Origin of the sequence: Nonlabens sp. Ci31 (genome assembly GCF_012974865.1) — a bacterium.
Lineage (GTDB): Bacteria > Bacteroidota > Bacteroidia > Flavobacteriales > Flavobacteriaceae > Nonlabens.
This window is the reverse complement of the sequence record NZ_CP043633.1, coordinates 3,688,601-3,740,082: the sequence shown is the minus strand read 5'-3', so window position 1 is coordinate 3,740,082 and position 51,482 is coordinate 3,688,601. Positions and strand designations below refer to the sequence as shown.

Genomic DNA, 51,482 nt, shown 5'->3' with positions numbered 1-51,482 from the left:
AAGTTACTTTTTTTAGTTAGTGTTGGGTCGATTAAGAACTACAATTCACAAAGAAATACTGTTGCTGAAATCGATGACAAATATGTGTATAAAAAATCTTAAAAAAAATTTATTTAAGGTTTGATTTCTTAAAAAAAAGTTGCACAAATCTTGAATTCTTATAAAACTAATAATTATTTATAAATATCATGTCTCCAGTTACTATTAACATCACACCTAGATATTCAGAAACTGATCAGATGGGAATCATTCACCATGCTAACTATTTGATCTACTTAGAACAGGCCAGGCTGGAATGGTTGAGCCAGCTAGGTTTCTCTTATGTTAAAATGGAAGAGGAAGGTGTTCTTCTACCTGTGTATAATATCGATATAAAGTATAAAAACCCGATCAAATTCGGGGAGGAAATTTATGTCAGAATTTCTCTCCAATCTAAGCCTACTACTAGGGTAGTTTTTGATTATGAAATAGTTAATCAAAAGAATCAAATTTGTGCCGTTTGTGAGCTGACTTTGGTGTTCACTGATGCACAAACTTTTAGACCTAGAAAGCCTATTCCAGAATTTTTAGAAGCTTGTAGTAAGCTTTTTTAACAAATGATAATTATAAATTTCGCTTTAGTGAAAGCGAAATTTCAAACAAAAAACAGCTAGAAAAATGTTGCAAGAGTTATTTTCAGACTTAAAACACGAACTAAGGGGTGCGATCTCCATGAGAAGGCATCCATTCAAATATGTCACCTTATCAACCGTTAATGAACAAAAATCACCCAGATCCCGCACGGTAGTGTTAAGAGAAGTGTCAGAGTCTTTAGAGTGTGTCATTTTTACTGATGCAAGATCACAGAAGATGTCTTATGTAACGACCAATGATAATGCCTGTATGCTGGCGTATCACCCTAAAAAGTTGCTGCAAATAAGATTAGATGGCACATTAAAAGTGGTGCAAGATGAAAAAGAGGTCAAAAGGTTGTTTCAAAAAGTTTCTGAAAAGTCTATAAAAGATTATACCACATCCGTTCCTCCCGGGAGTGCTATTGATAATCCTGATCAAGTCGATTATGTTCCCAGATCAGAAAATAATTTTGTAGCTTTAAAGTTTGTTCCTCATACCATTGAATATTTAAGACTTAAAAGGCCCAATCACTTACGAGCAGTTTTTAAAGCTGAAGACGATTGGAAAGGGCAGTGGCTGGTTCCTTAGATTACAGGTTTTGATGTGATTGGGTACATGGTATTAAGAGTGTCGGCAACTTCTTGTTGTCTGGATTCAGGTACGGCAATGGTAATCGTGCAGGAAGTAGTCATTTCTTGTTTTTTTATTTTAAAATGCTGTTCCTCTATAAACCTCATGACTTGGCTCATTTGAGGGTACTCAAAATAAATATCGACATCAGCGGTAATTGTTCTTGTTACTATTTTTGAATTGGATAGGGCTAGTTTGGCCGTTTCTCGGTAAGCACTTATCAAACCTCCTACTCCTAATTTGGTCCCGCCGAAGATTCTAGAAACCACCACTAACACATCGCTTAATTCATGTGCAACTAGTTGTCCTAATATAGGGTCTCCAGCACTGTGACTAGGTTCTCCATCATCATTTGCTCTGTAATGATCATTGCTGGGACCAAGTTTCCAGGCATAACAGTGGTGTCCAGCTTTAGGGTGTGTATTGCGTAAGGCCGCGATAAGATCAGTTACTTCTTCAGGATCTGTTAAAGGAAACGCATTCCCATAGAACTTACTACCTCTATCTTTATAAAGAATCTCTTCGCAGGGTTTAATGATGGTTTTATAAGAATCAGTCAATGGTAAAAAATTATTTATGCAATCTTAAAACTTTGTAAAATGGAAAGCTTGGGTTATTTTAGCAAAATAACCATTAAACTTTACCATGAAAAACATCCTCGGCTTATTATTTTTAGCAACAGTCTTAATTGCTTGTGAAACAGAACCTTTAGATCCTAGTCTTAACGGAGGTACTTCAGGAGGTGGTTCTGGTTCTGGTGGAGGGAATGTGACAGCTTCTATAGTAGGAGATTGGGACTATGATGACTATGTAACAAATACCACAGTCACTGTCACTGTCATGGGAAATGCTATTACTTCTACAGCTTCAACGGAGTTAGTGAGTACAAATTCAGTTCTCTCATTTAATAGTGATGGTACGTATACCGTTATAGGCGATCAAACTTTTGAAATCTTTTCACAAGGAATATCACAAGGCGATCAAACAATAAGTGTCAATGATTCTGGGACTTATGTTTTAAACGGATCCGATTTGGATCTGGTTGCTTCCTCCAATCAAAGCAGTTCTGGAATCCCTCAATTTGGACAAGATGTAGACTTTACTATTGATACACTAACTGCTACAGATCTTGTTATTCTAATTAACTCTGACACTACTCAAAATGTTAATGGTGCCACTCAAAGAATAGAGGTAGATGGCTTTGTAGATTTTACTAGACAATAAAAATCAATTTATTTTCTTTAAAAAAGCTTCTCATAATCGAGGAGCTTTTTTTGTGTTAGGCTTTCGCGAAAGCAATCATAACAATAGCCACAATCGCAACCACAATCCCAATATAGTTTTTAGGAATTAGTTTTTCTTTAAAAATGAGAACTCCTAAGAAAGAAGTAAAAAGTACGGTTCCCACGTGATTGATAGGGTAAACCACACTGCTTTCCATTCCGTTCTTGAGCGCCTTTATAATAAAGTAAATAGAGAAGTAATTAGGGACTCCTAAAACAAGCCCGGCAATCACAGATCTTAACGTTAAAAAACGCTTTTGGAGTGATGCATTAAAAAAGCAATTAGCTGGACTGTTGATTTACGAAAAGTGGAATCCCTAACTTATATCCGCAGGGTTAACAAAACAATCTGAGACCTGCTTATGTCATCAAACTATATACAATTGGATTCTGGACTGTAAAACATAGTAATCATGGCGATCAAGTTGACTATAAAAGTCTATAAGAACACTTACGTCATATCGGGCGCAGACGGAAGCCTAATATCGTAAAAAATATCAGAGCTGTTATAACAGGAATAGGTGGTGTTGAATATCGACCAGATATAGTCTCAGAGCGATCTCGTATTGGAGATATAGAAGTTGACCTAATGAGGGGAAAGAACATAAATCATTGTCATTAGTAATGACCGATCGAATAACTCTAATTACCATGATGGAAAAATTAGGCAGCAAGAATGCTTACGAGGTTTATGAAAAAATGAAAAGCAGGCTGACCAATTTTAACTCTTCATGGATAAAAACGATCACTTATGACAATAGAAAAAAATTTGCCTACCATCATAAAATAGCCAGAGGCCTAAATGTTAAAACGTATTTTACTAGATCTTATACATTTAAGGATAAAGGAACTATAGAAAATAGAACCGGTGTCAATAAAAGGTTTTGCCTAAGAAAATAGATCTTAGGAAGCTTACAGACAAGAGAATAAAAGAACTAGAACGATTACTAAAATATAGACCGGTTATAAAGTTTAATTATAATAACCCCTTTGAGTTCCTAAATAATATGTGTGTTGCAGTTATGAGTGGAACACAGCATTTGTTTTAAGTCTTTAAAATCTTGTGGATTTGATATGGAACAAACACCTATAAGATATTATAAGAATAGAAAAATTGATTTTGTTCGTGATGATAGCATTTATATGAAACGATAAAACAGGTATATACTTACATCGAAAAAAACCTGATTAAAATCAAAATAAAATAGGGGCGAAAAGCTAAAAGCATTTTAAATATGGACAGAATTTTGAAGCTAGCGTTTGGTTAAAAAATGACAATAAATTAAATTTTAGTTTATTTATTTATTGTCATTTGCCTAGTCATAAAAAATAGTATAATAATAGTTTTGATCATATTCTATGATGAGCAAAGGAGAAAAAAAGAATTTTATGCGATATATGAATGTTTAACTACTGCATAACTAGCGTTTTCTATAAATAGTTACAAAATGATATTGTCCACTATTATTTGAACAATTATCGAATATAAGATTTTAGTTTTCTTAACAATGATTTCAAATCTGCATTAGGAGCTATCATATGTTGTAGCTTTATCTGTATTTACCCTAAATAAACAATTTAACAGGCGCTATTATTCCATCAATTTTCTGTGTTATAATTAACTAACATTTACAAAGTATAAGGAGGGCGAATTTTACAGAAAAACAGGTCATTATCGGGGATGATTATTTGGAGCATTTTTTTCTTAAAATAATTGTTACATGATTTTTTTTTAAATTTGGCTTATATATAGTTATCAAATGTTCATAAAAAAAGATCACGTTCCCTTTACTACTCTTAATAATTATCAGTTTTACTTCTTTTATGTCGAATAATTCTAAATATTATGTGTTATAAATATAATATATTGATCTGAGCAGTAAGCGATTGTGTATATATTGAATTCTAATAAAATTAATAACTGCTTTAAAATGGTATTATTTCTTGAACTAAGTCTAGTTTAACAATATCTTAAACTAACTCTCAAAACAATTAGCATTATGAAACAAATTTATGTTTTTCTAGTTGCCTTGATCTGTTTAACTTTATCTTTTAATGCACAAGCACAGTGCAATTATCAACTAGAGCTAATAGATTTTTTTGGTAACGACTGGGATAGTGGTGCAAATGCTACCGCTAACACAGGTGTTGACGTCACTATAGATGGTGTCGTAACAACATATCTTATTGTAAATCCAAGTACTACGCCTAATACGCAGGTAACAGAAATTTATACAATAACGGTAAATGATATGTCAACTATTGATATAGATTACCGATCTACCAGTTTACCTGGAGATGGACAATTTAGATTTATCGATTCTGAAGGTCTTTTAGTATATGAAAGTCCTATTGCACAATCGTCTATGATGGACGTTTATGTAGGAAATGCATCCTGTCCTACCTGTTTAATTGTATCAAATGCTGCTTCATCCAGTGTCACAGCAAATGAGGCTGTAATATCATGGACTAATGGCGCTTCTGAAACAGAGTGGGAAATTGAATACGGTATCAGTCCCTATACTCCTAATAACGGTGGACTTATAGTGGCAGTTACAACGAATCCATTTACTTTGACGGGATTAAGTAGTGAATCTATTTACGATGTGTATGTTAGAGCGGTATGTGTTACTGGAACTGATATTAGTAATTCTGTAGGACCTATTACTTTTACGACTCCAGAGTCTTGCCCAGCACCATCTAACTTTGTTGCAATAACTCAATCTGCTTTTGAGATTCAGTTTGCATGGGATGCAAATGGTAACACAAGCTCAAATTATGAAGTTGATTATGGTGTTTCTCCATATGCACAAGGAGCAGCAGGTGGAACAACTGTTACTGGAAGCACAGGGAGTTTTGCAGCGGTAGGAAATTTAATGTCTAATACAACTTATGATTTTTATGTAAGATATGATTGCGGCATGGGAGATTTTAGCACATGGCAAGGGGCATATACAGCAGCTACAACAATTTCTTGTCCAGTAATAACTGCGCTTCAAGCAACGGTTACTAGTTCTACTCTTGACATCATTTGGACTGCAGGTGGTTCTGAAACCCAATGGGAAGTAGAATATGCTGTAGCAGGTGTTATTACAACACCTGGAACAGGTCAAGGAACTAGTGCTACACAAATGGCACCAACTTCTTTATCTTTGATGGGATTAACACCTGATACGACTTACGATGTTTATATAAGAGCAATTTGTGATGCATCAACTAATGATTTTAGTCAGTTGGTGACCGCTTCATTTACCACTGCCGTTTCTTGTCCAGCAATATCAGCTCTACAAGCAGTCGCAACAGACTCTACTCTAGATATTACGTGGGCCGCTGGTGGTTCTGAAACAGAATGGGAAATAGAATATGCTGTAGCGGGAGTGATTACTGCTCCTGGAACTGGTCAAGGAACCAACGCAACTCAAATGGCACCGACTTCTGTGTCTTTGTCTGGATTAACATCTGCCACATCTTATGACGTTTATGTAAGAGCTATTTGTGATGCCGGAACTCAGGATTGGAGCCTGTGGGTAAACGCTACATTTTTGGTCTTACCTAATGCTCCTAACGGAGTAAGCTGTCCTAATAATGACAGCGCTTATGCTTGGGATGACAGTTTTGAAAATACTGCAACTAGCTGGACTGGTGACGTAGGAACCGGATCCACTAATGGGAACTGGAACTTTGGTAGAAGTGGACGTACTGGATCTTCTGGTACAGGACCTTCTGGAGCACAAGATGGAACTGGTTATGTGTTTTTTGAAACGACTGGAACAAACACTACTCCAGCAGTAGTTGTCTCTCCGGCAATCGATCTAACTAATGCTACAGATGAGGCTGAATTATCTTTCTTCTTTCACTCTTTTGGACAAGATGGAACTATTGTTGACGTAGCGGTGGGAACTTCTCCTACTGGACCTTTTACAAGTGTTTTTTCTTATACAGGCCAATTGCAAACAGCTGAAGCAGATCCATTTGTGTTGGTTGGAGCGAGTCTTCCAGCTTCTGTTTTAGGTAATGCCACAGTTTATATACAAATAACTGGTACAGAAGAAATAGGTAATGAGAGCGGTTTTAGAGGTGATGTAGCTATTGATTTAATGAGAATACAGACTTGCGGTGCATTTTGTAGTAAGCCTGAAACGCTTGTGGTTAGTAATGTAACTACAGTAGGTGTTGATATTACTTTTAACGACACAAACGGTACTGCCGCTGGAGCGTATGAATATGCTATTCAAGCACTAGGTACAGGTGTGCCTACCACTGCAGGAACTGCTGCAACGTCTACTTCTATCACAGATACGAGCCTTACACCAGCATCTTCTTATGAGGTGTATGTAAGAACCATATGTGGTGGGATGTCAGGAAGTAGTGACTGGATAGGTCCTGCTACCTTCACAACTAATTGTGTGACTTTTGTAGCTCCTTACTTCTCAGATTTTGAAGCATTTACACCAAGCACCTCTTTTACACTCGAAAATTGTTGGCAAGCAAATTCAGATTCTGCTTATGATTGGAATGTTGATGCTGCTGGATCTACACCTTCTGGTAGTACTGGTCCTACAGCAGCATTTAGTGGCACTAGTTTTTTCTATGTAGAAGCAAATTCAGGAGGAGCCGGTGATGAAGCTAGATTGATATCTCCTTTGATTGATATTTCTACATTAACTGCCCCAGCTATAGATTTTAAGTACCATATGTTTGGTAGTGAAACAGGTACCTTACACGTAGATGTAAATGACGGTACTGGATGGATTAATGATGTGGGTGTGATTGTAGGTCAGCAACAAACTGCTCAGGCAGACGATTGGTTGGACGCACTTATAGATCTAGCACCTGTAACGTTAACTGGAACGGTTATTCAAGTAAGGTTAAGAGCTGAGAGTAATGGAACTTTTCGAGGTGATATTTCTATAGACGATTTTAGAGTGGAAAACATTCCAACTTGTCCTATTATTTCTATGCTATCCTCTGGAGTTGTAGGTTCTAGTAGTGTTGATTTGAACTGGGTAGCTGGTACAAATGAAGTTGAATGGATGGTAGAATATAGAGAAGTAGGCACTACGGCTTTTACAACAGTAAGCCCTAATCCTACTATGACTCCTGCAACAACGGTAACTGGATTAAACAGTGCTACACTTTACGAAATATGTGTGTCTGCTGTTTGTGGACCTAATGATGTTTCTCGACAAACTTGTATCACGGTAGAGACTGCCCCAGATTATTGTGCTGGCGATTTGTTCTTAGATTCTGGTGGTCTTGCAGATGGTAGTGGTGGACTTCAAGGTAACTATCAAAATAATGAAAACACTACCTATAATATATGTCCTGATAATGCAGGAGATGTGGTTTTTGTAAGGTTTTCCTTTACTGAAATGGAACCATTAGGTTCTATTGGTTGTTTAGATTTTCTTACCGTACATGACGGTCCTGATGCAACATTTCCAACGATCAACACTCCAAGCGGTGGATCAGAATGGTGTTGGAGCGCAAACGGTGATGGTACAGGAGATTTAACACAAGAATTTTTAATTGGTACAACAACTTCTGGATGTTTGACTTTTGTATTTATATCAGATAGTTCTCTAACCAGAATAGGATGGGAAGCTTCTGTAGTTTGTATGACAGCACCTACTTGTACCAATCCAGATAATCTAGCTTTAGATGCTCGAACAGCGACCACGGCTGATGTTTCTTGGACTGTTGGAGCAACAGAAACAGAATGGGATGTGGAAGTAGGTTTACCTGGTTTTGTTCCTAATACAGGTGCTCAAGTAGGCGCTGTATTTGATGTACTGACTAACCCTACAACAACCCTAACTGGATTAGCTCCTGATACCGATTATGAATACTGGGTAAGAGCAGTTTGTGCTCCTGGTGATGAGAGTATTTACATTGGTCCTTCTACTTTTAGAACACGATGTACCGCCTTTACAGCTCCTTATGTTACAGGTTATGAATCAGATCCACTTGATGGGCTGAATAGTTGTGAGAGCAGTATCGTGTCTGGCTCTACCGTAGAAGTAGGTGTAGCTTCCTTTATTCCAAATACAGGAGTTAGAAATATTAGCATGCAAAGTGGTTCGGCTGGAACTACTGCTGTAGCCTATTATATTTTACCAGAATTTTCAGATTTATCAAGCGATAAACAAGTAGAATTTTATGTAAATGATTATAATGGAGACTCATTAGCAGTAGGTGTAATTACCAACCCTGAAGATGCTAGTACTTTTACCGCTGTAAGAACGTTTGCAGATGCAGATATGACTGATAATATGTATCAATCGGAAACAGTTTATTTCAGTTCACTGACTACTGTAGGTGGTTTTATAGCATTCAAATATATTCCTAGTGCGGCAAATAATCGAATGTTTATTGACGATTTGGCTTACGATGTTGCACCAGCTTGTCCAGAACCTTCATCGGTTAGGGCGTCTTCCATAACAGATTCTTCTGCAAATTTTGACTGGTTGGAAAATGGAACTGCTACAGAGTGGGAATATGAACTTGATGTGACTGGTTTCACACAAGGAATGGGAGCAAATGGTATCGTAAATACGATGAGTAACACCATGACTTCTGTTAGCGGTCTTGCTGCTCGAACAGATTACGATTTTTATGTGAGAGCTGTTTGTAGTCCTAGTTCATCAAGTACATGGACTGGTCCTTTTACTTTCTCAACGGCTCTTCCTACTCCTCAAGGTGTTTCTTGTATTACTGGAGCTCCAGGATATATATGGGAGGATAGTTTTGAAACTATTACTACTAACTGGACTGGAGATGTAGGAACAGGTACATCTAACGGTGATTGGAACTTTGGTAGAGTTGGTTCAACTCCATCTGGTTTTCTAACGGGTCCACTTGGTGCTTTTGATGGAACTGGATATTTATATTTTGAAACTGATGGTACCAACGTAGGTCCAGCTAGTATCATTTCTCCTCCTATTGATTTAACTGGAGCAAATGATGAATTAGAACTTTCTTTTTACTTCCATTCCGTTCCATTTGGTCCGGATCTTACTCAAGTTGATATAAGTTATGGTACTTCCCCAGTAGGTCCTTTTACTGAGGTCTTTACTTACACAGGCCCGTTGCAAACAAATCAAGCTGATCCTTTTCAAGCGGTAGGTGCTATGTTACCAGCGTCGCTCGCAGGTCAGACTATTTATATCAAGATAACTGGTACAGAAACCCCTGGTTCTGAATTTAGACGTTTTGGTGATGTTGCTATTGATTTAATGAGAATTCAAACTTGTGGTACATTCTGTTCTGCTCCAACAGGAGTGGCAGTTTCTGCTATAGGTAGTGATTCTGCCACGATAGACTGGACAGAAGTCGGTACTGCAACAACTTGGGAAGTAGCCGTAGTTGCTACTGGAACAGGTATTCCTGCAGGTAACGGTACCAGTACGACAAGCAATCCTTATACAGCAACCGCTTTAACTCCAGCAACTACTTATGAAGTTTACGTAAGAGCAGATTGTGGTGGTGGTTTCTACAGCGATTGGACAGTTATTCAAACCTTTACAACAGAATGTGCCATTATTGTAGCTCCTTATGGAACTGCTGGTGGAACTGCTGGTAACGATTTTGCAACTTATCCAGGTGCCTGTTGGGAAGAAGGGGATAATACCGATGTAGCAACTGGTCCTAATGGATTAAATGGTGACTGGACAAATAGTCCTTTTGGAAATAATACTTCTAGTGTTTTTGGTCAAGCTGCTCGAGTTAATATCTGGAGTGGTGGTGGTGCAAATGATTGGTTAGTTTCTCCGGAGATTGATCTAGGAACTAGTGCTGTTTTAACTGCCACATTTGATGTTGCTTTAACAGATTTTGCTACCTCTGCTGCTGCTAACTTCGGTAGTGACGATCAAGTTCAATTCTTAATCTATACAGATACATCAGGTACAGGAGCAGGGGCTACATGGAATGTAATTGAAACTTATGAAACTTCTGATAATGTACCGGCTGTAGGTCAGTTAGAAACATTCTCATTAGCTGGCTATTCTGGTGTAGTTAGATTTGCTTTTTGGTCAACTAACGGTACTGTTGTAGATGGTGAAGATTTTGACTTCTTCGTAGATAACTTTACGGTAGACGGTACTGTAGGTGTAAATGACTCTGATTCTTTTGAATTCAGTTACTATCCTAATCCTACCGATAACGTTGTGAACTTTAACGGTCAGCAAGTTATCGATGCGATAATAGTAAGAAACTTATTAGGACAGCAATTATTAGTTGCTAAGCCTAATACGACTTCTTCTAGCATAGATTTATCTACTTTCCCATCTGGAATGTATCTTGTTGAGGTTGCCTCAGGAGAACAGAGCAGAGTAGTTAAAGTGATGCGTAAATAGCATAAAAAAAATGTTCCGTCTTAAATAACAGCATTTATTTAAGGCATAAAATTAGTTAATGAAGCTCAAGGATGATATCATTCTTGGGCTTTTTTGATTTACAGATTCTTATGTATTTTAATTTTAAGAAATCGTTATTATAAAATCATTTTAGGTTTAAGGAAACAGAAAACAAAAGAAGATATTTTACTGCAGTTGCTTTTTGATAATGGTAAATTAAATAACTGCGCTCTATCTGTTCTATTAAAACAATTTATAATAAAACTTTGAAGTTAAATCAATACAGTACAAATGTTTAATGATTATAAAAAAGATAAAAGAGGTGGAGGTATATGTGTTTAAATGTTGTATTAGGATAACATTATGGCAACAGGAGGCAGCTTATTTATCTTAGATATTCTCATAATCGAGGAGCTTTTTTTGTATTAGGCTTTCGCGAAAGCAATCATAACAATAGCCACAATCGCAACCACAATCCCAATATAGTTTTTAGGAATTAGTTTTTCTTTAAAAATGAGAACTCCTAAGAAAGAAGTGAAAAGTACGGTTCCCACGTGATTGATAGGGTAAACCACACTGCTTTCCATTCCGTTCTTGAGCGCCTTTATAATAAAGTAAATAGAGAAGTAATTAGGGACTCCTAAAACAAGCCCGGCAATCACAGATCTTAACGTTAAAAAACGCTTTTGAGTCGCCTCATAGATAAGGACCAAAATTCCGATTACAAAAGCCATAGCAAAGCAAATCGCGCTAAATAAAGATTCGTCACCGCTGGGAACGTGCATGATCTCTGCATATTTAATGGTGGTATCTATCACGCCACTTCCTAGGAATAAAATAATGGGAAGCAGCAACAAGCTCTTGTTAAATTTTAAGCCCTGTCGGGACTTTACAGAAGTAAGATAAACCGATATCAAAGCGAGAAAAATCCCTGCTACCTTCATCCATCCTATGGATTCTTCATACAACCAGATGCCTGCTATTACCGGAATAACTAGCGACATTTTACCGGATACAGCAGCGACTGATAAGCCATTTTTCTGACTGGTTAATGCCATGACATTAAAAATGGCGATGAATAAAGCTCCCAAAAATAAAGCGTAAAACAACCAGTCGGCATAAATGATTTCTTCTACTTCTGGCACCCTTCCATAAGCTATAAAGCCCGTTGCGCAAGCAACGATATAATTCACAATAATGGCGTGAAGTGTATGTACTTTAAATACTTCAAAATACTTAAAAATCACATATAGAAAGCTCGATGTAGCTATACTTAGAACTAACCAAATCATGTGTTTCTGTATATTTTCAACACATCACTTTTGATGGTATTGCGTTCTTTGATATGGTAATTTCCTTTTAAGACAGGTGCTTTTAGACCTTGGTAAAACAACACTTCAGTTCCCATAAATTGATAGGCTTCATCCCATTGCTGAGCATCTATAAAAGCTTGAATCGTGGCCGTACCACCTTCAATAATTACGGACTGAAGGCCGTTCTTATAAAGTTCTTCAATAATTTCATTCACATCAGTTGAGGAGTGATCAAGTTTTATGGTAAGAGCAGTGTCGTCCATAACTTTAAAATCTGCTGAGATGCTATTTCTTGAATCCAGTACAATGCGGGTCGGGTGAACTCCTTTCCAGTCGCGGCAAGTGAGTGATGGATTGTCGTCTAGAACGGTTTTGGCACCTACTAAAATAGCATTTTCTTCAGCTCTTAAGCGGTGTGCGAGTTGTCTCGAGTGCTTGTTGGTGATCCAGATGGGTTTTTGCTCATCCTTTTGAGTTGGTGCTATAAAGCCATCGCTGGTTTCGGCCCATTTTAAAATAATATAAGGACGTTGTTTTTTGTGAAAAGTAAAAAACCTCTTGTTGAGCTCGTTGCATTCTTCTTCTAAAATACCTACAGTAACGTCTATTCCTACTGCATCTAACATGGCAACACCTTTTCCAGCTACTTTTTCATGTGGGTCCAGTGTTCCCACAACTACTTTTTTAAAGCCTTTTTTGATGATCATGGATGCGCATGCTGGTGTTTTTCCAGTGTGTGAACAGGGTTCTAGGTTGACGTATAGTACCGCTTTCGCGAAAGCGTCTTCACCATAACCCTTCTGCTCTGCATCCCGCACTGCGTTTACTTCAGCATGCGGTTCTCCAGATTTTTTATGCCAGCCCTCTCCAAGAACTGCACCAGTATCTGACAGGATCACACTCCCCACCAGCGGATTAGGATAAGTAGCTCCCAAGCCATTTTGTGCCAGTTGCAAACAGCGCTGCATGTATTTCTCGTGCGTAGTCATGAGGGACAAAGGTAAGGACGATTTAAAATCAAAATCAAAAATAAAATCAAAAACAATTTTAGTAATCAGTCATAGTAGTGCTACAGGTCTTTAGGTGTTTGTTTTATGGAGTTTGCCGAATCATCTATGAGTCGAGAAATGAATTTAATTTTATAGTAGAGATCATGGGTGAAAGTATAGGCCACTTTTTCAATCGGTTTATAAAAACAACTTAACGACTGATTTATTCTCCCTATTGAATTCTAAATTTGCACCATGAACATACGCAAAATACTCCCTCAAGATAATGAGGCGATCAAAAATATCATACAGCAATCGATCTTAGAACACGGCGCTCCTAAAATAGGAACGGCTTATAGCGATGCTGCCACGCAGGCCATGTACGCGCACTATCAAAAACCTCGTAGAGATTATTATGTTCTTGAAGTGGATGGGATAGTGGTAGGTGGCGCAGGCGTTGCACCACTTGATAATTATACAGGAAATGTGAGCGAACTTCAAAAAATGTATTTTAAACCAGAAGTACGAGGTAAAGGATACGGAAAAAAAATGATCTTGGTTTGTCTAGAACGAGCTGCTCAATTGCGTTTTGAAAGCATCTACTTAGAAACCATGGATAATATGTATGACGCACAAGGCCTGTATAAAAACGTAGGTTTTGAGTTGCTTAAATCGCCATTAGGGGATACCGGGCATTTCTCCTGTCCTGTGCAGATGTTGTTGAAATTTTAAACTTCAATTTAAATCTAAATTGAGGTTTTCGAAGTCTGGCTATTTAAAATTAAAACAACTCACCATACCAGTTTGGGCGAAAGCGTTGCACCGAGTTTATCGAAGTGCACTCGAAGACCGCATTTCGAGAGCATCAATGCTCTCTACAGATAATAAAGCGAGGGCTGAGGTTTTACATGGAGTTTATCGAACAGCAATTGAAGTCTGTTTATAATTAAGAAATAACATTATAGAATTCATATTTAGAATCTTGTTTTGGCCTTTAACGAGGATGTTTTCTTTATGGTGGAGTTTATTTGATTTTGGAGGCTCAGTAAAAGAAGGAATAAATCAAAATAGCCTACTGCATGGTATAGATGGTAAGTCTAAAAATAAACCCAATTATTAGTTATCAGTCGCAGAAAGCAGGTAGATTTTAACAAGCTCAAAAAAGGAGTGGGCGGTAGTTTAAATTTCCAATTTTAGTTTTAAATCAAGAGCTTCTTTTTAGAAAAGGAAAGGTGGGTGAATTGGAGTTTACAGAAATTTGGTCGGAAAGGTTGAAAAATGCTTTTACCTTTGTCTTATGACTTTAAACCAATTCAAGCTTCTTTATCAAGATCAACTGGCGCCACTTTATCCAGAAAATGAGATTCACAGCATTTTACAAATCGTCTGTGAAGATTTGTTGAACTGGTCACGTGCTGATTTTTTAATTAAGGATAGAGAAGAGTTGTATCATCTTCAAGAAGAGATACTACATAAGTCATTGAGAGAATTGCGCACTTCAAAGCCGGTGCAATACGTCACCAGAACAGCACATTTCTATGGACATGAGTTTGCAGTACATGAGCATGCATTGATACCGCGCCAGGAGACTGAAGAACTGGTTCATATGGTTATTGAGAATCATAAAAAAGAAACCTATCTCAACATAATTGATATAGGAACAGGAACTGGTTGTATAGGCTTATCTATTAAAGAAGCCATGCCTAGTTGCAGTATGACATTGCTCGATGTTTCTCCAGAAGCTTTAGAATTAGCACAATCAAATGCCATCCGTTTAAAAACCCCGGTAAAAACGATACTTGAAGATGTTTTGGTTTTAGATGAATTGCCCGATACCTACGATGTGATCGTAAGCAATCCGCCATATGTGCGGAATTTAGAGAAAGAAGAAATCCACAGAAATGTACTGGAACACGAGCCTTATTTAGCTTTGTTTGTGGACGACAGTAACGCCTTAATCTTTTATCGTAAGATTTTAGAATTGGCTCAAAAAGCCTTAAAAGCTGAAGGAATTTTATACTTTGAAATCAATCAATACTTACCTGATGAGATGAAAGCACTCGCCACAGAACTGGGTTTTGAATCAGAGGTTTTTAAAGACTTGAATGGTAATTATAGAATGATGAAGTGCAAGAGGAATTTAAAATAGTTATGAGTCTTTGAGCTTGTGAGCTATGAGTTTTTTTTTGAGCTGTGAGTACAAATCTCGAGCTTTGGTTGGGGAACGGATATTTCTTTGAACTTGAACTTGAATTTCAAACCGAGATCTAGATGATAACGGAGCATATATACGGGATATGGAACGAATTTGCGTTCCAGTTTTTTACATAACTGAAACCTACTATGGCTGGAGAGACTTGATTAACCCATTCAAAGTTTTATATTTAAACACAGGCGCTACATCACTATCTGTCTCAAAAAAAAGTGTCTTTTCCATATCAGGTTCTAGGTCAAAAAAGTTGTCTGAAAAATGTCCTTTTAGATTACTATATAAAAAAACATCTTTTACAAAAATAGCAGACTTTAAAGTAACCCGATATCCATCTTTGGTTTTAAGACTTTTCAGGGATAGTTCTTCCTTTGGTAATTTCAAATCTTTAGGACGGACCAGCACATCGATGGTCCTACTAGAGCCAAACTCTGTATACACATATACAGTTGACAGGTCTATATCCAAACTACCTAAATCGATATGGTGAAATTTATTACTAGAATTCATTCCCGCAGTTCCTACAAAAGATTCTTGGTACAATTCTTTACCGTAAAAGTCCATGATCATTAGGGTGTAACCACTAGTGAGGTCATAAAGATCGTCATTAACCACATAGCTGTGTAAAACACCGTCTTTTACATAATTGCTAATTAACAAATTTTCAAAATCACGTTTTGCTTGATAGTGTAAAGCTTTCCAATTCCCAAAATAATCAATACTGGACCAGCTCACCGCAGGCCAGCAATCATTGAGTTGCCAGTATAAAGTTCCCATATTATAAGGTCTGGCGCGTCGGTGCGCTTGGAATCCTTTTGACATTCCGTAGGCTTGCAGGAGTTGACTCATATACACATAATCTTCATCGCTTGTAGGAACAGGAAAGTCTCTGGCCATATACTCTCGTATGAGTTCGTTGCCACGTTCGTGTTTTTGATGCGAGGCATAATCTGCTGAATGAATGTTGAGACTTCCGTCCTTATTGATGTATTCTACGGTCTTATAAGAGGGATGCGACTGGAATCCAAATTCGCTCATAAATCGAGGTACGTGTTCTTCAAAATGCTCAAACGCATAGGCATCGTGCCATACACGCCAGTCGTGCGCATCGCTTTCAAATTCATAACGCGGGTTCCCACGACCTAACTTTGGCGTGCTTTCCCAATAAGGTTCTTTGGTGAGTTCGCTTATATATTTAGGCATTGCTAGTTGAAAAACAGCACGATAATCTTCCCAAATACTATCCCGTTCTGCTTGCGGTCTTCCTGCTTGCCAGCCCCAATTGTTCCAGGCTTCACTAGTTTCATTATTTCCACACCATAAGGCAATGCTGCTGTGATTTCTCAATCTGGTAATTTGTTGTGTTATTTCTTCTGTTACGCTTTCGCGAAAGCGTGCATCTCCAGGATACATCGCACAAGCAAACATAAAGTCTTGCCATATCAAAATACCTTTTTCATCGCATTTATCATAAAAAATGTCATTCTCATAACTTCCACCACCCCAAACGCGCAGCATGTTCATATTGGCGTCTACTACATCGCTTAGCAAATTTTCATAATGCTGGTCTGTGACGAGATCCTGCATGGAGTTTTGCGGTATGTAATTAGCCCCTTTCATGAAAATAGGAACGCCATTTACCTTAAAAAAGAAGGAAGTTCCAGCATCATCAGGCTCATTAATCAACTCTATGGTACGTATTCCTCTTTTGAGCTTTTTGGAGTCCATTAATTCTCCATCTTTTGAAACCAAAACTTCCATCTCATACAAATAAGGTTCACCAATATTGTGCGGCCACCAAAGCTGTACCTGATTGATTTCAAAATGAACTTCTTGAGTTGCATAACTGTTAGATTGCAATAGGGAGTCTGTGATCTTAATAGGGAAGAGGCTATCGTTTACCTTGATTTGGTAGGTGAGTTGCTCTGTTATAGGTTTGGAAAATTTGATTTGGGCCGTAAGATTTGCTATAGAATCTTGTATAAAGTTTTGCTTGATATAGACATCTTCTATTTTGAATTGATCGTAAGCTTCGAGATATACTGGTTTTACGATCCCCATAGTGTTGAGATGTGGTCCCCAGTCCCAACCGTATTGAAATTGAGCCTTACGAGTGTAGATCCGGTTACCTTCTGGTAAGCTGTATGGATTTGCAGCGGCTTTTTCTTCTTCGATTTGAAGCGGAGATTGTATAGCTATAATCAGCTGGTTTTCTTCTTTCAAATATGGTTTTACGTCTGTTTTCCAATGTTTAAAAGCGTTGTCTGTTTGTAGGATTTCGATGCCATTGAGTAGGATGGATGCATAGGTATCTATACCTTTAAAATGTAAATTGACATATTCCTTCTCTAAGGTTTCATTACCCACCTTAAATGTTGTTTTATACGTCCAGTCTTTCTCGGTGATCCATTGCAAGCTATCTTCATTACTCCCTTTAAAAGGATGTTTTATTTGTGGCAATAAAGCACTGTGAACTGTTGAAGGTAAGCTGATGCTGTCACTGATTAGTTTCTCGTCATCACCTTGAAAGAGAGTCCAATCCGTTTCAAGATAGTGTCTCTCCACATTAGCCGTTTTTTCAGAACAAGAAATGGCAAGTAGCGTTAAGAGTAATAGAATACTAATCCTCATGATTGCTGTTTTTAAGAATGGCTTTTATTAAGTCTGTGTCAGAAATTACTTCTATGTTTTCTTGAAGGAATTTAGGCGAATTCATCGGTACTAAAGTACGGGTAGTTTGTTCCATAACCTCTGTAGCGCTGGCATGAATTTCTTGGAACCTGACTTTTTCTTTGGGAGCCTTATTAAGGTGCGTAAAAGAGGAACAATTATCTGCATTAATTCCGCCAGCTGGTAAAATGATTAAAGAGTTACCTGCGATATTTTGATAACGTTTCAAGTTTTCTAGGCCTTCTATAGCTCTAGAATGTTGGCCAGAAGTCAGTATTCTAGAAACTCCTATTTGAGCCAATTCTTTAATGGCCTCTTCAGGATTTGATACCTGATCAAAAGCTCTGTGGAACGTAAAACTCATAGGTTTTGCCAGTTCAATCAGTACTTTTGTTGATTCTAAGTCAACGCTAAAATCATCATTCAAAATCCCAGATACTATTCCGGCACAACCCAGCTCTTTGCACAACTGAATGTCTTTTTTCATGATATCAAAATCGGCATCAGAATATACAAAATTGCCTGATCGAGGACGTATCAAAACCATTACAGGAATAGTGAGTTCTTCCATCACTTTTTTAAGCATTCCATAACTAGGAGTGATGCCGCCTACAGCTAGCTCACTGCACAATTCAATACGTTGCGCCCCAGCTTCTTGAGCGTTTATCGCACTTTGATAGTTGGAGGCGCAGATTTCTAATAGCATATTAATTGATGATTTTTTGGATGGATTTGTCTTGTCGTTTGCTCAAAAAAGCAACGGCAATAAAAGCGCCAATCAAGGCAAGCATCATATCGGTTTGAGTGTCCCAAATATAGCCTTGTGCGCCTAGAAAGGAATCTGCACCATCACTTACTAGCATGGAGACTATTGCCTCAATCAATTCATAAGCCGCACTGATGGCAAGACAAATAGAAACCACTATAAATGCCAGCCACTTTTTACCTTGAACCACTTCTTTGCGCAATAATACTTCACGTACTATGAGCGCTGGTGTAAAACCTTGAATAAAATGCCCTAACTTGTCATAATTATTACGAGAATGCTCAAAGTACTCTTGAATCCAGTCAAAAAGAGGTACATCAGCATAGGTGTATTTTCCACCTATGATGAGGATAATACAATGCACAAATATCCAGAAGTAGGTGAGCTTGCTTAAAGGGAAACTTTTATAAGCGAATAGTAAAACGAATACACCTATTACAGCAGGCAATACTTCCAGAAACCAAGTAAATCGCTCGTTCGGGTTTATTCCTGACCAAATCAACAAGGCAATAAGGAAGAATAGATAGATTAGTAAAAGTTTGGGTGTATTTTTCATGTGGTTAATTGATGATGATTTCGTCTATAAAAGTCCAAGCTTTGTTTCCAGCACCTTGTTTGCCGTCTGGGATGATGCCATAGTTGGGTATATTAATTTTGAGTGCATTAATTTTTTTGTCTTCAAAGCCTTTAAAGCGTTTCCAATTGTAATTCGATAATATTAGAGTTTCATCATTTTTAGGCAATTTAACTAAATCACTTATAATCCCATTTTTGGTTTCTAAGAAAATATAATATTTTTCTGGAGCATAAATCCACTGCCCCGGCGCATGATAAAACCTCAATTTGATTTCGTCAACTAAAATAGGTTCTTTAAACTCGATGTCAATCTCAATATCTTCTCCCCAAAAGCCCAGCCACTCGCTATCTCCATAACGCGAGTCACTTCCTTTAATTCCGTTTATTAAACCTTGTGCGCCACTGCCTTGATAAGATGTACTGGGTTCTTTATTAATGGTAATTAGGGCGCCTATTCCTTTATGGTAGAGCAAGTCTTGTGTAAAGACTTTACCTAATAGTTTCCCGTCTTTAAAAACACCTGCATTTACGGATAGGTTTTCTGTAAAAGGAATAGCTTGTTTATAAAGGGTAGAAGAGGTGGTTGGTTTGGAGCCATCTGTGGTGTAACGTATTTCTTTTCCGAAAGATGCGGTGCTTAATTCATACTGTTGCTGGTCATTTAGAAAGCCGCTGACTTCGTATAAGTGGTTGGCATAATTGATACCCAGCGCATCCATTCTTTGATGAAAATATTCCACACGATTTATAAAACTAGAATAGTTTTTGTTTTCTGCTTTAGTCCAGGCCACCTCGCTCATAGCCAGCATACGTGGAAAAGCCATGTATTCTACTTGCTCGCTAGTAGTCATGTATTCTGTCCAGATGTTTCCTTGTGGGCCTAGAATGTGTTTTGCTTCTTCGGCAGTGAGTTCTTCAGGAATCGGGTTAAAATGATAGACTTTTTCTAATGCTAGGAATCCGCCTATCGCGGTGGGTTCGTTTTTGTTTTCACTTTGATAATAGTCAAAATAAGCATGCGAAGTAGGTGTCATGATCACATCGTGACCTGATTTTGCGGCCTCAATGGCACCTTTCGTGCCTCGCCAGCTCATAACCGTTGCATTGGGCGCCAGTCCACCTTCTAGAATTTCATCCCATCCTATGATGTTGCGGCCTTTAGAATTTAAGTAGTTTTCCATGCGCTGGATAAAATAGGATTGGAGTTCGTGCTCGTCTTTTAGTCCATTTTCTTGAATCACTTGTTGCGCAACCGGACTTGTTTTCCATTGTGTTTTAGGCGCTTCATCACCACCTATGTGGATGTATGGCGATGGGAATAATTCCATGACTTCGTCTAGTACGTTTTCAAGGAATATAAAGGTTGCTTCGTTCGGACAATAAATATCTTCAAAAACGCCCCATTCTGTTGCTACGCCTATTTTTTTCCCTGTACAGCCCAATTCTGGATAGGCAGCTATGGCGGCTTGTGCGTGACCAGGTATTTCTATTTCTGGGATGATGTTGATCTGTCTCGCTTTCGCGAAAGCGATCACCTCACGAATTTCTTCCTGTGTATAAAAACCGCCGTACTTTGTAGCATCATATAAACGTGGTGAGTCGTTATAATGTCCTATCAAAGTACTGTCGCGATAAGCTGCAATTTCTTGAAGCTTCGGGTATTTCTTAATTTCAATACGCCAGCCTTGGTCGTCTGTAAGATGCCAGTGAAAGGTATTTATCTTGAGCATGGCCATAGCGTCTATATATTTTTTGATGAATTCTACGTCATACATGTGGCGCGACACATCGAGATGCATGCCTCGATAAGAGAAACGGGGTTCGTCTTTTATAGTGACCGCTGGTAGGTAAATGACGTTAGTGATTACAGATTTTTCCAACTCAAAAGGCATCAGCTGGATCAAGGATTGCACCGCATAAAAAGCTCCGGCGTCGGCACTAGATTTTATGAGGATGTGCTGCTTATTAATATCTAGGGTATATCCTTCTTGCTTGATGATGGAGCCGTCATATTCAAAGCTGATGACATTTTCAGAGGCGTATTTCGTTTCCCAGTTTCGGCCAGTTCTTTGTCTTAAAAAATCCTTTAGAAAGGTCACGGAATGTGTGAAATCATCTCCATTGCTGATGACGGTCGACAGATCAATGGTAAAATGTCCAGGATTTACTTGCAGCGATTGTGGGGCTGGGATTATGGATGGACTTATCAAATCTACTTTTGGCTTATGGCAGCTTACCAATAAAATAAGGGCTAGAAAAAGGATCTTAAAACGCGAATTCATAAATGGAATTTATAAGCGTTCAAGATACAAATACAGTGGTTATAAAAATAAAAACAAAAATTAAATGCGGTCTTTGAGAGCCTCAGACCTCGCTTTATTCTCGAAATGCGGTCTTCGAGAGTACTGCGATAAACTCATTGTAAAACCTCAGACCTCGCTTTTTTCTCGGTAGCGGGCATGGAGGCTATGGAAATACGGTATGAAAACGAAAAACACAGCATATACGATTTGCACAGAGTCTGTGCAAATTGTATATTTACGTCGTAAATGAAAAAGACTATGGCAACAAAAAATTTAACCATACGACTGTCTGACCAATTGATTGAGGCGAGTAAAGAATATGCTAAAAAGCAAGGAAAGTCTCTGAATGAATTGATTAGAGAATTTTTGCAACGCAATCTAAAACAAGATAAAGAATATGATTGGGTAGATGAACTTCTAGAAGTTTCTGAGGATAATGCTAAATACGAAGGCTATAAATTTAATCGCGACGAGGCAAATGAGAGATAGGGTTTTTATTGATACAAATGTATTTTGCTATCTTATTGACAGAAAGGATATTATAAAAACGAAGCAGGCTATAACGTTTTTTAAATCAATTCGAGATAATGATATTCATGTATCAACTCAAGTCATTAAGGAATTTTGTAACATAGCGATAAGGAAACTAAAACTAACAGATTTAGAATTAAAAAATCAAATTCAAATATTTGAAAAACTAACAATTTCTGACACTTCATGTTCTTTAATTAAAGAGGCACTTCATATTAAATTCAGGTATCAGTTACAATTTTATGATAGTGTAATAATTGCATCAGCAATTGCTACAAACTGTGATATTTTATATTCTGAGGACCTTAATAATGGACAATCCATAGAAGGCTTAAAAATCATCAACCCATTTAAAGACTGATGGAGGTTAAAACACAAATCAATACCTTGCGCGACGAGTTGCGCGAGCATAATTATAAGTACTACGTCAACGATAATCCTACCATATCTGACTTTGAGTTTGATAAGAAACTGGAGCAATTAAAATCGCTGGAAGCCGCGCATCCTGAGTTTTATGATGCGACTAGTCCATCGGTAAGAGTAGGTGGTGAAGTGACTAAAAATTTCCATACCGTTAAGCATATTAATCGCATGTACTCGCTGGATAATTCCTACTCTATAGAGGATTTGAAAGATTGGGAAGCACGTATTAAAAAAATAGTCGATGGAGCTATTCAGTACACCTGTGAGTTGAAATACGACGGCGCTAGTATCAGTTTGCATTACGAAAACGGAAAATTTGTACAAGCGGTCACTCGCGGCGATGGCAATCAAGGTGATGAGGTGACTGCAAATGTGCGTACGATAAGATCGGTGCCATTACAATTAAAAGGTGATGCTATTCCCGAGAAATTTGAAATACGTGGTGAGATTGTATTGCCATGGGAGGGGTTCTATAAAATGAATGAAGAACGTGCAGCTCAAGGATTGGATTTATATCGCAATCCTCGTAATACGGCTAGTGGTAGTCTCAAATTACAAGACAGTGCTGAGGTGGCAAAACGACCGCTGGATTGTTTGCTGTATCAATTAGCAGGAAATAATTTACCAGTTCAAAGCCAATTTGACTCGTTGATGCTTGCGCGAAAATGGGGTTTTAAAGCACCTGCAGCATCTAAGTTAGTCAGTTCTATTGAGGAGGTTTTTGAGTTTATCAATCATTGGGATGTGGCAAGAAAGCAATTGCCTTATGAAACTGATGGGGTAGTGGTAAAGGTCAACTCACTGCGACAGCAAGAAGAGCTAGGCTTTACAGCCAAATCTCCCAAATGGGCGATGGCCTACAAGTTTGCTGCAGAGCAAGTTTCTACCAGATTAGAAGAAATCACCTATCAAGTAGGTCGCACTGGTTCCATAACACCAGTGGCAAATCTAGAAGCGGTAGAAATCTCTGGAACAACAGTAAGACGAGCAAGTTTGCACAATGCCGACCAAATAGAAAAACTAGACATCAGAGTAGGCGATGAGGTATATGTAGAAAAAGGTGGCGAGATCATTCCTAAAATAGTAGCGGTAGATTTATCAAAACGACCACAAAACTCAGTTCCCACTATTTACGCCACGCATTGTCCAGAATGTCATACAGAATTAGTAAGAAAAGTAGAAGATGCTAAGCATTTCTGTCCTAATGAGATGGCATGTCCACCTCAGGTAAAAGGTAGGATTGAACATTTTATATCTCGTAAAGCAATGGATATAGATGGAATAGGAGCAGAGACAGTAGGTCAATTAGTAGAGGCTGGAATGATTCACAATTATGCCGATTTATACGACCTAACCGTTGAGCAAGTACTACCGTTAGAACGTATGGCACAAAAAAGTGCGGAGAATATGGTCAACGGTATCACAGCTAGCAAGCAAGTTCCTTTTGAGCGGTTGTTGTTTGGTTTAGGAATCAGATATGTAGGTGAAACAGTGGCAAAAAAACTAGCTAAGTTTTATAAAAATATGGATTCTCTAATGGCTATGCCAGCTGCGCCAGATAAAGAAAATATAGACCTGTTTGCAGACGTTACAAGTCCAGCTGATAAGAAGATAGAAGAATTAAGCGCGATCCCAGAAATAGGTGCTGCCATTGCACAATCGGTCGTTGAATTTATTACTGATAAGCGTCAATTAGAAATAGTAGATCGATTGGGTAAAGCTGGTTTGCAATTGGCACTCTCTGAAGAACAATTAGAAGGTCAGACAGATAAACTGGTAGGGAAGAGTTTTGTGATTTCTGGCGTGTTTGAAATGTCTAGAAATGATTTAAAAAAGCTGATTGAAGATAATGGAGGAAAAGTAAGTAGTTCACTTTCTAGCAAAACAGATTACTTAGTTCGTGGTGAGAATATGGGGCCTTCCAAGTTGGAAAAAGCAGAGAAACTCGGAATCACTATGCTTAGTGAGCAAGAGTTTATAGAGATGGTTTAAAAACCATCTCTACCGTATGACACCGCTCGCTTATCCACAAAAGGGTTTTAAAAGCTGCAATTAACTCACAACCTCACCATGCTGGCTATCGTCTAAACCACGTTCTTCCTGATCAGCAGTAACTCTTATAGGAAGCAATAGATCCACTAGTTTATAAAAAGCCAAACTCCCACCGAAGGTGAAAATAGCAACACCTACTAATGCGATAATATGCCACATTAAGGTTTCTGTTTCACCGTATACAAGACCTACGTCTTTTGCAAATACAGCGGTTAGAATCATACCTACAATACCTCCAACACCATGACTAGGAAAGACGTCTAGTGTGTCGTCAATTCCTGTTTTTGAGAACCAAGAAATAGCTAAATTACTAGTAATAGCTGCTACAAAACCTATAAATATACTTTGGGAAATAGTAACAAAGCCTGCTGCTGGAGTTATAGCTACTAATCCTACTATAGCACCTATGCAAGCACCTATAGCGCTCATTTTACGATTGGAGAAACGTTCATAAAACATCCAAGTAATCATGGCGGTAGCACTAGCTATATTGGTGTTAGCAAATGCGATAACAGCATCAGCATTTGCAGCAAGGGCGCTACCTGCGTTAAAACCAAACCATCCAAACCAAAGCAGTCCAGTTCCTAAAATAATATAAGGGACATTTGCTGGATTGTGGGTGATTTTTTTACGTTTACCTAAATAAACAGCTCCGGCAAGAGCAGCAAATCCTGCGCTCATGTGAACTACTGTCCCACCGGCAAAATCCAGTACTCCAAGATTGCGCAACAACCCATCTGGATGCCAAGTCATGTGCGCTAATGGTGTATATATAAACAAGGTAAATAATACCATGAAAAGAATATAACTTCTAAAACGAACGCGTTCGGCAAAACTACCTGTAATCAAGGCTGGTGTGATGATGGCAAATTTGAGTTGGAATAAAGCAAAAACTAAAAAAGGAACAGTTTCTGCAAAATCCGGATGAGGTGCTAGACCTACATTTCTAAAATTGAAAAAAGTCATCGGGTTTCCAATGATACCGTGCCAGCTTTCTCCAAAGGCTAAGGAGAAACCTACTAAAACCCACAGAATACTCACCACACCTAAAGCTACAAAGCTTTGCAACATGGTAGAGATCATGGATTTTTTATTCACCATACCACCATAGAAGAAAGCCAGTCCCGGAGTCATTAATAAAACAAAAGCAGATGCGATCAACATCCAAGCGGTATCACCACTATCAATAGCGCTCATATCTCCATTTACTGTATAAGGACTGCCATAGAGCAAGCTAATTAAAACTAATACTGCTAAAACTATAAAATTGACCTTTTTTACCATTTTGAAATCATTTGATTGAATTTTCAAATATAGGGTATGAGGTTAAAAAAACGTATATATTTCATGAATAACCCTTTATAAATTAGGGTATTTATAATATAATGTAGACTTTAATCTAAAATGGAGGAAGTAAGTGTGGGGTAATGTATTATTATTTGTTTAATATTTTCATAAAAACATAGCCAAAAAATAGCATAAACAAAAAATCATTCAGCCCATAAATAGAATAGAATATACCCGCTAAAAGGTCTTTGTCGTAAACTTCTGTAAGGCTGTGGTCAGAAAACCAAAATCCGTAAGCGATTACATAAGCCAGCTTTTCAATTACAAAAATGCCAATCAACCATTTTACTCTTTCAAAAGTTTTTGAAACAGCAATGAAGGCAGCGCCCCAAAGTATAATCATTAATAGTCCAAAATAAGACATCACGATAGGGTCGGTCTCGGGAATGACGTCATTAGTAAATCCTTTTGAGAAAACAAGAACTCCAATGGTATTGGATATTCCTGCGGCGATAAACCCTTTAGTAATAGTTTTGTTGTCCATCTTCGTTTATTGAATTACTTACTGAGTAAGCGCTTTTTAATTTTACACCTCATAAACGACATCCATACCTTTATCCACTTTACCTTCTTTAAGGTAAAAATCTATACGGCCTAGGTTGATTCCATAACAACCTACTTGATTTACCATAACTTCTTTTCCAGCTGCGTTTGTAACAATCACTGGTGCATCAAGAAAAGTGTGCGTATGTCCACCTATAATTAAATCGATTCCAGAAGTTGCTGCTGCTAGGGATACATCCGAGACTTTATCGCCTCGGTAAGAATAACCCAAATGAGAAATGCAAATAACGATGTCACAGTGGTCTTCTTCTCTTAATAAACGCACTTGGTCTTTGGCAATTTCAACAGGATCATTATAAACAGTTTCTTTATACATCTTAGGCTCCACTAATCCTTGTAGATGAATTCCTAAACCGAACAATCCTATACGTATGCCGTCTTTAACAATGACTTTTCTCGATTTTATTTGACCATCCATAATCGTATTGGAAAAATCGTAGTTGGAAATAACAAAATCAAAAGTAGCATTAGGCAATTGTGCATATAAACCTTCAATACTATTATCAAAGTCATGATTTCCAATGGTAGCAGCATCATAACCCATCATGCTCATCAGCTTTATTTCCAGCTCACCTCCATAAAAGTTGAAATAAGGGGTTCCCTGAAAGATATCGCCACAGTCTAATAATAGGGTGTTGGGGTTTTCTTTCCTTACCGTATTTATCAATGCAGCTCTGCGAGCAACACCACCACGTCCATCGTTACGACCGCCAGAAATAGGTTCTATATGAGAATGTGTGTCATTGGTATGGAGAATTGTTATTTTCTTACTTCCAAGGGCTAACTCTGGAGCGGTAAAGATTCCGTTTGCCAAAGCATAATTAGACCATAAAGCAGTTCCTGCTACTATTCCTGCGCTCGTATTGCGTATAAATTTTCTTCTTTCCATTTTCTTGCTTTAGGGAACTAATGAGTTTGCATAGTCAAATCGGTGGTCTCTTTTAAACTTTAAGGTATCGACCTTTTTGAAGTAATCGATCATCGCATTTCTGATTTTATAATCTATGGTGGTAAGCGGGGTGTCTTTAAAGAAGCTCATGTTATCACCACCGGTATAGAGGTAATCATTTGTCGCAACCTTATATACGTGAGCTTTGTCTAGCGGCTGGCCATTAATAAGAACGCTTGCTGCAGTTCCATCTTCGTGGAGTAAGATTTGTAGCCCGTCAATAGGATGTGCACTTTTACGTTCGATAAGATAATTGATGAGTTCGTTTACCTGTTCTCCAGTTAGCTCAGCGATAACGATTTCATTGTCAAAAGGCATGATTTCATAAGCGTTACGCATGGTTACTGGACCAGCAGGCATACCAGCTCTGATTCCTCCACTATTAAGTAATACGATATCTATGTTTTTTCCAGTTCTAGATTTGTAAACGGGTTCTCCTTGTGCCCTAACAATAGCTGCCATCATATTTCCGATAGGGGTATTGAGTTTATAATCGCTTTTGTTCATGGAAACAGGATTGTAACTCAATTGCTCGTTCATTTGTACATCTAAAGACTTTTTAAAGGGAGCGATATAATCCTCTATTTCTTGCACATTAGTTAGGCTGCTGTCTATGGCAGTTTTACTTCCAACTACTTTTTTTAACTGGTACTCTTTTTTGTTACAGGAAACGAGCAGGATGGTGGATAATACTACCGCTTTCGCGAAAGCGGAACAGCTACAAAAGCCCCTCCAATTTTCTAACTTATATTTTTTCATAACCCTCGTTTGATTGTGCTACTTTTGTGAAATAGATGAAGCAGTAAAAGTACATGATTTTTGATATTTTAAAGCAGCGATGGTTGCGCAAAGAGTTTTATAAATTGGAGCACCGTTCTAGAGATCGCCAGAGTCACTGGCCTCAATCTCTTGTGATCGTGTTTGACGCAAATAATTGTACTGATGTGGAGTTGTTTGAAAAATGGTGCACAGGCCTGCAAATTCCGTTAAAAAACTTAACTCTTCTTGGCTATACCAGCGATGTGAGAAAAAAAACTTTGGAAGGAGCAATGCTATTTGATGATGGTGCGGTAAAATGGTTTGGTGGTTTAAAAGAAGGTCCTCTTTCAGAGTTGTTAACGGCTCACTACGACTTGCAAATCAATTATTATGAGCATCCTGGTCAGATAACCACATTCGTGAGTAGGAAGCTGGACGCAAATTTCAAGGTGGGATATGCTACTCATGAAGAAAATACGTATGATCTTGCTGTTAACGTTCCGTTAACAAAGCAAGAGCTTTTTATCTCCGAAATTGCTAAATATTTAAAAATCCTTAATCCATAAAATGCAAGAAATAATAGGAACTGGTGTTGCCCTAGTAACCCCATTCAACGCTCAAGGAACGGTAGATCACGAGGCACTTGCCCGTGTAGTGAATTATCAAGTAGAAAATGGTATCGACTATTTAGTGGTACTGGGAACTACTGGGGAAAGTGTGACGCTTTCTAAACAAGAGAAAAAAGAGGTGGTTCATACTATTAAACAGGCTAATGATGGACGTCTCCCTTTAGTAATAGGAATAGGTGGAAACGATACAGCGGTGGTAGTAAATGAGCTGAAGACTGCAGATTTAAATGGGTTTGCTGCTATTTTATCCGTTTCTCCTTCTTATAACAAACCTACTCAGGAAGGGATATACCAGCATTTTAAAGCTGTTTCTGAAGCCAGTCCTTTGCCCATTATTTTGTATAATGTGCCCGGAAGAACGGCTTCTAACATGTCGGTAGAGACTGTTGTAAGGTTAGCTGCTTTTGAAAATGTGGTAGCCATTAAAGAAGCTGCTGGAGATCTGGTACAAGCGATGAAGATGATTCAGTACACGCCTAAAGATTTTCTAGTGATTTCTGGAGATGACATGATTGCAAATGCCATGACACTTGCTGGTGGCGCTGGGGTTATCTCTGTTATAGGTCAAGCGATGGCACAAGGGTTTTCTGATATGATCCGTTATGCTTTGAACGGTGACGTAGGAGAATCTTATCAGCTTCATTATAAAATGGCATCGGTTATAGATATGATCTTTGAACAAGGTAATCCAGCCGGCATCAAGTCCTTGTTACAGCATTTAGAACTATGCAGCGATGAAGTAAGGTTGCCATTAGTAAGAGCAGATGATGGTCTTCAGAGTCGTTTAAAAACTTTTCTAAAGCAATACGAGAATTAAGATTTGTACTTATGGGTTGAAATCAGCCTTTGATAGATTGGAATAATTTTGAATAGCACCGTTGGAGATAAAATAGAAAGTTAACGCATGGCTGTAGTTATGGATTCATTTTATTTTCAAATATTGGCGAGATAGAAATAATTAGGAGTCTCGTTTTGTAAGATAAAATGTATTCCTGCGTTAAGCAGTGTGAACTCGCTTTCTTTTTCCCTAGAAAAAGTTACCTTTGTGCTCCATTAAATGTACCTATGAAAAACCTTGTTATTGTATTGATTCTCGTCACAACTCTTGCCAGTTGTGGTTCTTATCAAAAAGCTCTTAAATCTGAAGATAACGCAGTGAAAGTAGCTATGATAGACAGCCTCTTTGCAAAAGGGAAGTACGGTAAAACGCTAGCTCTTTTTGAACAAATTATCCCTGCTTACAGAGGTACAGATAGCGCTGCACCTATGGCTATTAAATATGCAAAAGCCCTGTACGAAGATGAAAGTTATATCAATAGCGCTTACCAATACGAACGTTTTATACAGTCACACCCTCAAGATCCTAATGCAGAGGTGGCCTTATTTATGGCGGCAAAAAGTCATTATCAAATGTCTCCTATTTATTCTAAGGATCAAACGGATACAAACATCGCTTTAACAAAACTACAGGAGTATATCAATGTGTATCCTTCAGGTGAATACCTAGCGCAAGCCAACTCGCTGGTAGATGAATTACGAGATAAACTAGATAAGAAAGCTTACGAAACGGCAAAACAGTACCATCATTTTGGAAACTTTAGAGGTGGGTACATTTCGGCGATTAGTGCTTTCGAGAATTTTATACTAGATCATCCAGGGTCAGATTATCAAGATGACGCTCAGTTTTATCTGTTGGAATCTCAATTTGAATATGGTATTAATAGCTTTCCTGAGTTAGTTCCAGAAAGACTAGCAAAAGCTAAGAAATATTATGATACCTTTGCAAAACGATATCCTGATAGTGAGTATAAAGAAGATGCCGACGATATACTAGCTAAAATAGAGGATTATAATTCTAAGAATACAAGTAAATAATAACAATGGATACTAAAAATCTAACCGCTCCTAACACGACTATTACCTATAACCGCGATGCTTTAACCGCACCTACAGGTAATATGTATGAGGCGATTTCTATCATCGCAAAACGCGCTGAACAAATCAATACAGATGTTAAGGAAGAGCTTATTGAAAAGCTAGAAGAATTTGCTACTTACAATGATTCTCTAGAAGAGATCTTTGAAAACAAAGAACAAATCGAAGTTTCTAAGTACTACGAGCGTTTGCCTAAACCAGCTGCAATAGCTATTGAAGAATGGTTACAAGGTAAAATCTACTTTAGAGATACTGGAGCTGCTGAAGAGTAATTCAAAAAAAATGATGTCCGTATTAAGTGGTAAAAACGTATTGCTAGGGGTCACTGGCGGTATTGCTGCTTATAAGACTACGTATATAGTGCGCCTGCTTGTAAGAGCGGGCGCTGCTGTTCAGGTAATTATGACTCCTGCAGCAAGAGATTTTGTGACACCGCTCACCTTATCCACTCTTTCTAAAAACCCTGTCTTGAGTCATTTTACAAATGAAGAAGATGAAAACGATACTTGGAATAATCACGTAGAGCTAGGTCTCTGGGCAGATTTGATAATTATCGCACCAGCGACTGCAAATACCATGAGTAAAATGGTTAGTGGCGCTATAGATAATTTGCTTCTCGCAACCTATTGTAGCGCAAAATGTCCTGTCTATTATGCTCCAGCAATGGATCTGGACATGTATAAACATCCTTCTACTCAACATAATTTTGATCAACTTACATCTTACGGCAATCTAATGATTCCTGCTGGAGATGGTGAGCTCGCAAGCGGTCTTTCTGGAAAGGGACGCATGGCAGAGCCAGAGGAGATTATTCAATTTATAGAAAAAGATATTTCAATCAAGTTGCCGTTAAGAGGTAAAAAATGTCTTATTACCGCTGGACCTACTTATGAGGCTATTGATCCTGTGAGATTTATAGGAAATCATAGTAGCGGTAAAATGGGTGCTGCAATTGCCATGGAAATGGCACGTCAAGGTGCTCAAGTTCATTTGATTATGGGCCCTAGTGCTGTTGCTACAAATCATCCTTTGATTTATCGAGTAGACATTAAAAGTGCACAGGAAATGTATGATGAGGTGCACCAAGTGGTGCAAAAGGTAGATATCGCTATCTTCAGTGCTGCTGTCGCAGATTATCGACCTTTAAATCCTGTAGATCAAAAAATAAAAAAGAAGTCGGAGACCTTATCTATTGAGTTGGTTAAAAACCCAGATATTCTTGCGAGTGTAGGAGCGATGGATAAAAAACCTTTTTTAGTAGGTTTTGCTTTAGAGACAGAGAATGAAATGGAGCACGCTTTTGCGAAAGCGGAAAAAAAACAAACCGATTTACTCGTATTGAACTCTATGAGAGATAAAGGTGCTGGATTTGGTGTGGATACCAATAAAATTACGATTATAGATAAAGATAAAAATATTTCCAGATTTGATACGAAACCAAAAACGGAAGTAGCAAAAGATATAGTACATGAAATTATCAAAAGGATTTTATAGTTTTCTACTGGCTTTATTTGCTCTGTTCCTGTCAAATGCACAAGAGTTGAATTTCACAGTCCAGGTAAATGCTCAAAATGTCGCGCAACCGGATCAGACTATTTTTAAAACTTTAGAAACCTCTATGCAGGAGTTTTTAAACAATACAAAATGGACGGATCAAAAATTTAGAGATGAAGAAAAAATCAATGCCTCATTGGTTTTTGTGGTGACGAGTTATGACAATGATCGATTTAGAGGAAACTTTCAAATTTCGGCATCTAGACCGGTTTTTAATTCTTCGTATACGACACCCATTTTTAACTTTAAGGATGACGACATCGCTTTTGAATATGCAGAGTACGCTCCGTTTTTCTATAATTCCAATAGGTTTGAAAATAATTTAATTTCTCTTATTTCATTTTATGCTTATACCGTCTTAGGAATTGACGCAGATACGTTTGAGCTTAGAGGAGGCCAGCCTTTTTACGAAGAAGCACAGACCATTGTGAACCTTGCTCAAGGATCACTCGGAGTTCAAGGATGGAAAGCAAGTGATGGATTGATTTCTAGATTTAGGCTGAATGATGATATGTTGTCAGATACCTATAAAGAATATAGAGAAGTGATGTATTCTTACCATCTAAAAGGATTGGACACTTTTTCAAAAGATTCCAAAGCTGGTAAAATTATTCTAAAGAATTACCTGCAACAGTTTGATGAACTTCATAACCGCAGACCGAATAGTTTGCTCCAACGCACCTTCTTTGATGCAAAGGCAGATGAGATCATGAGCATTTATTCTTCCGGTCCAGCAGTTGATATTAGAGAGTTAAAATCAACCTTACAAAAACTAGCTCCTAACCAGTCTTCAAAATGGCGTAATATTAAAGTTTAGTATCTTTATTTACTACCTAGTTTTTGCCTAATTTTATACTTTATAATCAGACAGCTCATTGGCTGTTTAAATTACTGTATATAAATTGCTTAAACATATTCAAATAGAAAATTTTGCGCTAATCGATTCTTTAGAATTAGATCTTCAAAAAGACCTCACCATGATTACTGGAGAAACAGGTGCTGGAAAATCTATCCTATTGGGAGCTTTGGGTTTAATTTTAGGTAATCGAGCAGATTTAAGTGCTATCAGAGATACGTCTCGTAAATGTGTGGTAGAAGCACAATTTCAAATTTCAAGTCTAGGTTTAAAAGAATTGTTTGAAGAATCGGATCTGGATTATGAAGACCTGAGCTTTTTACGAAGGGAGATATTGCCTTCAGGAAAAAGCAGGGCATTTATTAATGATACTCCTGTAACTCTTTCTGTAATGAATACTATAGGCAAACGCCTTGTTGATATTCATTCCCAACATCAAACCTTGCAGCTTTCTAAAGATATATTTCAAACCGATGTTTTGAACGCTTTTATTTTAGAGGCAACTAAGAATGATTCAAAGCCAGCTTCTAAGATATTACAGAGTTACAGAACGGAGTTGGGTATTTTTAAAAATGCTCAAAAAGAACTGAAAAAGTTAGAAGGACAGGAAGCAGAGTTGTCTAAAGAACTGGACTACAATAACTTCTTACTAGAAGAGCTGGAAGAAGCTGGACTAGATCAATTAGATCAGCAAGCATTAGAAGAAGAAAATGAGCAGCTCAGTAATGTAGAGAGTATCACTGAAGTGCTTACTGAGTTCAATGCAGTGCTCTCTGAAGATGATTTGGGGATCTTAGATCAACTGAGACAGTTACAAAATAAACTACAAAGCATAGGCAGTTATTCAACGACTTATGCTGCTCTTAAGGAAAGGCTGTCTTCGGTCTTGCTGGAATTAGAAGATATCTATCAAGAATCTTCTAATGAAGCAGATAAGGTAGAAGCAGATCCAGAGCGATTGCTTCAAATCAATACTTCATTGAGCCTTTTAGAGAATCTTTATAGAAAACACCAAGTAGAAGATGTAGCATCCTTAGTTGAGTTAAGAGATGAATTGGCTGACAAAGTTTTTGTTTCCCTAGGTCTGGAAAAGAAAATTAAAACTCAAGAAAAGCTACTTCAAGACTCTGAAAGTAAGTTGCTTCAAATAGGTAAGGAGCTTACGGTATTAAAAATGAAACATAAAACAACTCTGGAAGCTGAGGTAGTAAAGATAGTGAATGATCTAGGGATGCCAGACGCACAGTTCCTTATAGAAGTATTGCCATTAGGTGCTTACGGTCACTCAGGAGCAGACTTCATACAGTTCACCTTTACTGCAAATAAAGGATCGCAATTACTAGCGCTGGATAAAGCCGCTTCTGGTGGAGAGCTTTCTAGACTGATGCTGGCGATCAAGTCCATACTTTCAAGATGTAAAAAATTACCTACCATCATATTTGACGAGATTGACACTGGAGTGAGTGGTGTTATAGCCACAAAGATGGCTCAAATCATGAAGTCGATGAGTGAAGAAATGCAAGTAATCTCCATAACACACTTACCGCAAATTGCTGCTGCAGGCAAGGATCACCTGATCGTAAAAAAAGTAACCGATGAGCATATGACCTACAGTACCATACAACGTCTGGATAAAGAGGCGCGCTTAGAAGAAATTGCACAGATGTTAAGTGGCGGGACTATTTCCAACGCTGCAAGAGAAAATGCACGTGCGCTACTCAATTAGTTTTATATATTTGCTACCTAATCAATAACTATGGCTTACAATTTATTAAAAGGAAAACGCGGAATCATATTTGGTGCGTTGGATGAAAACTCTATTGCTTGGAAAACAGCACAATTAGCTCACGAAGAAGGAGCGACCTTTGTACTTACTAATGCTCCAGTAGCAATGCGCATGGGGCAAATCAATGAATTAGCTAAGAGCACTGGAAGTGAAATAATCCCAGCAGATGCTACGAGCATTGAAGATCTTGAAAATTTAGTGACTAAATCCGTAGAGATTTTAGGAGGTAAATTAGATTTTGTTTTGCACTCTATAGGTATGAGTGTAAACGTGCGTAAAGGAAATCACTATACCAATCAAAATTATAAATACACAGAAAAAGGTTGGGATGTAAGTGCAGTATCTTTTCATAAAGTAATGCAAACACTCCATAAAAATGACGCCATGAATGAGTGGGGTAGTATTGTTGCTTTAACCTATATGGCTGCACAACGTACCTTTCCAGATTATAACGATATGGCAGATAACAAAGCCTATCTAGAGTCTATTGCTCGCAGCTTTGGTTATTTCTTCGGAAAAGATAAAAAGGTAAGAGTAAACACCATTTCTCAATCACCTACTCCTACAACCGCAGGAAGTGGTGTTAAAGGATTTGAGGGTTTCTTAAGTTATGCAGAAAAGATGAGCCCGTTAGGGAACGCTACCGCCCAAGATTGTGCGGAGTATACCATGACTTTATTTTCAGATTATACTAAAAAGGTGACCATGCAAAACCTTTTTCACGATGGAGGATTCTCAAGCACTGGCGTTAGTCAAGAAGTGATCGAGAAGTTCTAGTACCATTACGTTTTGTAAATCTCTAAAGCCTTATCCATGGATAAGGCTTTTTTTTGTAGCCGTTTTCTTTTTTTTCTTCCAAATAGAAGTTTACTGAATCATGTATCCTAATCCAACAGCTAAAAGTACTTAAAAGTGCTGTTGTTTCAGTTGACAAGAGAGCTATTCACAACGGAATAACATACTTGTGTAAAACGTATCTTATTTTCAAATTCTTAGGGTCCTATTAATTGCTTGTTTTCAAGAATCATTTAATTAAAATTGAGGAGTGAAGCTAAAAAAGGTTCAATTATTTTTCAACAATTAAGTTGGATCAGCGATGTTCTTTCTATGAATGAAAAATAAAATTCAATTCTTTTTTAACGCAGTTTTACGCATGTTAACGAATAATTAAGTTTAATTTTTTTATATGATTTATTAGTCATAATTTAAGGTCTTCTAAAACAATTTTTTAAACAACTATTATGAAACAAATTTACGTTTTTCTTGTTGCCTTGATTTGTTTAACTCTTTCTTTTGATGCACAAGCACAGTGTGATTATCAATTAGAGTTGACAGATTTCTTCGGTAATGACTGGGATAGTGGAGCAAATGCTACCGCTAACACAGGTGTTGATGTCACAATTGATGGTGTCACCACAACTTATGTTATTGTAAACCCAAGTTCAACGGCTAACACGGCAGTGACAGAGACTTATGCAATAACGGTCAACAACGGATCAAGCATAGCTATAGACTACCGCGCTACCAGTCTTCCTGGAGACGGTCAGTTTCGATTTATCGATTCTGAAGCTCTTTTAGTTTATGAAACTCCTATTGCTCAGCCCTCCATGATGAATATTTTTACAGGAGCGGCATCATGCCCTACCTGTCCAGTAGTCACTAATTTTGTTTCGTCAAGCGTTACCGCAAATGAAGCGGTTCTAGGTTGGACGAATGGAGGTTCTGAAACCGAATGGGAAATAGAATATGGCATTAGTCCATATACTGTTAATTCTGGTGGAGTTACTGTCCCAGCTACTACAAATCCATTTACCTTACCTGGATTAAATAGCATCACTACTTATGACGTTTATATAAGAGCCGTATGTGTTCCAGGAACTGATATTAGTAATTCTGTAGGCCCTATAACTTTTACAACGGCAGAATCTTGCCCATCACCATCTAACTTTGGACCTGTAACTCAGTCTGCTTTTGAGGTGCAATTTATTTGGGATGCTAATGGAAATACAAGTGCCAACTATGAAGTTGCCTACGGTGTAGCTCCTTTTAATCAAGGAGATCCTGGTGAATTAACTGCGTCAGGTGCTACGGCTCCTTTTGCTATTGTAGGTGGATTAATGTCAGATACTACTTATGATTTCTATGTAAGAATTGATTGTGGTATGGGGGACTTTAGTCTATGGGCTGGTCCTTATACTGCAACTACCTCCATTTCTTGTCCAGCAATATCTGGACTTCAAGCAGACATCGTAACAGATTCCTCTCTTGATATTTCTTGGACTGCTGGTGGAGCAGAGACAGAGTGGGAAGTAGAACATGCAGTTGCAGGAACTATAACAACTCCATTTTCTACTCCAGCACAAGGAACTGTTACTAATATAATGACAACTCCAGCAATTCCTATAACAGGTTTAACTGATGCCACGGTATACGATGTTTTTGTAAGAGCTGTCTGCGATCCAGTATTGCCAGATTATAGCTCGGTAACTCAGCTAACCGTGTCTACCTTATGTTTGCCATTCACGACTCCTTATACTGAAAATTTTGATACAGGATTTACCGTAGTTGCTACTGGTTTTCCTAATGCTGCTGATGGTTTTGTTAGCGAAAACTGTTGGGCAGGAACAGATAACCAATTTAATTGGGTTGCTGCTGGAGCTGGTTTAGCTGGATCTGGGGGAACTGGACCAAGTCCTACTATTGCTACAGGTAACTATTTCATTACAGAAGGTTCTTCAGGAGCTACAGGCGATATAGCAGAGCTTTCTTCTCCTGTCGTTGACCTGACACCATTAACTACTCCAGCAGTGAGTTTTGACTATCACATGTTTGGTGCAAATATGGGTTCTCTTGAATTAGTGATAAGAGCTGGTGGTACAGATACTACGGTGTTTACTATTACGGGTCAACAACAGACTACTGACACTACACCATATGAATCAATCATTGTTCCTATACCTGCTTTTGCCTCTCAATCGGTACAAGTAGTTTTTAAAGCGACTAGAGGTAATGGTTTTGGATCTGATATAGCGGTGGATAATTTGGTAATAGCTGAATCACCTGCATGTGTAGATCCATATGCTTTAAGTGTTTCAGCAGTAACGAGTGCTTCAGCTAATTTAGGCTGGAGTGAATTAGGAAGTACGACCAACTGGAATATTGAAGTTGGAGCTCCAGGTTTTGTTGTAGATTCCAGTGCTGAGTTGTTTGCCTTTGCAGCAACTACTAATCCTTTTAATGCAACTGGATTATCTGCAGATACTGCTTATGAATTTTATGTACAGTCTGACTGTGGTGTAGATGGAACTAGTAACTGGGTTGGCCCATTTCAATTTAGAACAAGATGTGCCCCTCTTACGGCACCTTATACTACAGATTATGAATCAGATCCTTTAGATGGATTGAATAACTGTGATAGTTCTTTGATTGTTTCAGGAAGTACCAACTTACTTGTTGAAGTAGAAGATTTAGTTTCTCTATCTGGTGCTCAGCATATCTATATGTATAGCGGTAGTGATGGCGCAGCAGATATTATTTACGTGCTTCCAGAATTCTCTGATCTTTCCTCTGATAAACGAGTAAGATTCAATGTTTATGATAGAGATAATGGAGGTCTTGAAGTAGGTACGATGACTGATCCAGCAGACTTAGCAACATTTAATTCTATTGCAACATTTGCTGATGCAGATCTTACAGATGATACCTATGAAGAAAACATAGTTTACTTCAGTAGCTTAACTACGACTGGAGGATTTATAGCATTTAAATTTAATCCTGCAGGAACTTTTGATGCGATGTATCTTGATGATATTACGTATGAAGTATCCCTATCATGTCCGGAGCCAACTCAGTTTTCTTTTGGATCTCCAGCAGCAACTTCTGTTGATTTCTCTTGGGTCAATAACTCTTCAGCATCAGAATTCATAGTAGAATATAGAGAAACTGGAGCTGCCGCCTTTACGACGGTTGCACCTAACCCTACAACTGCTAACGTTACTATTTCTGGATTAAATAGTGCCACAGAATATGAAGTTTGTGTTACTGCTATATGTGATAGTACAACAAATGATGTTTCTACTCAGTCTTGTGCTACGGTTACTACTACGCCAGATTATTGTGCGGGTGACTTGTTCTTAGATTCAGGAGGAGATGCAGGGGATTATCAAAACGGAGAAAACATTACTTATAACATATGTCCAGATAATGTTGGAGATGTTGTTTTTGTAAATTTCACATTCAATGACATGGAAGATTCTTTTTCAGGTTGTTTTGATGGACTTACCATATATGATGGTCCTGACACTACTTTTCCTACTATCAATACCCCTGGCGGTGGTACAGAATGGTGCTGGGATCCTGCTAATAATTCAGGTACTGGAGATTTAACACAAGAACTTTTAATAGGGACTACAACTTCAGGTTGTTTGACATTTGTATTCTCATCAGACAGTTCAGTACAAAGACCAGGATGGGCGGCTAGTGTTACTTGCGCGCCACCACCTACATGTGATTCGCCAAATATGTTAGCTTTAGATGCTGTAACATCAACTACTGCAGATCTTTCTTGGGTTGCTGGTGGAACAGAAACAGAATGGGATGTTGAAGTAGGTTTACCCGGTTTTGTTCCTAATACAGGAGCACAAGTAGGTACTGTTATTGATGTATTGACGAACCCTACAACAACAGCTACAGGATTGACAGATGATACTGCTTATGATTACTGGGTAAGAGCCGTTTGTGCTCCCGGTGACGAAAGTATTTACATTGGTCCGTTTTCTTTTAGAACACGTTGTTTAGCTACTACAGCTGCTTATTTTACTAATTTTGATGCAGATCCTATAGACGGATTGAATAATTGTGATAATCGAATCGTGGTTGGTTCTGGTTCAGGAACTGCACCACTTGTAGAAGTAGAAGATTTAATTGCCAACTCTGGTAATCAGCATATTTATATGTATAGTGGTTCCACAGGAGCTACTGCAGCGTTGTATTATATCTTACCAGAATTCTCTGATCTAGATGCCACTAAACGAGTGCGTTTCTTTGCTTACGATAGAGATTTAGGTGGACTTGAGGTAGGAACCATGACAGACCCTGCTGATGCAACGACATTTACAGTTGCTCAAACTTTTACAAATGCTGATTTGCCAGACGATCAATATGCAGAACAAACAGTTAATTTTTCTGCTTTGACTACTACAGGTGGATGGGTTGCTTTCAGGTTTGTTCCTGCAGGAACTTTTGATGCGATGTACTTAGATGATGTTAATTATGAAGAAATACCTAGTTGTCCACAACCTAGTGCTGTAACTACTGCAAATTTAGGAGATAGTTCAGTGGAGTTATCATGGACAGTAGGTGGAACGGAAACAGAATGGATCGTTGAATACGGAACTCCTGGATTTACTCCTGGTGGAGCTGGTTCATTAGGAACACTAACAGGTGTAACTTCTAATACGAGTTACTTACTGGACATGCTTATTGCTAATACACAATATGAAATAAGAATATTTGCTGTATGTGCACCTATGGATATCAGTCCTTCTACTAATCCTTTATTAATCAGGACATTCCCAACAGGGCCGCAAGGAGTAACTTGTACTACAGGCTCATCAGCTACTGTATTTACAGAAGGCTTCGAAAGTGGTGCTATTGGATGGACGGGAACTACCTTCGCTGGTAACGGTGGAGATTGGGATATTACCGCAGGTGATACCAATAATTTCAATACCGGTCCTTTTGCCTCTTTTGATGCTACTAATCATATGGAGTTTGAAGCGTCTGGCGCAAATAATACACGAGCGTCTGCTATTTCTCCGGCGATTAACCTTTCAACAGGAACTGGAGAAGCAGAGTTAAGCTTTTATATGCATGCTTATGGTGCAGATATGGGTACTTTAGAAGTAGGAGTATCAACTGCTGCAACAGGACCTTTTACCAACCTATTTACATGGAATGGGGAATTACAAACTAGTGATGTAGCCTCTTGGGCTCCTATCGGTGTTGATCTTACTGCCTACAACGGTCAGGTGATTTATCTTGAATTTGCCAACAGTCATGTTGTTGCAGGTTTTGAAGGAGATATGTCTATAGATTTGATTGAAGTTACCGCTTGTGGTAATTTTTGTCCTGATCCTTCCCAACTTGCTGTGACAGGTGTATCTAGTTCTTCTGCCGATCTTAATTGGACAGAAAATGGGTCTGCTGCTACTTGGGAATATGAAATTGATGTAGCTGGGTTTACCCAAGGAATGGGAGCTAATGGTATTGTCTCTACAATGGATAATACGACGAATCCTATAACAGGACTGTCGTCTGCGACTTCTTACGACTATTATGTAAGATCCATTTGTAGCGCGACGGAAACTAGTTTGTGGATAGGTCCATTTAGTTTTAGTACAACCCCAGATTACTGTGCGGGAGATCTATTCTTAGATTCAGGAGGAGCTACGAGTGACTATCAGAATAATGAAAATATCACCTATAACATATGTCCAGATAACCCAGGAGATACAGTTACTGTAGATTTCACCTTTAATGAGATGGAAGATTCTTTTGCAGGTTGTTGGGATGGACTTACCATTTATGATGGTCCCGATACTTCTTTTCCTACAATCAACCCACCAGGTGGTGGTGCAGAATGGTGTTGGGATAATGGATCAGGTACAGGAGATTTAACACAACAACTATTAGTTGGTACAAGTGCTTCTGGATGTTTAACATTTGTATGGTCTTCAGACGGCTCTGGACAAAGAGCTGGATGGTCAGCTAACGTTACTTGTGCGCCTCTACCTACATGTACTGCGCCTTCAGCGTTAATAGCATCCCAAATTACTGGTTCCTCGGCAGATTTATCTTGGACAGAAAATGGCTCTGCAACAGTATGGCAAGTAGAGGTACAACCTAATGGTACTGCTCAAGGAACCGCTGGTGCAGTTTATGAAAATATGACTGCTACCAACCCTGTAACGGCTAACGGTTTAGGAGCTTCAACGAGTTATGATTACTTTGTTAGAGCTGACTGTGGTAGTGGCGATTTATCTACATGGGCTGGTCCATTCACATTTATTACACCATGTGCTCCTTTTATAGCTCCTTATGGATCAACTACAGGCGCACCAGGTAATGATTTTGCTACCTTTCCAGGAATTTGTTGGGAGGAAGGTGATAATACAGATGTTGCAACTGGTCCTAACGGATTAAACGGTGACTGGCAAGCTGACGATTTTGGAAATGATACAGCAAATGTATTCGGTCAGGCAGCTCGTGTGAACATCTGGAATAGTGGCGGGGACAATGACTGGTTAGTTTCTCCAGAAATTGATCTAGGTACCAATCCAGCTACTGCGTTAAGTGCTACATTTGATGTTGCATTAACAGCTTTTGCAGCTACAACTACCGGTAACTTTGGTAGTGATGATCAAGTTCAATTCTTGATTACTACAGATTCTGGAGTTACTTGGAATATCATTAAAACCTATGAAGCTGCAGATAACTTACCAGCTGCTGGTCAACTTGAAACCTTCCCATTAGGAGCCTATTCTGGTGTGGTTAGATTTGCTTTCTGGTCTACTAACGGTAGCGTAACAGATGGTAATGATGTAGACTTCTTCGTAGATAACTTTACGGTAGATGGCACAGTAGGGGTAAATGACGCTGATTCTTTTGAATTCAGCTATTATCCTAATCCTACAGATAACCTGATCACCTTTAATGGTCAGCAAGTTATTGACGGAATAATTGTAAGAAACCTATTAGGACAGCAATTATTAGTTGCTCAGCCTAATGCGACTTCTTCTAGCATAGACTTATCTACTTTCCCATCTGGAATGTATCTTATTGAGGTTGCCTCAGGAGAACAGAGCAGAGTGGTGAAGGTGATACGCAACTAGAATAGAATTCTAATTGATAAAAAGGCCATTCTTTACGGAATGGCCTTTTTTATTGTCTATTTTTGACCTGTGAATGCAATCCATTACTCCTTTATTATACCGGTTTTCAACAGACCTGAAGAGATAGAAAAATTACTTATTAGTCTTTCTCAATTAGTCTTTGAAAGAGATTTTGAAGTAGTTATCATTGAGGATGGATCTGAATTGAGCAGTGAAATGGTATGTTCTCGCTTTCGCGAAAGCTTAACCATCAACTATTTTTACAAACCAAATTCGGGCCCTGGAGACTCTAGGAATTTTGGTATGAAGAAGGCTACTGGAGATTATTTTATTATACTGGATAGCGACTGTGTGCTACCTAGTCATTACCTCAAGGTGGTAGATGCCTACTTATTAAATAATTATGTAGATTGTTACGGAGGTCCAGATGCTGCTCATGAGAGTTTTAGTAGCCTTCAAAAGGCGATTAACTATTCCATGACTTCCTTTCTTACCACAGGAGGAATTAGAGGTGGGAGCGAAAAATTAGGTAAATTCCAGCCGCGTAGTTTTAATATGGGACTGAGTAAAAAGGCCTTTCAAGAAACTATGGGTTTTGGAAATATTCATCCAGGGGAAGATCCAGACTTAACGATCAGGTTGTGGCAACGCGGATTTGATACCGTATTGATTAAGGAAGCTTATGTATATCATGAAAGACGCATATCTTGGAAGTTATTTTATAAACAGGTGCATAAATTTGGTAAAGTAAGAGTAATTCTTAACAAATGGCACCCCAGTACTAAGCGTATCACCTATTGGTTCCCTTCCTTATTTTGTGTTTCTCTATTTCTAGCGGTCATTTTATCTGTTTTAGGTAATCAGTTGCTTTTGAGCTTATATCTGTTTTATTTCAGTATCTTGTTTATTGACTCCTCTATTAAAAATGGGGTGTCTATAGGCTTGAGTTCTGTTTTTGCAACACTAATTCAGTTCTATGCTTATGGAACAGGATTTTTAAAATCTTGGTTAAAAATTACAATCTTAAAACAGGAAGAGACAACTGCATTTCCTAAATTATTTTTTAAATAAATGAAATACAAACGCATCATAGGTTTCTTTCTTGTAGTGGTGGTGGTAGCCAGCTTGTGGTTTATATCCAAATATAAAGATGTTTATAAGGAAGAAGTTATTTTTAATATCAGCTTTATAAACGTACCTAATAGTCTTACTTTGGATTCCAGTTCTAAGCAGCTAAATACACCAGTGGAGATAAGCGCTACCGGTTTTACCCTTATTTGGGAAAAAATATTTGGGCATCAGGTGAAATTAGATTTTAAGGAAAACACCTTTTCACGCAACGATACATTGTTCTTTAATCCTACAAGAAGCATCAAAAAGATCAAAAGATCTAACACACTTTCTTATGAAATCTTAAGTGCAGATAATCTTGATATTCCTATCCAGTTTAAGAGATTCAAATCAAAGAAGGTGCCTGTTGTAAATAAAATAGATCTAGATTACACCTTAAATTATCTTGCTGTTAAAAAGCCCTATTTTCAAAAAGACAGTGTTACCATTACTGGTAATGATGTAAAGGTAGATGCGCTTTATGAACTCGTTATCACCAGAGATTCAAAACTGACCATTAAAGATACCTTAACGACACTAGAAATTGATTTAAAGAAAATTGATCCAGAGTTGAATTTTGAGCCTCAAATGCTCACTCTACATGTAGAGGCCACCCAAATGACAGAAGGTAAAATAAATATCCCTGTAAGACTTTTAAATGCACCTACAGGTCAGCAAGTAAAGCTTATACCTGATAATGTGCAAATTGTTTATTCTACGGCTGTTTCTAACTTTGATCAAATTAAAGCACAAGATATTAGTGTCTCTATAAATTATGACCTTATTGAGGAGTTAAATATAGCGGTGATACCTGCGATAGAAATAAGAAATGACAAAATTATTTCTTATCGCGTCAACCCTAAACAAGTACAAGTCTTAACTATTAAATAAATGAAAATAGTTGGTTTGACAGGTGGAATAGGCAGTGGTAAATCAACAGTTGGCCACGAATTTGAAAATTTAGGGATTCCTGTTTTTATTGCAGATGATGTTTCTAAAAAATTATTGGCTACAGATCCACAAGTCATTGAAGCTGTTACACATTTATTAGGTAAAGATTCTTATAATCCAGACGATAAAGGATTAGTAGTACCTAATAAAAAATATATTGCTTCAAAGGTCTTTAATGATACAACGCTTTTGACATCACTAAATCAAATTATGCATCCTGCGGTTAGGGTCTATTTTAGGGAATGGATTCAGAAACAAAAATCCCCTTATATGATCTATGAGGCTGCTATCTTGTTCGAAAGTAACAGTCATCTACTATGTGATAAAGTTGTTTTAGTAACTGCTGGTAAAGAAGAAAGAATTAGAAGAGTAATGGATCGAGACGCTGCGAGTAGAGCAGAAGTAGTATCTAGACTTCGTCATCAATGGTCTGAAGGGCAACGACTGGAATTGTCAGATTTTGTTATAGTAAATGAAGATATTCAACTTTTAAGGGCATCTGTACGGAGTATTCATGAAGTTTTGTTAAAATAATAATTACCTCTAGGATTTTCACAAAGTTAATATATGGTTAAAGAGTTTTTAACACTTTCTCTATATGTTAAATTTGTATTGTGCAGAAACGAGTTTTATATTTTCTTATTGGATTAATGAGTTTATCCCTTGCAGGAATTGTAATGGTTCAGATCTACTGGATCATCAATAGTGTGAGTGATAAGGAATATCAATTTTCATTTGCAGTAAAGCAAACACTAGCTTCGGTATCCACAGAATTAGATAGCCGCGAGGTAGAAAAATTCTACAACGTTCTAGATCAAATAAGAGATAGTTTAGGTGTACAGCCAGATCAAAGAACGATTAGTGAGCTTATGCTTATACGGCGCAATCAAAATCAAGAGGAGACTTCTACTTATAGCAATAGTTTGCTTAATGAAAATTACAAGCTAAACCCTCAGTTATTAGATCTTGAACTAGATAGCATTACCTTTAATAAGTTACTGAGTAAAAAAAGTGTATTTGATGCTGAGGTCAACACTAAAAGAAAGAAAAAGACATTTCAAGAGCTGTCACACTTAGAAAAATATAACAGAAAGTCAGATGGGGAAATTATAAGCAATTATAACAGTCTATTGCCCATCTCGCAACGTATTTCCAAGTCTGAATTACAAGAAATAATACGGGAGGAATTAAATAATAGACCAATAGAGGCAGACTTTGAATTTGCGATTTATCAAGATGGGTTTGCTACACGAGTACAGTCTGATGATTTTGACTTTTTAACAGAAGCCACTTGGGGGTATCCTATTTACAAAAACAGCAATTTAGAGACAGAGCCTTATCTACTGTATTTAAATATGCCCGATAGAAAGAAGTACATACTATCTTCTGTAGCTGGAATGGCTTTATTATCATTGATATTTACCACTGTTATAGTTGTTGCTTATTCTAACGCGATAAAGCAAATTTTTAAACAACGTCAAATTTCTCAGATCAAGACAGATTTTATCAATAACATGACTCATGAGTTTAAAACACCTATTGCTACTATAAATCTGGCCTTGGACTCCTTAAAACATCCTAAAATATCATCAGATCCAGATAAAGTTTCTAATTACCTGAGAATGATTAGAGAGGAAAATAAGCGCATGCACAGTCAAGTAGAAAACGTACTGAGAATTTCAAAGCTGGAGAGAGACGATCTCAATATAGATAAAGAGCGCATGGACATGGATGAAATTATTGAGGATAGTATTTCTCACATCCAGCTTATATTAGAAGAAAAAGGTGGTATAATTAAAACTCATTTAGGAGCTCTGAGAACAGAAGTTCTCGTAAATGAAAGCCATATGATTAATGTTATAGTAAATGTTTTAGAGAATGCTATAAAATATACAGAAGGCACACCTGTAATTGATGTATTTACAGAAAATGTAAAAGAAAAGCTGGTGATCAAAGTACGTGACCAAGGAATAGGAATGAGCAAACAAGCCCAACGCAAGATCTTTCAAAAATTCTTTAGAGAGCATACAGGTGATATACACAACGTAAAAGGTCACGGATTAGGACTGGCTTATGCAAAAAGAATTTTAGACGATTGCCACGGTGAAATACACGTAGATAGTATCAAGGGAAAAGGTAGTACCTTTAGTATTCATCTGCCGATAATAACATAAATTTAAATTAATTAATTACTTATGGAAACTGAAAACAAAAAAATACTCTTAGTAGAGGACGACCCGAATTTCGGAACAGTATTGAAAGACTATCTTTTAATGAATGACTTTGATGTCACCCATGCAAAAAACGGTATGGAAGGTTTTGAGAAATTCAAAAAGGATAATTATGATCTTTGTATTCTAGATGTCATGATGCCTTATAAGGATGGGTTTACTCTAGCAAAAGAGATCAGAGAAAAAAATGAAGAGGTGCCAATTATTTTTTTAACTGCTAAGGCGATGAAAGAAGATGTATTAAGAGGTTATAAAGTAGGTGCAGATGATTACCTAAATAAACCATTTGATAGTGAGGTTCTTCTTATGAAGATCAGAGCGATCATGCAACGTAAAGGTCAAGACAGCATTGCTGATTCTAAGGAATTTGAATTCCAGATAGGAAACTTTCACCTCAACTCTAAGCTTAGATTTCTTTCTGTAGGTGATAAATCACCTATTAAACTTTCCCCTAAAGAAAATGAATTACTGCGTTTACTAGCCTTACACCTTAACGATTTAATGCCTCGTGAATTAGCACTTACAAAAATATGGAGAGATGATAATTATTTCACTTCAAGATCAATGGATGTTTATATTGCAAAGTTGCGTAAATATCTTAAAGAAGATGATAATGTAGAAATCGTTAACATTCACGGAGAAGGATTCCGTCTGTTAGTTAAGGATCAAGTAGATTATTAAATAGCTATCGTACATCCATAAGTTGTTCACTCACTCGCTCTACTATCTCTGTATGGCGAGTTTTGTAGTGATACCAAGTAACGCTCTCGTCTTTGCGGTACCAAGTAAGCTGTCGTTTTGCAAATCGACGGGTATTGCGTTTTATAAGTCTTACAGCTTCTGTAAAATCGCATGTTCCTGCAAAATATTCAAAGAATTCCTTATAGCCTACGGTCTGTAATGCGTTTAACTCTTTGTGGTCTTTGAGTTCTTGGGCTTCTTTTTCAAGACCTCTTTCCAACATGACATCTACACGATGGTTGATGCGGTCATAAAGATCTTCACGATCAGCTTCTAGGCCTATTTTAAGGATATTAAAGTTTCTTTCTTGGGCTTTTCCTGTTCTTAATTCACTCATCTTTTTACCGCTTGCGCGAAAGATACCTATCGCTCTAAGCAGTCTATGTGTATTGTGAATGTCTACCGTTTCAAAATATTCTGGATCGTTTTTTTTCAATTCTTCTTGCAGCCAAAAAACACCTTTAATTTCTAACTTTTCCTTCAATTCTTCTTGAATTTCAAGCGGTACGTCTGGAAGCGCATCAAGGCCATGAGTCACTGCTTTTTCATATAGCGCACTACCTCCTACCATGACAACAAGATCATTCTCTTTAAAAAGATCTGGTAATTTTTTCATTACATCTCGCTCAAAATCCCCTACCGAATAGTCTTCGTGAATGCTTCTATCTTGAATAAAATAATGTGGTGCCGCCTCCAGCTCTTCTTTTTCTGGAACAGCTGTCCCAATAGTCATTTCTTTATAAAACTGTCTGGAATCTGACGAGATAATGGAAGTGTTATAAGCTTTCGCGAAAGCGATACTCAAAGCTGTCTTTCCTATACCAGTAGGGCCAACAATACATAAAAGAGTTTTCTTAGTCATCTAAGGGATTTCCACAGTTATGGCAAAAGTGAGAACCGTCTTGATGTTTTGCGGAATGACAATTTTGACACGTTTGTGTATTGACATGATGGTAATTAGTAGCTTCTGGAGGAGTGTCTTCTTTTTTCTTACCCTGAGAGTACTCAGCACTAACGATTCCTGTTGGAACGGCTATGATTCCATAACCCATGATCATGATTATAGTAGCTAGAAACTGTCCGAATGGTGTTACTGGTGCAATATCTCCAAAACCTACTGTGGTCAGTGTCACAATACACCAGTAAATAGATGCTGGGATACTAACAAAACCACTTTCTGGACCTTCTACGAGATACATCACTGTTCCCATGATGATGGAAACGACCAATACGGCAAATAAGAAAACAGCAATTTTAGGGCCGCTGGATTTAATAGCTTTAGTCAGTTTGTCTGCCTCACCTATATAACGTGTGATCTTCAAAATTCTGAAAATTCTAAGTAATCTTAAAGACCTCACAGCTAGCAAGGCATTCAGACCGCCAAAGAAAAATGTGAGATACAGCGGTATGGTAGATAATAAGTCGATAATACCGAAAAAACTGAAAATGTATTTAGCCGGTTTATTAATAGATATGATTCTGAGGGCGTACTCTATGGTAAAGAAGATGGTAATGATCCACTCTGCAAGGATAAATTCCTCCGCATATTTTGCTCCTAAATTCGGTACGCTTTCCACCATCACTAATACCAGGCTGATGATGATGATTACTAAGAGAACAATATCAAAGAGCTTACCAGCAGAGGTGTCTGCTTCATAAATGACTTCATGAATTTTACGCCTCCATTTACTGGAAATATGCTTGTCATCTTTACTCATATTCCTATCTGTGCTTCGGGAATTTAGAAGGATTTACTTCATGCATTATTTCATACACCTTATCAAAAATATCATCTGCACTAGGCTTAGAAAAGTAATCGCCATCACTACCATATGCAGGTCTGTGAGGTTGTGCCGTAAGACACTGTGGTTTGCTATCCAGATGCGGCCATGCATGTTGCGTGTCTACAGTTTTATGTAAAATATAAGCACTTGCTCCTCCAGGTACATCCTCGTCTATGACAAGCAATCTATTGGTTTTTTTAACACTTTCTAGTATTTCGTGATCTAAATCAAAAGGTAAAAGCGATTGAACATCAATAATCTCTACGCTTATTCCAGCTCGTTCTAATTCAGTAGCCGCTTGATCCACAAGTCTTAGGGTAGAGCCATAAGAAACCAGTGTTATGTCGGTTCCTTCCCTTAAGGTTTCTACTTTTCCTAGTGCAGTTCTAAATTTGCCAAGATTTGCCGGCAGTTTTTCTTTAAGTCTATAACCGTTTAAACATTCTACAATCAGCGCCGGCTCATCGCTTGCCATAAGCGTGTTGTAAAATCCTGCTGCTTGTGTCATATTTCTAGGTACCAGCACGTGTATACCTCTTACAAGATTAATAATTCCGCCCATTTGTGAGCCGCTATGCCATATTCCTTCCAGTCTGTGACCTCTTGTTCTAATAATCACAGGAGCTTTTTGTTTTCCTGCACTTCGATACTGTAGAGTAGCCAGATCATCACTCATTAATTGCAAGCAATAAAGTAAATAGTCCAGGTATTGAATCTCGGCAATAGGACGTAAGCCTCTCATGGCAAGACCTATTCCTTGACCTAATATAGTAGCTTCTCTAATTCCTGTGTCAGAAACTCGTAGCTCACCATACTTGTCTTGCATGCCTTCAAGACCTTGGTTGACATCGCCTATTTTCCCGGCATCTTCACCAAATACCATGATTTCTGGATGTGCGTCAAATAAAGCATCAAAGTTATCGCGCATAATAACTCGCGCATCTACTTCTTCACTAGTGTCGTTATAAATAGGGGCAACGGCAGCTATATTTATAGCGGCGCTTTTAGACTCGCTAAATAAAAAGCTACTGAATATTTGTTGGTTTTTTGTCTTGTTTTTGGTCAACCATGTATGCAGTGCCGTAATAGAAGCGTGGTTTTCTTTAAGAGTAAACCTTAAAGTTTTTCTCACAGCCTCTAAAATATCTTTGCGGTACAGCTCATTTTCTTTCTCCAATTTTGAGGAAAGTGGTTTTATAAAAACAGCATTTTCTGAAACTGCTGCTACGGCATTAATGAGTTCAATAGCTTCATTGCGCTCTTTAAGAATAGGGTTTAGGTAGGCATTCCATGCGGCCTTTTTTCCTTCTCTTACTTCTTTTTTTATGACTTTTTCTATTTCAGAAAGCTCTTCTTCTGTAGCAAAATCCTTGTCGAGTAACCATTTTCTAAATTGAACATTACAGTCATATTGACGTTCCCAATTTAGGCGGTCTTCATCTTTATATCGTTCATGAGAACCACTAGTACTGTGACCTTGTGGTTGTGTAAGTTCTTCTACGTGAATTAAAACAGGTACGTGCTCTTCTCTAGCAATTTTACTGGCTTTTTCATAAGCCTCAACGAGGGCAACATAGTCCCAACCTTTAACCACAATGATTTCATAACCATCGTGTTCTTCATCTCTTTGAAAACCAGCTTGAATTTTACTGATGCTTTCTTTAGTGGTCTGGTGTT

39 protein-coding genes (1 of these 39 cut by a window edge) are annotated in these 51,482 nt (G+C 37.9%); 24 read left to right on the top strand and 15 right to left on the bottom strand.

Annotation, left to right across the window (positions count from 1 at the left end; translation table 11 throughout):
* The first annotated feature begins 188 nt into the window (after positions 1 to 188).
* Positions 189 to 593: an acyl-CoA thioesterase gene (locus F0365_RS16410; RefSeq protein WP_169934696.1), complete on the top strand. Its 405-nt coding sequence runs from the start codon at positions 189 to 191 to the stop codon at positions 591 to 593.
* Positions 594 to 657: 64 nt separating this feature from the next.
* A complete protein-coding gene (locus F0365_RS16405; protein ID WP_169934695.1) occupies positions 658 to 1,203 on the top strand; it encodes a pyridoxamine 5'-phosphate oxidase family protein in 546 nt (181 codons plus the stop codon).
* Here the strand turns inward: F0365_RS16405 and F0365_RS16400 are convergent.
* On the bottom strand, positions 1,200 to 1,805 hold the full coding sequence (locus tag F0365_RS16400) for an IMPACT family protein (RefSeq protein WP_169934694.1): 606 nt from the start codon (positions 1,803 to 1,805) through the stop codon (positions 1,200 to 1,202). The genes F0365_RS16405 and F0365_RS16400 overlap by 4 nt on opposite strands.
* A gap of 85 nt (positions 1,806 to 1,890) precedes the next feature.
* Here F0365_RS16400 and F0365_RS16395 point away from each other — a divergent pair, with 85 nt between their 5' ends.
* Entirely contained in the window at positions 1,891 to 2,469 is a 579-nt protein-coding gene (locus F0365_RS16395) for a hypothetical protein (protein ID WP_169934693.1), read from the top strand.
* Positions 2,470 to 2,524: 55 nt separating this feature from the next.
* On the opposite strand, the gene F0365_RS16390 is transcribed toward F0365_RS16395, so the two are convergent.
* Positions 2,525 to 2,827, bottom strand: coding sequence for an EamA family transporter (locus F0365_RS16390; RefSeq protein WP_262889047.1), 303 nt, complete (start codon positions 2,825 to 2,827; stop codon positions 2,525 to 2,527).
* 325 nt (positions 2,828 to 3,152) lie between these two features.
* On the opposite strand from F0365_RS16390, the gene F0365_RS16385 reads away from it, so the two are divergent.
* Complete coding sequence (locus tag F0365_RS16385; protein WP_169934692.1) at positions 3,153 to 3,428, top strand: hypothetical protein; 276 nt, start codon at positions 3,153 to 3,155, stop codon at positions 3,426 to 3,428.
* A 1,100-nt stretch (positions 3,429 to 4,528) separates the two neighbouring features.
* Positions 4,529 to 10,885 (top strand): fibronectin type III domain-containing protein, encoded by a 6,357-nt coding sequence (locus F0365_RS16380; RefSeq protein ID WP_169934691.1) that lies wholly within the window; start codon positions 4,529 to 4,531, stop codon positions 10,883 to 10,885.
* 425 nt (positions 10,886 to 11,310) lie between these two features.
* Here F0365_RS16380 and F0365_RS16375 read toward each other — a convergent pair whose 3' ends face one another.
* Together F0365_RS16375 and ribD are read right to left on the bottom strand one after the other, a co-directional pair.
* Positions 11,311 to 12,177, bottom strand: coding sequence for a DMT family transporter (locus F0365_RS16375; RefSeq protein WP_169934690.1), 867 nt, complete (start codon positions 12,175 to 12,177; stop codon positions 11,311 to 11,313).
* Complete coding sequence (gene ribD / locus F0365_RS16370) at positions 12,174 to 13,187, bottom strand: bifunctional diaminohydroxyphosphoribosylaminopyrimidine deaminase/5-amino-6-(5-phosphoribosylamino)uracil reductase RibD (RefSeq protein ID WP_169934689.1); 1,014 nt, start codon at positions 13,185 to 13,187, stop codon at positions 12,174 to 12,176. The genes F0365_RS16375 and ribD overlap by 4 nt, the downstream gene beginning before the upstream one ends.
* A gap of 255 nt (positions 13,188 to 13,442) precedes the next feature.
* Between ribD and F0365_RS16365 the strand changes: the two genes are divergently transcribed.
* On the top strand, positions 13,443 to 13,919 hold the full coding sequence (locus F0365_RS16365; protein ID WP_169934688.1) for a GNAT family N-acetyltransferase: 477 nt from the start codon (positions 13,443 to 13,445) through the stop codon (positions 13,917 to 13,919).
* 565 nt (positions 13,920 to 14,484) lie between these two features.
* Positions 14,485 to 15,336, top strand: a complete 852-nt coding sequence (gene prmC / locus F0365_RS16360) for a peptide chain release factor N(5)-glutamine methyltransferase (RefSeq protein WP_169934687.1) — start codon at positions 14,485 to 14,487, stop codon at positions 15,334 to 15,336.
* Between the two features lie 192 nt (positions 15,337 to 15,528).
* On the opposite strand, the gene F0365_RS16355 is transcribed toward prmC, so the two are convergent.
* From F0365_RS16355 to F0365_RS16340, 4 genes are read right to left on the bottom strand one after another with little or no spacing between them, the layout of a single operon-like run.
* Positions 15,529 to 18,027 carry a beta-mannosidase gene (locus F0365_RS16355; protein WP_169934686.1) on the bottom strand — a complete coding sequence of 833 codons (2,499 nt, stop codon included), beginning with the start codon at positions 18,025 to 18,027 and terminating at the stop codon, positions 15,529 to 15,531.
* Positions 18,017 to 18,772 (bottom strand): copper homeostasis protein CutC, encoded by a 756-nt coding sequence (locus tag F0365_RS16350; RefSeq protein ID WP_169934685.1) that lies wholly within the window; start codon positions 18,770 to 18,772, stop codon positions 18,017 to 18,019. The genes F0365_RS16355 and F0365_RS16350 overlap by 11 nt, the downstream gene beginning before the upstream one ends.
* Before the next feature lies 1 nt (position 18,773).
* A complete protein-coding gene (locus tag F0365_RS16345; RefSeq protein WP_169934684.1) occupies positions 18,774 to 19,388 on the bottom strand; it encodes a DUF2238 domain-containing protein in 615 nt (204 codons plus the stop codon).
* A 4-nt stretch (positions 19,389 to 19,392) separates the two neighbouring features.
* Positions 19,393 to 21,690 (bottom strand): beta-N-acetylhexosaminidase, encoded by a 2,298-nt coding sequence (locus F0365_RS16340; RefSeq protein ID WP_169934683.1) that lies wholly within the window; start codon positions 21,688 to 21,690, stop codon positions 19,393 to 19,395.
* Positions 21,691 to 21,969: 279 nt separating this feature from the next.
* Between F0365_RS16340 and F0365_RS16335 the strand changes: the two genes are divergently transcribed.
* From F0365_RS16335 to ligA, 3 genes are read left to right on the top strand one after another with little or no spacing between them, the layout of a single operon-like run.
* A complete protein-coding gene (locus F0365_RS16335) occupies positions 21,970 to 22,200 on the top strand; it encodes a DUF6364 family protein (RefSeq protein WP_169934682.1) in 231 nt (76 codons plus the stop codon).
* A complete protein-coding gene (locus F0365_RS16835) occupies positions 22,148 to 22,603 on the top strand; it encodes a PIN domain-containing protein (RefSeq protein ID WP_410505462.1) in 456 nt (151 codons plus the stop codon). Before F0365_RS16335 ends, F0365_RS16835 begins: the two co-directional genes overlap by 53 nt.
* Entirely contained in the window at positions 22,603 to 24,657 is a 2,055-nt protein-coding gene (gene ligA, locus F0365_RS16325) for an NAD-dependent DNA ligase LigA (protein WP_169934680.1), read from the top strand. The genes F0365_RS16835 and ligA overlap by 1 nt, the downstream gene beginning before the upstream one ends.
* A 60-nt stretch (positions 24,658 to 24,717) precedes the next feature.
* Here the strand turns inward: ligA and F0365_RS16320 are convergent, their stop codons facing one another.
* The 4 genes from F0365_RS16320 to F0365_RS16305 form a co-directional block, all read right to left on the bottom strand.
* Positions 24,718 to 26,001, bottom strand: a complete 1,284-nt coding sequence (locus F0365_RS16320) for an ammonium transporter (protein WP_169934894.1) — start codon at positions 25,999 to 26,001, stop codon at positions 24,718 to 24,720.
* Between the two features lie 151 nt (positions 26,002 to 26,152).
* On the bottom strand, positions 26,153 to 26,548 hold the full coding sequence (locus F0365_RS16315) for a hypothetical protein (RefSeq protein ID WP_169934679.1): 396 nt from the start codon (positions 26,546 to 26,548) through the stop codon (positions 26,153 to 26,155).
* A gap of 42 nt (positions 26,549 to 26,590) precedes the next feature.
* Entirely contained in the window at positions 26,591 to 27,517 is a 927-nt protein-coding gene (locus F0365_RS16310; protein WP_169934678.1) for a bifunctional metallophosphatase/5'-nucleotidase, read from the bottom strand.
* A 9-nt stretch (positions 27,518 to 27,526) separates the two neighbouring features.
* Positions 27,527 to 28,336 (bottom strand): 5'-nucleotidase C-terminal domain-containing protein, encoded by an 810-nt coding sequence (locus tag F0365_RS16305; protein WP_169934677.1) that lies wholly within the window; start codon positions 28,334 to 28,336, stop codon positions 27,527 to 27,529.
* A gap of 53 nt (positions 28,337 to 28,389) precedes the next feature.
* On the opposite strand from F0365_RS16305, the gene F0365_RS16300 reads away from it, so the two are divergent.
* The 14 genes from F0365_RS16300 (at position 28,390) to F0365_RS16235 (ending at position 47,961) form a co-directional block, all read left to right on the top strand.
* Positions 28,390 to 28,902, top strand: a complete 513-nt coding sequence (locus tag F0365_RS16300; protein ID WP_169934676.1) for a DUF6913 domain-containing protein — start codon at positions 28,390 to 28,392, stop codon at positions 28,900 to 28,902.
* Between the two features lies 1 nt (position 28,903).
* Positions 28,904 to 29,782 (top strand): 4-hydroxy-tetrahydrodipicolinate synthase, encoded by an 879-nt coding sequence (dapA, locus tag F0365_RS16295; RefSeq protein ID WP_169934675.1) that lies wholly within the window; start codon positions 28,904 to 28,906, stop codon positions 29,780 to 29,782.
* A 248-nt stretch (positions 29,783 to 30,030) separates the two neighbouring features.
* Positions 30,031 to 30,840: an outer membrane protein assembly factor BamD gene (locus F0365_RS16290; protein ID WP_169934674.1), complete on the top strand. Its 810-nt coding sequence runs from the start codon at positions 30,031 to 30,033 to the stop codon at positions 30,838 to 30,840.
* A 5-nt stretch (positions 30,841 to 30,845) separates the two neighbouring features.
* Positions 30,846 to 31,172 (top strand): DNA-directed RNA polymerase subunit omega, encoded by a 327-nt coding sequence (locus F0365_RS16285; protein ID WP_169934673.1) that lies wholly within the window; start codon positions 30,846 to 30,848, stop codon positions 31,170 to 31,172.
* 13 nt (positions 31,173 to 31,185) lie between these two features.
* A complete protein-coding gene (gene coaBC, locus F0365_RS16280) occupies positions 31,186 to 32,394 on the top strand; it encodes a bifunctional phosphopantothenoylcysteine decarboxylase/phosphopantothenate--cysteine ligase CoaBC (protein WP_169934893.1) in 1,209 nt (402 codons plus the stop codon).
* Positions 32,369 to 33,271, top strand: coding sequence for a DUF4835 family protein (locus F0365_RS16275; RefSeq protein WP_169934672.1), 903 nt, complete (start codon positions 32,369 to 32,371; stop codon positions 33,269 to 33,271). The genes coaBC and F0365_RS16275 overlap by 26 nt, the downstream gene beginning before the upstream one ends.
* An 85-nt stretch (positions 33,272 to 33,356) precedes the next feature.
* The gene (gene recN / locus F0365_RS16270; RefSeq protein WP_169934671.1) at positions 33,357 to 35,036 is read left to right on the top strand and encodes a DNA repair protein RecN; all 1,680 of its coding nucleotides are present in this window, start codon (positions 33,357 to 33,359) and stop codon (positions 35,034 to 35,036) included.
* A 30-nt stretch (positions 35,037 to 35,066) separates the two neighbouring features.
* Positions 35,067 to 35,873, top strand: coding sequence for an enoyl-ACP reductase (locus F0365_RS16265; protein WP_169934670.1), 807 nt, complete (start codon positions 35,067 to 35,069; stop codon positions 35,871 to 35,873).
* Positions 35,874 to 36,337: 464 nt separating this feature from the next.
* Positions 36,338 to 42,988: a fibronectin type III domain-containing protein gene (locus tag F0365_RS16260; RefSeq protein ID WP_169934669.1), complete on the top strand. Its 6,651-nt coding sequence runs from the start codon at positions 36,338 to 36,340 to the stop codon at positions 42,986 to 42,988.
* 78 nt (positions 42,989 to 43,066) lie between these two features.
* Positions 43,067 to 44,059 (top strand): glycosyltransferase, encoded by a 993-nt coding sequence (locus tag F0365_RS16255; RefSeq protein ID WP_169934892.1) that lies wholly within the window; start codon positions 43,067 to 43,069, stop codon positions 44,057 to 44,059.
* Positions 44,060 to 44,989, top strand: coding sequence for a hypothetical protein (locus tag F0365_RS16250; protein ID WP_169934668.1), 930 nt, complete (start codon positions 44,060 to 44,062; stop codon positions 44,987 to 44,989).
* Positions 44,990 to 45,583: a dephospho-CoA kinase gene (gene coaE / locus F0365_RS16245; RefSeq protein WP_169934667.1), complete on the top strand. Its 594-nt coding sequence runs from the start codon at positions 44,990 to 44,992 to the stop codon at positions 45,581 to 45,583. It abuts the gene before it with no gap.
* Positions 45,584 to 45,699: 116 nt separating this feature from the next.
* Positions 45,700 to 47,223, top strand: a complete 1,524-nt coding sequence (locus F0365_RS16240; protein ID WP_169934666.1) for a sensor histidine kinase — start codon at positions 45,700 to 45,702, stop codon at positions 47,221 to 47,223.
* A gap of 21 nt (positions 47,224 to 47,244) precedes the next feature.
* Positions 47,245 to 47,961: a response regulator transcription factor gene (locus F0365_RS16235; RefSeq protein WP_169934665.1), complete on the top strand. Its 717-nt coding sequence runs from the start codon at positions 47,245 to 47,247 to the stop codon at positions 47,959 to 47,961.
* A gap of 4 nt (positions 47,962 to 47,965) precedes the next feature.
* Here the strand turns inward: F0365_RS16235 and miaA are convergent, their stop codons facing one another.
* The 3 genes in view from miaA to F0365_RS16220 are tightly spaced (at most 4 nt apart) and all read right to left on the bottom strand, a layout consistent with a single transcriptional unit that may run on beyond the window.
* Positions 47,966 to 48,883 carry a tRNA (adenosine(37)-N6)-dimethylallyltransferase MiaA gene (gene miaA / locus F0365_RS16230; protein ID WP_169934664.1) on the bottom strand — a complete coding sequence of 306 codons (918 nt, stop codon included), beginning with the start codon at positions 48,881 to 48,883 and terminating at the stop codon, positions 47,966 to 47,968.
* Positions 48,876 to 49,739: an ion transporter gene (locus F0365_RS16225; protein ID WP_169934663.1), complete on the bottom strand. Its 864-nt coding sequence runs from the start codon at positions 49,737 to 49,739 to the stop codon at positions 48,876 to 48,878. Before F0365_RS16225 ends, miaA begins: the two co-directional genes overlap by 8 nt.
* Before the next feature lie 4 nt (positions 49,740 to 49,743).
* On the bottom strand, positions 49,744 to 51,482 hold the 3' portion of the coding sequence (locus F0365_RS16220; protein ID WP_169934662.1) for a thiamine pyrophosphate-dependent enzyme. It continues 676 nt past the right edge of the window; the window shows 1,739 of its 2,415 coding nt (coding positions 677–2,415); the start codon falls outside the window, past its right edge; the stop codon is at positions 49,744 to 49,746.

Bases quoted from the DNA above. Each gene is read 5' to 3' on its own strand.
- F0365_RS16410 (WP_169934696.1), top strand. From the start codon at position 189: ATGTCTCCAGTTACTATTAACATCACACCTAGATATTCAGAAACTGAT.
- F0365_RS16405 (WP_169934695.1), top strand. From the start codon at position 658: ATGTTGCAAGAGTTATTTTCAGACTTAAAACACGAACTAAGGGGTGCG.
- F0365_RS16395 (WP_169934693.1), top strand. From the start codon at position 1,891: ATGAAAAACATCCTCGGCTTATTATTTTTAGCAACAGTCTTAATTGCT.
- F0365_RS16385 (WP_169934692.1), top strand. From the start codon at position 3,153: ATGACCGATCGAATAACTCTAATTACCATGATGGAAAAATTAGGCAGC.
- F0365_RS16380 (WP_169934691.1), top strand. From the start codon at position 4,529: ATGAAACAAATTTATGTTTTTCTAGTTGCCTTGATCTGTTTAACTTTA.
- F0365_RS16375 (WP_169934690.1), bottom strand. From the start codon at position 12,177: ATGATTTGGTTAGTTCTAAGTATAGCTACATCGAGCTTTCTATATGTG.
- ribD (WP_169934689.1), bottom strand. From the start codon at position 13,187: ATGACTACGCACGAGAAATACATGCAGCGCTGTTTGCAACTGGCACAA.
- F0365_RS16365 (WP_169934688.1), top strand. From the start codon at position 13,443: ATGAACATACGCAAAATACTCCCTCAAGATAATGAGGCGATCAAAAAT.
- prmC (WP_169934687.1), top strand. From the start codon at position 14,485: ATGACTTTAAACCAATTCAAGCTTCTTTATCAAGATCAACTGGCGCCA.
- F0365_RS16355 (WP_169934686.1), bottom strand. From the start codon at position 18,027: ATGAGGATTAGTATTCTATTACTCTTAACGCTACTTGCCATTTCTTGT.
- F0365_RS16350 (WP_169934685.1), bottom strand. From the start codon at position 18,772: ATGCTATTAGAAATCTGCGCCTCCAACTATCAAAGTGCGATAAACGCT.
- F0365_RS16345 (WP_169934684.1), bottom strand. From the start codon at position 19,388: ATGAAAAATACACCCAAACTTTTACTAATCTATCTATTCTTCCTTATT.
- F0365_RS16340 (WP_169934683.1), bottom strand. From the start codon at position 21,690: ATGAATTCGCGTTTTAAGATCCTTTTTCTAGCCCTTATTTTATTGGTA.
- F0365_RS16335 (WP_169934682.1), top strand. From the start codon at position 21,970: ATGGCAACAAAAAATTTAACCATACGACTGTCTGACCAATTGATTGAG.
- F0365_RS16835 (WP_410505462.1), top strand. From the start codon at position 22,148: ATGCTAAATACGAAGGCTATAAATTTAATCGCGACGAGGCAAATGAGA.
- ligA (WP_169934680.1), top strand. From the start codon at position 22,603: ATGGAGGTTAAAACACAAATCAATACCTTGCGCGACGAGTTGCGCGAG.
- F0365_RS16320 (WP_169934894.1), bottom strand. From the start codon at position 26,001: ATGGTAAAAAAGGTCAATTTTATAGTTTTAGCAGTATTAGTTTTAATT.
- F0365_RS16315 (WP_169934679.1), bottom strand. From the start codon at position 26,548: ATGGACAACAAAACTATTACTAAAGGGTTTATCGCCGCAGGAATATCC.
- F0365_RS16310 (WP_169934678.1), bottom strand. From the start codon at position 27,517: ATGGAAAGAAGAAAATTTATACGCAATACGAGCGCAGGAATAGTAGCA.
- F0365_RS16305 (WP_169934677.1), bottom strand. From the start codon at position 28,336: ATGAAAAAATATAAGTTAGAAAATTGGAGGGGCTTTTGTAGCTGTTCC.
- F0365_RS16300 (WP_169934676.1), top strand. From the start codon at position 28,390: ATGATTTTTGATATTTTAAAGCAGCGATGGTTGCGCAAAGAGTTTTAT.
- dapA (WP_169934675.1), top strand. From the start codon at position 28,904: ATGCAAGAAATAATAGGAACTGGTGTTGCCCTAGTAACCCCATTCAAC.
- F0365_RS16290 (WP_169934674.1), top strand. From the start codon at position 30,031: ATGAAAAACCTTGTTATTGTATTGATTCTCGTCACAACTCTTGCCAGT.
- F0365_RS16285 (WP_169934673.1), top strand. From the start codon at position 30,846: ATGGATACTAAAAATCTAACCGCTCCTAACACGACTATTACCTATAAC.
- coaBC (WP_169934893.1), top strand. From the start codon at position 31,186: ATGTCCGTATTAAGTGGTAAAAACGTATTGCTAGGGGTCACTGGCGGT.
- F0365_RS16275 (WP_169934672.1), top strand. From the start codon at position 32,369: ATGAAATTATCAAAAGGATTTTATAGTTTTCTACTGGCTTTATTTGCT.
- F0365_RS16265 (WP_169934670.1), top strand. From the start codon at position 35,067: ATGGCTTACAATTTATTAAAAGGAAAACGCGGAATCATATTTGGTGCG.
- F0365_RS16260 (WP_169934669.1), top strand. From the start codon at position 36,338: ATGAAACAAATTTACGTTTTTCTTGTTGCCTTGATTTGTTTAACTCTT.
- F0365_RS16250 (WP_169934668.1), top strand. From the start codon at position 44,060: ATGAAATACAAACGCATCATAGGTTTCTTTCTTGTAGTGGTGGTGGTA.
- coaE (WP_169934667.1), top strand. From the start codon at position 44,990: ATGAAAATAGTTGGTTTGACAGGTGGAATAGGCAGTGGTAAATCAACA.
- F0365_RS16240 (WP_169934666.1), top strand. From the start codon at position 45,700: ATGAGTTTATCCCTTGCAGGAATTGTAATGGTTCAGATCTACTGGATC.
- F0365_RS16235 (WP_169934665.1), top strand. From the start codon at position 47,245: ATGGAAACTGAAAACAAAAAAATACTCTTAGTAGAGGACGACCCGAAT.
- miaA (WP_169934664.1), bottom strand. From the start codon at position 48,883: ATGACTAAGAAAACTCTTTTATGTATTGTTGGCCCTACTGGTATAGGA.
- F0365_RS16225 (WP_169934663.1), bottom strand. From the start codon at position 49,739: ATGAGTAAAGATGACAAGCATATTTCCAGTAAATGGAGGCGTAAAATT.